The organism is Nocardia sp. NPDC057440 (assembly GCF_042802915.1).
GTDB lineage: Bacteria > Actinomycetota > Actinomycetes > Mycobacteriales > Mycobacteriaceae > Nocardia.
The window spans coordinates 394,778-452,448 of sequence record NZ_JBHVDF010000005.1 but is presented as its reverse complement, the minus strand read 5'-3'; the positions used below and the strand labels follow the sequence as shown (position 1 = coordinate 452,448).

The window sequence follows — 57,671 nt, the reverse complement described above, 5'->3', positions numbered from 1 at the left end:
GCCACCCGGCGATCCAAGCGCGTGTCGAGCGCCTCCCAGACCTGGCCCATTCCGCCCGTGGCGATCAGGCGTTGCAGTCGGTACCGATCGGCGATCATCGCGCCGTTGTTCAGCATCGGGGCCCCCGTACATTCACTCGCACGTTCATATCCTTCAGCTGCCTCGCAGTCCGGCGTCCAGCACCGCACGCGCGACGGGCGCGGCTACCGAGCCACCGGTGGCGGCCAACGCCCGGTCTCCGCCGTTCTCCACGATGACCGCGATGGCGATTTTCGGGTTCTGCGCGGGAGCGAACGCGATGTACCAGGCGTGCGGTGGGGTGCTGCGCGGATTGCTGCCGTGCTCGGCCGTGCCGGTCTTGGAAGCGATCTGGTACCGGGACTGGCCGCCGCCGGCGGTGTTCTGCTCCGAGGCCACCATCAGGTTGGTCAGCGTCGACGCTACCTGGGCGCTGACGGCTTGGCCTACCGAGACGGGCTTGGGCTTGGACAGCTCGCTCAGATCCGGGCCCTGCAGTTGTTCGATCAGTTGTGGCTCCATCCGGACGCCGCCGTTGGCGATGGTCGCCGCGATGACCGCGTTGTCCAACGGCGTGAGCGCGACGTCGCGTTGTCCGATGCTGCTCTGGCCGAGTGCCGCGTTGTCCGAGATCGTCCCGACGGTGCTCTCGGCGACCGGGATCGGGATGCCGCGGTGCGCGCCGATACCGAAGGCGGCCGCCTCGTCCTTGAGGTTCGCGGCCCCGACCTTGAGTCCGAGTTCGACGAACGCGGTGTTGCACGACATCCGGAATGCGTCGTACAGCGACGCGGTCGGGCCGCCGCCACAGGTGGAGCCGTTGTAGTTCTCCAGCGTGGTGGTGGTGCCGGGCAGGGTGATGGTGGGCGCCGCGGTGAATTGATCCTCCGGGGTCGCCGTTCGGTTGGCCAGTGCGGCCGCGGTGACGACCACCTTGAAGGTGGATCCAGGCGGATAGGTCTGTGAGACAGCGCGATTGAGCATCGGCTGACGTGGGTCGGTGCTCAGCATCTCCCATTCCTTGGTGCCACTGGCACCGTCGTGCCCGGACAGCAGGTTGGGATCGTAGCTGGGTGTGGAGACCATCGTGAGAACTTTGCCGGTGCTCGGCTCGATTGCCACTACCGAACCGGTGTAGCCCTTGCTGGTCAGCTGGTCGTAGGCGACCTTCTGCATCGCTGGATTCAACGTGGTGAGCACGTTGCCGCCGCGCGGATCGCGACCGGAGATCATGTCGATCAGGCGGCGCCCGAACAGTTGGCTGTCGGAACCGTTGAGCACCGAGTCCTCGGCGCGTTCCAGGCCGGTGCTGCCGTACTGCATCGAGTAGAAGCCGGTGACCGGTGCGTATGCCTGCGGGTCTTCCGGGTAGGTGCGCAGGTACTTGTAGCGGTCCTCGGTGGCGACCGAATTGGCGAGCACCGTGCCACGCGCCGAGATCTGCCCGCGCTGGCGGGCGTACTCGTCCAGCAGCACCCGTGAGTTGCGCGGGTCGCTCCGGTAGTCATCGGCCTTGATGACCTGCACGTAGGTGGCATTGATCAGCAGCGCGACGATCATCAACATCACCGCCATCGCGACCCGCCGTAAGGGCGTGTTCATTCCTGGGGCCTCGCTTCCGATGGGCCCGCTTCGGCGGACTTGCGCAGCAGCTCCGTCGGCGCGTCCGCGATCGGCGCAGGCTCCTTCTTGCGGATCGGTGCGGGGGCGCGCGCGGCGTCGGAAACCTTGATCAGCAACGCGAGCAGCGCGTAGTTGGCCAGCAGCGACGAACCGCCGTAGGACATGAACGGGGTGGTGAGGCCGGTCAGCGGAATGAGCTTGGTGACGCCGCCGACCACGACGAACAGCTGGATCGCGATGGTGAACGACAGACCGGCGGCCAGCAGCTTTCCGAAGCTGTCGCGCACGGCGAGTGCGGTGCGCAGGCCGCGCACGATGAATACCAGGAACAGCAGCAGCACCGCGGCGAGCCCGATCAGACCGAGCTCCTCACCGATGGTGGTGATGATGAAGTCGGTCTTGGCGAAGGGCACCTGCGACGGCCTGCCGCTGCCCAGGCCGGTGCCCGCGAGCCCGCCGGTCGCGAGCCCGAACAGCGACTGCGAGATCTGGTAGCCGGTGTTGCTGTAGTCCGCGAACGGATCCAGCCAGGTATGCGTGCGCACTCGCACATGGCCGAAGGCCTGATAGGCGAAGAAGAATCCCACCGCGAGCAGGCCGCCGCCGATGACCAGCCAGCCGACGCGTTCGGTGGCGATGTAGAGCATCACCAGCACGGTGCTGAAGATCAACAACGAAGTGCCGAGGTCCTTTTCGAAGACCAGCACGCAGATGCAGACGATCCAGACCACCAGAATCGGGCCGAGGTCGCGCCCGCGCGGGAACTCCATGCCGAGGAAGTGCCGCCCGGCCGCGGTGAACAGATCGCGCTTGGCCACCAGCACCGAGGCGAAGAAGATGATGAGCAGGATCTTCGCGAATTCACCCGGCTGCACACTGAATCCCGGCAATCTGATCCAGATCTTGGCGCCGTTGGTCTCCGAATACGCGCCCGGTAGCAATGCCGGAATCGCCAGCGCGACAAGGCCCAACAGGCCTAGGGTGTAGCTGTAGCGAGCCAGCGTGCGGTAGTCGCGCAGCACGATCAACAGCGTGATGAACACCACCATCCCCAGGCCGGTCCACATGATCTGCTGGTTGGCGTCGGGGGAGGGGATCGCCGAGGAATTGTATTCGGCGGTCTGTGCGTCGGCGAGATCGAGGCGATGGATCAATACCAATCCGAGGCCGTTGAGCAGGGCGACGATCGGTAGTAACAGCGGGTCGGCGAACGGCGCGAAGCGGCGCACCGCGAGATGCGCGACCGCGAACAGCGCGAAGAACGCCAGCCCGTATTTGGCGATGTCCCAGGTGACCGACTGCTCCTGACTGGCTTCGACCAGAAACAGGGCCGCGGTCGTGATGACTCCCGCCGCGGCCAGTAAGAACAATTCGACGTTGCGTCGGGTAGTTGGCGGCGGCGCGGGTGCGAAGCCGCCGGGGGGACTGGGAAAAGCCCCAGCGGTCGGCGGTGCCGGTGCGGACATCAGTCCGTCACCCGGCAGGTCTCCCCCGCGATCTGGGGGTTCGCCGCCGCGGTCGACGTCGGCGCCGTCGGCTCCGACTTGGTCGGCGTCTTGACGTCGGTACCCCTGGTCTCACCCGGATTCGGTTCGGTCCCCGCGGGCGGCGGCGGGTTCTCGCTCGGGGTGGGCGCCGGGCTGCCGGTCGACGACGGCGGCGGCGCGACGGGCGGCACAACTCCCGGCTGCGGGGCCTGCTCACGGACCGGGCACGGCGGCAGCAGTTCGTCCTGGGCGAGGACCTTCATCTGGTCCTTGGCCTTGTCCAGTGAAGTCGGCGGCAGGCCACGGTCCACCTGGGTGCGCCCCGTGGACTTGAGATCCGCGGCCTTCAGCACCCGGCAGCCAGGGGGCAGATCCTGGCCGGGCTGCTCCAGGGTGAGTTCACCGGAGGACTTGACGCAGCCGACGAGATCGACCTCGTGGATCGAATAACCGAGCACCGAGCCGGGTAGCCCGCGCAGGATCACCACTTGGCCGTTGTCCGCGGCAACGTAATAGTTGCTGCGAATCATCTTGTAGCCGACCAGCAGACCGACGAACACGGCCACCACCAGGGCGATCGCGAGCACGATCCAGCGCAGCTTGTGCGACTTGCCCTTCGCGGGCGGCTGCGGCGCTGCGGTGGCGCGCCGGGGCGCCGCGCGCGGCGGACGCATGGCGGCCGCACGGCCTGCCGCGGTGTTCGGCGGCGGGGTGTCCTCGTCCTGACCGGAGGCGGCGCCCGCGACGATGGGATGGCTCTGCCCGTAGTCGAGATCGATGACATCGGCGACGACCACGGTCACGTTGTCCGGCCCGCCGCTGCGCAAGGCGAGCTCGATGAGCCGGTCGGCGCATTCGTCCTGGGTGCCCTCGCGCATGGTGTTGGCGATCGTCTCGTCGCTGACCACGTCGGACAGGCCGTCGGAGCACAGCAGATAGCGATCGCCTGCGCGGGCCTCGCGCATGATCAGCGTCGGCTCGATCTCGTTGCCGGTGAGGGCACGCATGATCAGTGAGCGTTGCGGATGGGTGTGCGCCTGCTCGGGGGTGATCCGGCCCTCGTCGACCAGTGACTGGACGAACGTGTCGTCCCTGGTGATCTGGGTCAGCTCGCCACCGCGCAAGAGGTACGCGCGGGAGTCGCCGATATGGACGAGGCCGAGTTTCTTGCCCGCGAACAGGATTGCGGTGAGCGTGGTGCCCATGCCATCGAGTTCGGGCTCTTCCTCGACGTGGTCGGCGATCGCGGCGTTGCCCTCGTGGGTGGCCGCGTCGAGCTTGCCGAGGAGGTCGTCGCCTGGCTCGTCGTCGTCGAGATGCGCCAGTGCGGCGATCATCAACTGGGAGGCCACCTCGCCCGCGGCATGGCCACCCATGCCGTCGGCCAGTGCGAGCAGGCGTGCGCCCGCGTAGACGGAGTCCTCGTTGTTGCCTCGGACAAGACCGCGGTCGCTACGTGCTGCGTAGCGGAGAACAAGTGTCACGATCGCAGCTCGATCACTGTTTTGCCGACACGGACGGGAGTTCCGAGTGGAACTCGGACTGCGGTAGTGACTTTCGCGCGGTCGAGGTAGGTGCCGTTCGTCGAGCCGAGATCTTCGACGTACCAGTCGTCACCGCGCGGAGACAACCGCGCGTGTCTGGTGGAGGCGTAGTCATCTGTGAGTACCAGCGTGGAATCGTCCGCCCGCCCGATCAGCACCGGTTGGGTGCTGAGCGAAATGCGGGTGCCGGCGAGTGAACCTTGAGTCACCACAAGATATTTGGCGCCCTTCTGGCCTCGGCTGAAGGAAGGCAGCACCGCGGAACCGCGTGCGGCCCTGGGCTGGATCCGTATGCCGGATGCCGCGTAGATGTCGCTGCGCAAGGTCCGCAGTACCGCCCACACGAACAGCCATAGCAGCAGCAGGAACCCCGCACGGGTCAATTGCAAGATCAATCCCTGCACGGCGTTCCACCTCCTGTTCGACCGTGTACGTCGGTGCCGTAGGTGCTGGAGCGCCCCCGCCGGCTTGCTGGTCTTGCCGGCCCCGGTTCTGGTGCCGCGCGTGTGTTGGCAGCATCATAGGGCCGTCAGCCGATTCCGATCACGATACGACCGCAGAATCCCTGATGGCCATGTCGTGACCCGCATCGCGAACTTACAGGATCAGACGATACGGATCAGGATCTCGGAATGCCCAGCACGGATGACATCTCCGTCAGCGAGCTGCCAATCCTGCACCGGGGACCCGTTGACGAGGGTGCCGTTGGTGGATCCCAGATCCGAGAGCATCGCGGTCGCGCCGTCCCAGCGGACCTCGATGTGCCTGCGCGATACACCGGTATCGGGCAGGCGGAAGTGGGCGTCCTGGCCGCGGCCGATGATGTTGCTGCCCTCACGGAGCTGGTAGGTGCGTCCGCTGCCGTCGTCGAGCTGAAGAGTTGCCGAGTAGCCCGAACCGGCTTGCGCGCCACCGCCGTAGGCGGGTGCGGCGTAGCCGGGTTGTGCGGCGTAGCCGGGCTGTTGCGAGTAGGCCTGGCCGTAGCCGCCCTGCTCGTCGGGCGCGGCGTAGCCCGGCTCGGCGTAGCCGGGTTCGGCGTAACCCTGTTCGCCGTAGGCAGGCTGCTGGCCATAGCCTTGCTGCTGCCCATAACCCGGTTCGGCGTAACCCTGTTCGCCGTAGCCGGGCTGACCGTAGCCTTGCTGCCCGTACCCGGGCTCGCCGTAGCTTTGCTGGCCGTAGCCCGGCTGGCCGTAGCCCGGCTCCTGGTAGCCCTGCTGGCCGTAGTCGGGCTCGGCGTAGCCACCGCCCTGCTGGCCGTAGCCACCGCGGTCGGCGTAGCCCGGCTGGCCGTAGCCCGGCTCCTGGTAACCGGGCTGGCCCTGCTGGCCGTAGCCGGCCTGGCCGCCCTGGTAGTCGTAGCCGTTCTGGTAGTCGCTGTACCCCTGCTGGGAGTCCGGCGCCTGGTAGTCGGAGCCGCCCGGATACGGCGCGCCACCACGGCCGTAGTCCTCGCGGTACGCACCGTTTTGCGGACCGCCCCGGCCGGCGGGTGGTGGTGCGTACCCGCGGTTGCGTGGATCGGACTCCGCGGGCTCACGGCTGGGGTCGTAGCCTGAGTTCTGCGTCATGGGGCCAGCTCCTGGTTGCGGGTTTGCAGGTCGTTGTGGCGTGGGCTCAGGGCTTTGAGCTGGTGTGGCTCGACGGCCGACGTCGGGATCGACCCGGCCGCTCGCCCTGAACTGTCCGGTGTGCAGCGTAGGTGATGCCTCGAACGCCACGTGTACTTCGCCGTAGGTCTGCCAGCCTTGGTCGCGGATGTAGTCCTGCAGGTGTTTGGCGAACGCGCGGGTCGTGAGCTCATGATCCGCGACGAGTTGCTCGTAGTCGGACGGGTTGATGGTGATCACATAATTGTTGGCCGCCAACTGGTGGCCGCCGCCCAGATCCTGGACGTGATCGGCGGCTTCGCGTTGCAGCGCGGCCTCCACCTCCTGCGGCACCACACTGCCGCCGAATGCCCTGGCGAACGCATCATCGACGGCGCCCTGCAGACGACGCTCGAACCGTGAAACGATGCCCATCTCGGCCTCCCTTCGGTTGAGCGTCCTGTTCTGATTGATAACAACGACACGCAGGCATGGCGTGTCGTGTGTCGACCACGTTCATTGCATGATATCCACGATCGTCCACACCTGTAACTCCTGGAAATCTCAGCGGGTTCCCATGGTTGCCTGGCCTGCGCACAAAAGGCCGCCGGGCGTCGATTTCGTGTCCCGCATATCTGCGTGATACTGTCTCCCAGTCGCTCGGGCGAGTGGCGGAATGGCAGACGCGCTGGCTTCAGGTGCCAGTGTCCTTCGGGACGTGGGGGTTCAAGTCCCCCTTCGCCCACAAATGATAATGCGAGAAAGCCGCAGATCAGAGTTTTTCTGGTCTGCGGCTTTTGTCGTCGGCGGGTTTGCCGACCGATCCGTCCTAAAGGGCGGTCAGGCGTCGGCTGAGGCCAGTTCCGGCTGCCCGGCCGGGCGCCTCGCTGCGCCGGCGTGGGGCCCGGTACTGGAAACATGGCCGGCCCACAGTGTGCCCACCAGGGCGGCCGTACCGAGTGCGGCGCCGACCCAGGCCACGGAGGTGAAGCCGAGACCGGCGCTGATGGCCATGCCGCCCAGAATTGGAGCCAGCGTGTTCCCAACATTGAAGGCAACAGTGTTCGTGGCGCCGACCGGCGTGGGCGCGCCGGGTGCGACCACGAACACTCGTGACTGCGGGACGGGATTGGTGACATATCCGGCGATGCCGAGAACGAAGACTCGTCCGGCGCTGAGTCGGGCCGCCCTGATCCGCCGGCGATTCACGCGCTGGTGCGGCGAGTGGAGGCCAGGACGCTCAGGACGCCGTAGACGCCGCCGGCTACGAGGCTGCCCGACAACCAGGAGAAGTCGGTGTTGCCCAAGGCTTTCGCCACCGGCCCCTGCATGGCGGGGACCACGCCGTACTGCCAGGACCAGCTGGCGAGGAGTCCGGCGGCGAGGCTCACCAGGCCGCACGCATTGAACTTCCGGTAGATCGATGTCGCACCGTCGCGGTAGAGGTCCGGAATCGAGAGGGTGCGGCGGCGTACCAGGAAGTAGTCGACGAGCAGGATGGACATCCACGGGCTGATCCACATCAGGATCGACACCATCCAGTTGTCGAAGGCATGCGCGAAACTCGACGAGTCGATGAATACGGCCAGTACCGCGGAGGCCACCACACCGGCCAACAGCGTGACCTTCCATCGGGAGACGCGGATGCCTATGGTCAGCGCGGCCAGCGAGCACGAGTACAGGTTGAGGATATTGGTGGCGATCGGGCCGTGCATGATCAGCAGCAGTACCGGGACGGCGAACACGCCGAAGGTGCTGACTACGAGTGTGGACGGGTCGGCGCTACCACCGGCGCTCGCGAGGCAGGCGCCGAGAGCGGCGAGCCAGACGGTGGGCAGGTACATACCAGCGGCCGATGCCCAGAACACGGTCCTGGCGCGCAGCTTCGGCCGTGCGAACCGGCTGTAGTCCGCCGCGTAAGGGATCCAGGTGAGGCCCCAGCCGACACCGATGGCGGTGACGAGTTGCGTTATCGCGGTGAGCTTCCCGCCGGGCGTCGCGGCCGGGGCGGCGGTCCAGTCCAGGTGCGTGCGGGCGAGCGCCACCACGGTCATCGCCACCATCACCGCGATGGTGACGGGGACGGTGTACTTCTCGAACGTGCGGATCGCGTAGAACCCGTACAGCGCGAGCGCGAGCTGAATCACCATGATGACCGCCGCGACGACGACCTTCAGCTCCATGCCGCCCCGGATGCCGATCTGCTCGAGCACGGCGAGCACGAGATCGAGCACGACCCAGGTGTTCACCCCCACCCACGCCATGGTCAGCAGACCTTGGACGAGGGCGGGCAGCGCGGCTCCGGTGATGCCGAACGCCGAACGCCCGAGCACCATCTGATTGACGGCGGTGCGGTGGCCGATGACATTGAACAGGCCGAATACCGCGCAGCCGAAAAGATTTCCGACCGAGACGACGATCAGCGTTTCGATCAGGCTGAGCCCGAGGGCGATTCCGAGTGCGCCGAGCACCCAGTTGATGGGCGCGATATTCGCGCCACACCAGATCCAGAACAGTTCCCAGGGAGAACAGTCCCGCTCCCGGTCGGGAATGGGTAGTACACCGTGATCGTCGAACCGGACGCCGGTGTCGCCGATGGCCGGGTCGGTGGTCGCCGTGCTGGTGGTGCCGGGCAGTTGCGGGGATGACATGACTTCCCTCTTTCGGTAGTGATTCATCTCATAACAGCACCGCTCGGCCCGAGAGAGGGATGTGCATTCATCTATCGATAGCCATATCCTGTGTACATTTCTATAGGTGTTGACCATTGCGCGACTTGTCGCTGATCCAGCGCTGGGACTGCGGGTGATGACGCCGCAACTCACTGAACGACTGGCGGCGGAAATCCGCTGGCTGCACACCACGGAACTGCCCGACCCGTCGCGATACGTCCGGCCCGGCGAGCTGGTGCTGACCAACGGCCTGTGGTTGCCGCACGTTCCGTCGGAGCGGTTCGTCGACGCTGTCGCGCGGGCGGGCGCCATCGGGTTGGTGTTCGGGCTGACGGCGCAGACCCCGGCGCTTCCCGAAGAGCTTGCCGCGCTGTGCGTTTCGCGTGGACTGCCACTGGTCGAGCTGTGCATCGGGGTGCCGTTCGCGGCGCTCACGCGGGCCGCCGCCCGGATCCAGAACGAGGTGCTGCAGGCGGAACTGACCGCGACCGTGCACCGCGGGGACGCGCTGGCCACTGCGCTGTCGCGCGGCAGCGGCGCGGCGGGCGTGCTCGAAATCCTGCGTGGCGAAACGGAACTGCCACTGCTGGTCGTTGATCGCAAGGGGCGCTGCCTGGCCAGTATCGGCTGCGAACCGACCGGGGAGCAGATCCGCCTCGCCGCCGCGGCGCTCAACCGCACGCCGCCGCCGATCGAGGTCGATCTGCTGGGGTCGGGGCCGTCCGCGCTCTACCTCGTCGAGGGCGTGATGGGGGAGATCGACGCCGGGCTGTACTGCCTGGAACCGGCCACGAAACTGGCCGCGGCCGATCGGGAAGCTCTTGCCCAGGCGGCTCGATTCCTGAGCCTGGAGGTCACCAAACAGCAAGCGGTGCATGCCATCGAGGCGCGCTTCGCGGCCGAGCTGCTCGAGATGATCCTGTCCGGGCCGCGGCGCAGCGGTGAGGTGAGTCAGCGGCTACGCGCGTACGGGGTGCCGTCGGACCAGCCGCTCGGCGTGTTCGCGCTCGCACCGGTATCCCCCTCCGGCAGCCCCGACATGCCGCCCGACGACATCGCCGACGCCGTCGGCGCGTTCTTCGCCACGCACGGCATACCGGTGTTCACCGCGGCGGGCAGCCGGGACGTGGTGGCCGTCTGCCCGTGGGAGCACACATCGCAGGAGCTGACGCGTTTCGCCCGCGAGCTCTCGGCGGAAGTCGGTCGGCGAGTGCCCGCCGCGCGGATCGTCATCGGGCTCGGTGAGATCGCTACCACCGCAGGCGCATTGCGGGAACCGCTGGTGCGTGCCAGAGAAGTCTGCCAAGTGCTGCGCGGGCAGGACGGCCGGGACACGGCCTCCTTCGCCGATATCGCTACCTTCCGGATGCTGCTCGGCCTGCTCGACGAACAAGTGCTGCACCGGTTCACCGATCAGGTGCTCGGCATCATCCGCGAGCACGACACTCGCGCACACACTGAACTCGAACACACCCTGCGAACTTTTCTCCTCCATGACGGCCAATGGGGTGTGACGGCCGCGGCACTGCATGTGCACGTCAACACCCTGCGCAATCGCATGGCTCGGATCACCGAGTTGACCGGCCGCAACGTCAACCGGCTCGAGGACACCGTCGACCTCTTCCTGGCCTTGGCCGCCGAGACCGTCGGACCGGGCACCGCATCCCGCGCGGTGACGCGGTGACCGGCCGACGCGAAATCAGTTCGGATACACAGCCGGGTCCACGTCGTAGCTCGGCAGCGGGCGATGCGGAGTACCCACGTCCTCGCGCGCCCGGGCAGCCACATCGCGACAGCGCGCGAAGGTCACATCCCCGCACTCCTTGGCATACGAGATCAGGTTGCGCAGCGCCATCATCCGGCCCGGCCGCCCGGTGAGGAACGGGTGCATACACACGTTGAACAAACAGCCGTAATGCCGCATCCCGTCGAGTTCGGCGCGCCACATCCGCTCGACCTTGACCGGTGATTCGATGACCGAGCCGATACGCGGCTCGGGAAGGTACGCGTACTGCTCCCAATCGTCGAGCGACCAATGCACCGGCAGCTCCACCACCGGCGCGTGCGTGCTGTCGACCAGGTACGGCCGGTCGTCACCCATCAGCGACGAGTCGTAGGCCAGCCCGTATTCGGCGACCAGACCGATGGTTTCGCGGCTGGCGCTCCACATCGCCGCACGGTGTCCGGCGATGTCGATGCCCTGTGCGGCGAAAACATCCAGTGCGCGGAGGAAATCCGCGCGTTCGGCGCCAGGCGGCAATGAGGTTGGCGCACGGTGGCTGTAGGAGTGGTGGGCGACCTCGTGCCCGCGGTCGACGATCGAACGGGCCAGGCCCGGACGCTGCTCGGCCACCCAGCCCGGCACGAAGAACGTCGCGGGAACGGCCATCTCATCGAGCAGATCGAGGATCCGCGGCACGCCGACATCCGGGCCGTAGGACTGGTGTGACATCACCATGGGATGGTCGGCGTAGTGGCGCCCTTCCGCGAGGATGGGCGTCTCCGCGTCGACATCGAAGGTGAGCGTCGCCACGGCGGCGGCGCCGCGGGTCCAGTCGCGATCGCTCATTTGCCGGTTCGTGCGCGCCATGCCGCGGCAGAGTCCAGAGTGGCCATGGGATGGAGCATCTCATGGTCGAACGCAGCCAACGGCGCCCCCGTCTCGACCCGGCGCGGCAGGTCCGGATTCGCCAGCGCACCCTGGCCGAGGGACAGCACATCGGCGTGCCCGCCGGTCAGGACATCGGCGGCCTGGGGGAGCGCGTGCATGCCGCCATTGGCGATGACCGGGCGGCCGGACACCTCACGGGCCAGCTGCGTGATGGTCGAGCCGCTCGGGAAACGCGAGGTCTCGAGGAAATTCCTACCCTCACTGGCGATGTGCAGGTAGGTCGCGTCGGACAGGGCCGCGAAGACGACCCGCGCGTCGGCATCGGCACCGGGCCAGCGGTAGGTGAAGTCGTTGACCTTGGTCTGCGACAGCCGCACACCGACGGGGAAATCACCGAGCGCATCACGCACGGCGCGCAGCACGCGCACGGTCAGGCGGATCCGATTCTCCACCGGACCGCCGTAATCGTCGGTGCGCTGATTGGTGTAGTCGGTGAGGAACTGGTCGAGCAGATAGCCGTTGGCCGCGTGGATCTCGACCCCGTCGAAACCCGCCGTCCGGGCATTCTCGGCGGCGGCGGTGTATCCGGTGATGACATCGTCGATATCGCGCGCGGTCATTTCCCGGGGCGCTTTCCACGCTCCGCCGACGCCGCCGTAGTCGGCCATCATCTGTCCGCGCGGCGCGACGGCCGACGGTCCGATGGTCTCGAAGCCATAGGCGTTGCCCTGCGAGATGGCTCCGGCGTGCATCAACTGCGCGACGATCGGAGCCCCGGCGCCGTGCGCCGCGTCCACCACCGCACGCCATCCGGTGATGTGCCGGTCGGTGACCAAGCCGGGCTGATTGACATAGCCCTGGCTGTGGGCGGCATCCGGGTAGATGCCCTCGGTGATGATCAAGCCGAATCCACCCGCCGCGTACTCGCGGTAGTACTCGGCCATCTGCGCGGTCGGCGTGCCGTCCGGTTCGGCGGAAATGCGTGTCATAGGTGCGACGGCGAACCGGTTGCGCAACTTCAGCGAGCCGAGGCCGAACGGCTCGAGCGCGGGATGGGCCAGTTCGAGTTCAGTGGTGGTCATCGCTGTTCTCCTCGGTGGTCGGGGTCGAGATGGTCAGTGCCAGTGGGGTGGGTCCGGCGCCGTTGATGATGTTGTGGTCCTGCGGGCAGGACGAGACGACGACGATGCACGCCATGTCCGCGCGGAAGGTGATCGAATCCCCTGGCGCGGTGGCGGCCGAGAGCCAGGACAGCTCCCCGTCCGCGGCGACGGGGATGCGCATGAAGACATTGATCGGCTGCGGAATGAACGGCAGCGCCGGGTGGCCGAGGTCGGCCATCGCTTGCCGCAGATTGTCCGCGCAGCTGGCGTGGTTCGGGTCGCCGTATGCCGCATAGCGTTCCGGATCGCAGGCGGCGATCAACATGTCGTGCCGGCCCGGGGAGGTGTCGGCCAGATAGGTGAGGATAGGCCGCCGCCGGTTGGTCACGAAGGATTCGCCCAGCTCGGGGAACAGGCGGCTGATGTGGGTGCGAGTGTGCGAGGCGCTGTGATGCTCGGTGATGTCGTCGATGTTGTAGGCGAACACATCTCCGACTTGGCCGCCGGCGACGTCGGTGATCCGTAATCGCTCGCCTTTGCGCAAGGTCACCGACCGGCCCTGCCTGGCCGGTACGGTCACCGGCTCCGGGTAGCTCAACGCTGTCATGCCGCTCAGTCAACAGAACCGCAGCGGTCAACGGGAATGGATATGTACACACTCTTAGGGCGATTGGATAGATGTTCGCACATATCCGCACGGATGCCTGCGCGATAGCGTGTGCTCTATTCGTTCCGGACCCGAGCATCTGGAGTACATACCCATGACTACCGCCACCGCAATGGCGCAGGCCCTCGCGAGCGGCGAGACGACGTCGGCGCAGTTGGTCGCCGCCGCGGTCGACCGTGCCAGGCAACCTGATTCGGCCGCGGTGATGATTACCGTCACCGGCGAACGTGCCCGCTACCAGGCCGAGGCGTGTGACCGCCGCGCCCTGCGCGGCACCCGCCGCAGCAGGCTCGACGGAGTCCCCATCGTGTGGAAGGACGTGTTCTACGTCCAAGGCGCAGTGACGACCTGCGGCTCGGCCAGCCACCTCCACGATGAACCCGCCGCCGTGGACAGCCACCTCGTGCGCCGCGTGCACGACAGCGGACTCGTCACCATCGGCAAAACCAATCTCAGCGAGTTCGCCTTCTCGGGACTCGGGATCAACCGCTGCTTCGGTACGCCCGTCAACCCCGTCGACCCGGAGTTGATCCCCGGCGGATCGTCCTCCGGATCCGCGGTCGCGGTCGCTCGCGGGATCGTTCCGCTGGCGGTCGGGACCGACACCTCCGGATCCGTGCGCGTGCCCGCGGCGCTGTGCGGCATCGTCGGATACCGCGCCAGCCCAGGCAGATATGGCCCCCATGACTTCGCGCCGCTGTCGGCGACACTCGACAGCGTCGGCGTGTTCGCGACCACCGTCGAAGACCTCGCCGCTCTCGACCGTGTGCTCGTCCCCGCCGGGCCCGGCCGGAGCCGGCTACCGCCGCGGTTCATCGTCCCCGCGGGCGAATGGTCCGAAGACGTCGCGGCGGAGATATCCGACGAGCTCGGCCGCGCTGTCGCCGAACTCCGCGCCGCGGGCGCTGACGTTCAGATCCGTCATGTGCCTTCGCTGTCGAATGCCCAGAACCTGATGGACGGCAACGGCACGATCGTCGGCGCCGAGGCCTTCCTACTGCATCGCCACCGGCTCGACTCGACGATGCCGATCGAGCCCGGCACCCGGCGCAGGCTCGAAAACAACGCGCATACAGGCGATTCCATCGGCCCCGTCTATGCCGCGATGGCTGCCTTGCGTGCCGAGTTCGCCGCCGATCTCGGTGACGCCACGCTCCTGTGCCCTACCGTGCGCCGCATCCCACCGAGCACGGCCGACCTGCAGTCCGACCCGGATCGGTACGACAGCGCGAACTCCGCCGTCCTGCGTACCACCATGGTGCTCAGCTACCTCGGCAGTTGCGGCATCACCCTGCCTGCACCTGCCGTGCGGCCCGGGCCCCGCGCCGGCATCCTGCTCTCCCGACCGTCCAACGACGACATGGCCCTTTTGGACTGTGCGGCCTGGGTGCAGCGCGTCATGAACCCGGCCGGATCACTCGCCCGCTGAGCGAGACGTCGTCGGTTCGATCTCGGCGGCCGGGCCGCCCACGGCGCGGGACGGATGCTGCCGCACGCGCCGAGGTCCAGGCCCGCCGTCGAGAGCGCGGTCGTTCACGCCGCCGGATCGTCGCCGCGACATCCCGATCGCGAACATTCGGCGAATTCTGCCCATACTGGGCGCGGACCTCGACGTCGCCGTGACGTGGCGGACCGGATGACATCCGGAGAGCGAGAAACGTGGCTACACAACGCAATCCATGGCTGACGATCGTTGACATGACCATTATCGCGCTGTCAAGCCCGCTGATCATGGGGGTCCCGAATTCCCATTGACTTCGATGCTGCTTCGACCAGTGTTCACCGGCCGCCTCCGTTCCCGATACATGATGTGTCAGCGGCTGGTGTCGTACTGGATCGACGAGCCACCGAAGGGCGGCACATAAAAGGACGGCACAACGGTTGCGAGGAAACGATTGGGCTGGCAGGCTAACTCCCAGCAGGCAACTGGACGCATGTCCCGCTGTCTGCTTGGCGGAGAGAGATTTTTTGATGAGCACTGATTTCGTCTTCTGGACGGGTGAAGTACTGGCTGCAAGTGTTGAGCCGGGCAATTCCCATGACGTTGCCGGAACACCTTTCACCACGGTGAAAGGAACGTTCACATGGACTACGTCTCGTTAGCTAGCGACGACGTCCGAGGTCCGATGGTCGCCCCTCGGCGGAAGACGGCGTCAACCAGGGAAATCACATCGGCCGCCGGAGCCTCGCTGACCACAGCGCAGCGCGTGCGGCGAGGTCTGCGCGCCGATCCGTCGCCGCGCCGCACCGAGGTTGGCCGAAAGCCGTTGCGATTGTTGGAGATTTCCACAACTGATCGTGTCGAACGACAATCGACGGCCGACAGTCTGCCGATCCACCGCGCGCCCGCGGTAGCCGAATCGGCCGGACACAACACACAGAACGGGCGATTGACGGCCGACTCCAGTCGCCGTCTCGTCACCGACACCTGACCGAACGATTTCGGTAACTCACCAGGCCCGCGTCGCTCCTGCCGCCGGGCTTCTTTGTCAACCCCGAAATACCCCTGGATGTGAAACGTGGACACAGGCACCGGCGATTCGTCCGACCGCATGTTGGAGTATCTGAAGAAGGTCACCGTCGAGCTGCTCACGACTCGCGACGACCTGACCCAGCTGCGGGAACGCATCGACGAGCCGATCGCGATCGTCGGTATGAGCTGCCGCTACCCGGGTGGCGTCGAGTCGCCCACGCAGCTGTGGGATCTGGTCGCGTCCGGTTCGGATGCCGTCGGCGAGTTTCCGGTGGATCGGGGCTGGGATGTCGCGGGGTTGTTCGATCCCGATCCCGACCGGTTCGGGAAGGTGTACACGCGGGAGGGCGGGTTCCTGCGTGATGTCGGCGATTTCGACGCGGGGTTCTTCGGGATCGGTCCGCGTGAGGCGGCGGCGATGGATCCGCAGCAGCGGTTGTTGCTGGAGGCGTCGTGGGAAGCGCTGGAGGACGCGGGTATCGATCCGTTGTCGTTGCGAGGCAGCGACACCGGCGTCATCGCGGGGGTGATGTACGAGGACTACGAGCACAAGACAAGGGCTGCGGGTCCGGTCTACGAGGGGTACGCGGGCGTCGGCTCGGCGGGCAGCGTCGTGTCGGGTCGGGTGGCGTACACGCTGGGTCTGGAAGGCCCCGCGGTGACAGTGGATACGGCGTGTTCGTCCTCGCTGGTCGCGATCCATCTGGCCTGCCAGGCACTGCGGCGCGGCGAGACCTCGCTCGTGCTGGCCGGCGGTGTCACCGTGATGTCGACGCCGTATTTGTTCATCGAGTTCTCGCGGCAGCGTGGTCTGTCGCCGGACGGTCGATGCAAGTCCTTCTCGGCGGCGGCCGATGGTGTCGGGTGGGCCGAGGGCGTCGGTGTGCTGGTGTTGGAGCGGTTGTCGGACGCGCGGCGGCTCGGTCACAACGTGCTCGCTGTTGTTCGTGGTTCGGCGGTGAATCAGGACGGTGCGTCGAATGGTTTGACCGCGCCGAACGGGCCGTCGCAGGAGCGGGTGATCGCGGCGGCGCTGGCCGCTGCCGGATTGGCTCCTGCCGATGTGGACGTGGTGGAGGCGCACGGGACGGGCACCTCGTTGGGTGATCCGATCGAGGCGCAGGCGCTGATCGCGGCGTACGGGCAGGATCGTGCGGAACCGATCCGGATCGGATCGTTGAAGTCGAACATCGGGCATTCGCAGGCGGCCGCGGGTGCGGCCGGGGTCATCAAGATCGTGCAGGCGCTGCGGAACGAGGTGCTGCCGAAGACGCTGCATGTGGATGCGCCGTCGCCGCATGTGGATTGGTCGGCGGGGTCGGTGCGTTTGCTGACGGAGGCGGAGCCGTGGCCGGTGGGGGAGCGGGTGCGTCGGGCGGGTGTGTCCTCGTTCGGTATCAGTGGCACGAATGCGCATGTGATCGTGGAGGAAGCACCAGCGCCGGTCGGCGGATCGGCCGAAGGGACCGCCGCAGGCGATCCGGTTCGGTCGACATCGCCTGATGAATCCGAAACCGTCGCCGTAGATGTGGTGCCGCTGCTGGTGTCGGCCAAGTCCGCCGAAGCGCTGCGCGGCCAGGCGAATCGGTTGCGGCAGTGGCTGCTCGATCACCCGGATGCCGACCTGTGGAGTGTGGCGTCGTCGCTGATCGATAGCAGGGCACAGTGGGACTCGCGTGGCGCGGTGGTCGGCCGCGATCGGGAGCACCTTGTCGCGGGGTTGGCCGACCTGGCATCGGGTTCGGTGTCGTCCGGTCCGGCTGTCGGGGGCCGGACGGCATTCGCGTTCACGGGTCAGGGTGCCCAGCGTGTCGGGATGGGGGCGGAGCTGTATGCGGCGTTCCCGGTGTTCGCGGCCGCCTTGGACGAGGTGTGTGCCGAGTTCGATCGGCACCTCGCTGGGGCCGATCGGTCATCCGGCCACCACTCCTCGACGAGCTCCGCGGTGTCATTGCGGCAGGTGATGTTCACCGATCCCGAAGGCGTGCTGGATCGGACGGAGTGGACGCAGCCCGCGCTGTTCGCTTTCGAGGTGGCGATGTTCCGGCTCGTCGAGTCGTTCGGCATCACCCCGGATGTGTTGATCGGGCATTCGATCGGCGAGTTGGCGGCCGCCTACGTGGCAGGGGTGTGGTCTCTCGCGGACGCCTGTGCGCTGGTGGCGGCGCGCGGTCGTTTGATGGGTGCGCTGCCGGAGGGCGGCGCGATGCTCGCGGTGGCCGTGACCGAGCAGCGTGCGGTCGACATCGTGGCGGAGTACGGGGATCGGTTGTCGGTCGCGGCCGTGAACGGTCCGACGTCGGTGGTGCTGTCGGGTGACGTGGATGCCGTCGAAGCGGCGGAGCGCGGGCTGGCCGACGAGGGCGTCAAGACATCGCGATTGCGGGTCAGCCACGCGTTCCATTCCGCGCGGATGGAACCCATGCTGGCCGAATTCCGCTTCATTGCTTCGGGTCTGACGTATCGAACGCCGATTGTTCCGATGCTGTCGAATATCTCCGGTGCTGTGGCCGGGGTCGAGGTGACCGATCCGGGGTACTGGGTCGAGCAGGTGCGCGGGTGCGTGCGATTCGCGCCCGGAGTCGACGCTCTCGTCGCGTCAGGGGTGCGGCGGTTCGTCGAGGTGGGCCCGGACGCGGTGCTGACCTCGATGACTCGCCAGTGCCTGGCGGAATACCCGGATGTCGAGGCGGACTCGATGGTGGTCGCCGCAGCTCGACGCTCGGTCGACGAGGTGACGCAGTATGTGACGCTGCTGGGGCACGCGCACGCCGCTGGTGTCGAGGTGGACTGGCAGCCGATGTTCGCGGGCCGGTCTCTGCATCGGGTGTCGTTGCCCACGTACGCGTTCCAGCGTCAGAGGTACTGGTTGGAGCCACTTGTCGCTAACGCGTCGGCTGGGTCATCGGATCATCCGATCTTGACCGGCGTGGTGTCGTTGGCGGGCAAGGATGAATGGCTGTTCACCGGACGGGTGTCGTTGCCGACCCACCCGTGGTTGGCCGATCACGCGGTTTTCGGCTCGGTGTTGCTGCCAGGGACCAGCTTTGTGGAACTTGCGTCGACGGCGGGCACGCGCCTCGGCGTCGACTTCGTCGAGGAACTGCTGCTGGAAGCGCCGCTGCTGCTCGAGGCAGGCATTGCGGTCGACCTTCAGCTCGGCGTCGAACCCGCCGACGGCGCAGGCCGCCGCCGGTTCGTGATCCACTCGCGTGCCGTTGCCGACGGGAATCCCGATGCGGGCGAATGGGTGTCGCATGCCAACGGCGTGCTGGCTCCGGCCGCGCAGAGTGTTCCCGCGTGGGTCGAGCCGGACTGGTATGGATCGGCCGCGACCGGAGAATGGCCGCCCGCCGGTGCCGAGCCGGTGCCGAATGACGGGCTCTACGAGCAGTTGGCCGACTTGGGGCTCGGCTACGGCCCCGCATTCCAGGGGGTCACGTCGGTCTGGCGCGACGGCGACGATCTGCTCGCCGAGGTGTCCCTGGCGGCCGAAACCGCTGATCAGACACCGGGGTTCGGCATTCATCCCGCGTTGTTCGACGCCGCGTTCCACGCGGCGATCGGGGGGCTGGCGCAGGACATGTCCTCGGGTCGGCTGCCGTTGCCCTTCTCCTTCGCCGGGACGCGGGTGTACCGCACCGGGGTGAGGGCCGTCCGGGTTCGGCTTGTGCGGTGGGGAGCCGGGCGGATGCGGGTCCTCGCTGTCGATGACACCGGGGCCCCGGTGCTGAGTCTCGATTCGCTCGTTGCCCGCCCCGTGGATGCCAAAGTGCTGAACAGCGGGGCCGGTCGGCGGGCGTCGCTGTCGGATGTCGAATGGGTGCCGGTGGCGGCCGGGTCGACCGGGGCGGTTGCGCCGGTCGCGCTGCTCGGCGGCGCGAGTGTCGCGGGCGTCGAGCGTCGGAGTGCGGGGCTCACCGAGCTGCTCGACGACGCGGCGACTCCAGAGATCGTCGTCTGGTCGCCTGCCGGTGACGATTCGACCGACGGTGTTGTTTCGGGCGACCAGCAAGCTGTCGCCGGCGGCGACGTGACGGCGAGGACGCACAGGTGGGTGCGCTCGGCGCTGGAGCTGTTGCAGACGTGGCAGGCCGAGCCGCGGTTGCGCGATTCGCGACTGGTGGTGCTGACCCATGGAGCCATGGGCGTGCCGGGCGAGTCGCCGGATGCGGCGAGCGCGGCGGTGTGGGGCTTGGTGCGCAGTGCGCAGGTCGAGCATCCGGGCCGGTTCGTGCTCGTCGACGTGGGAGTCGAGGAGAAACCGACAGTCGAGGTGATCGCCGCGGCGGTGGGTTCGGATGAACCGCAGCTGGCGGTGCGCGGCGGCGGGCTGCGGGTGCCGCGACTGCGGCGGCAGGCGGGCTCGGCCGTGGCAGATGCGTCGTCCTTCGGCGCGGGCGCGGTGTTGATCACCGGTGGCACCAGCGGCCTCGGCGCCGAGCTGGCCCGCCACCTCGTCGACGCGCACGGCGTGCGGCGACTGGTGCTGGCGTCGCGTCGCGGTGCGCGGGCCGACGGTGTCGCCGAGCTGGTGAGCGAGCTGACGGCAGCGGGCGCGCAGGTGCGGGTCGCGGCTTGCGACGTGGGCGATCGTGCGGCCCTTGCGGCGCTGCTCGCGGAATTGCCCGACGAGTTCGCCCCGAGCGCGGTCATCCATTCGGCGGGCGTGCTCGACGACGGCACCATCGAGACCTTGACCAACGGGCAGCTCGACCGGGTGCTGGCGTCGAAGGCGGACGCCGCATGGCATCTGCACGAATTGACCAGTGACCGTGATCTTTCGGCGTTCGTGCTGTTCTCGTCGGTCGCGGGCGTGGTCGGCAGCCCGGGGCAGGGCAACTATGCCGCCGCGAACGCGTTCCTCGACGCGCTGGCGTCGCGGCGCAGAGCGGCGGGCTTGCCCGCAGTGTCGATCGCGTGGGGATCGTGGAACCAGAACATCGGCATGACCAGCGGTCTGGGAAATGCGGCGATGGCGAGGATGAGCCGCCTCGGCGTGCGTCCGTTGGAGACGGCGGATGGCTTGGCGCTGTTCGATCGCGCGGTCGTCGCGGCAGCGCCGGTGGTGGTCGCGACGGAGTTCGACACCGAGGCGCTGGCGGTCCAGGCCCGCGAGGGGTCCTTGCCCCGGATGTTGCATTCGATCGTCACGGTGCCGGTGCGGCGGGCCGCGGACACGGGCGGGACATTGGCGCGGCGGCTGGCCGCCGCCCCGGCCGAGGAGCGCGCGGCGATCGTGCTCGACGTCGTTCGTGAGCAGGTCGCAGGCGCGCTCGGTCACATTTCCGGCGACGCCATCGATCCCGCCGCGCCGTTCACCGAGCTCGGCTTCGATTCCCTTGCCGGCGTGGAGTTCCGCAATCGGCTCGCCAAGGCCACCGGAGTGCAGCTGCCGTCGACGCTGGTGTTCGACTACCCCACCGCGGCTGCGGTGGCGACGTTCGTGCGGTCTCATGTCGGTGATCTGGAAGCAGCGGACACCGGCCGGGCCGTCGCCCGCATGCCGCGTCGGGTTCGTACCGATGAACCGATCGCGATCGTGGGGATGAGCTGTCGGTATCCCGGCGGGATCACCTCGCCGGAAGGCCTGTGGGAGGTGGTCGCGTCCGGAACGGACGCGATCGGCGAGTTCCCGACCGATCGCGGCTGGGATCTGGATCGGCTGTTCGATCCCGACCCCGATCATTCCGGCACCTCCTACCTGCGGCGCGGCGGATTCCTGTCCGATATCGCGGATTTCGACGCGGGGTTCTTCGGGATCGGTCCGCGTGAGGCGGCGGCGATGGATCCGCAGCAGCGGTTGTTGCTGGAGGCGTCGTGGGAAGCGCTGGAGGACGCGGGTATCGATCCATTGTCGTTGCGGGGCAGCGACACCGGAGTCGTCACCGGCGTCTCGTATCAGGACTACGAGGAGATCGCCAAGGCGGCCGGTTCGGTCGCCGAGGGGTATGTCGGGACCGGTTCGACGAGCAGTGTGCTCTCGGGGCGAGTGGCCTACACGTTGGGGTTGGAGGGCCCTGCGGTCACCGTGGACACGGCGTGTTCGTCGTCGCTGGTCGCGATCCATCTGGCCTGCCAGGCACTGCGTCAAGGGGAGACCTCTCTGGTCTTGGCAAGCGGTGCTCAGGTGATGTCGACGCCGTTCATGTTCATCGAGTTCTCGCGGCAGCGTGGTTTGTCGCGTGATGGCCGGTGCAAGGCGTTCTCGGCGGCGGCGGACGGTGTCGGGTGGGCCGAGGGCGTCGGTGTGCTGGTGCTGGAGCGGTTGTCGGACGCGCGGCGGCTCGGTCACAACGTGCTCGCTGTTGTTCGTGGTTCGGCGGTGAATCAGGACGGTGCGTCGAATGGTTTGACCGCGCCGAACGGGCCGTCGCAGGAGCGGGTGATCGCGGCGGCGCTGGCCGCTGCCGGGCTCGATCCCACCGATGTGGATGTGGTGGAGGCGCACGGGACCGGGACACCGTTGGGTGATCCGATCGAGGCCCAGGCCCTGATCTCCGCGTACGGGCAGGGCCGCGCCGAGCCATTGTGGGTCGGATCGTTGAAGTCGAACATCGGGCATTCGCAAGCGGCCGCGGGTGCCGGTGGGGTCATCAAGATCGTGCAGGCGCTGCGGCACCAGATGTTGCCGAAGACGCTGCATGTGGATGCGTTGTCGCCGCATGTGGATTGGTCGTCGGGGTCGGTGCGATTGCTGACCGAACAACGGCCATGGCCTGTGTCGGTGGAGCGGGTGCGTAGGGCCGGGGTGTCCTCGTTCGGCATCAGCGGGACCAACGCCCACATCATTCTCGAGGAAGCACCCGCAGGCCAGGAGCGCGCGACGGAGCCGGTCGCGGCCGTTACGCCGCCCGTGGCTTCGGGCATGGTGCCGGTGCTGGTGTCGGCGAAATCCGAGGCGGGACTGCGGGGGCAGGCCGCTCGGCTGCGCGAGTGGCTGTCGGCGCATCCGGAAGCGGACCTGGTCGATGTGGCACGTTCGCTGCTGACGACGCGGGCTCGATTCGATCGGCGCGGCGCCGTCGTCGCGGGCGATCGGGACGCCATGCTGGCGGGCCTCGCGGACCTGGCCGCGGGCACGGCCGCGCCAGGCGTGACCGAGGGCACGCCGGTCGGCGGCAAGATCGCGTTCCTGTTCACCGGACAGGGTGCGCAGCGGGTCGGTATGGGCGCCGGGCTGTATGCGGCGTTCCCGGTCTTCGCGTCGGCGTTCGACGAGCTGTGCACCGAGTTCGACAGGTTGCTGGAGCCCTCGCTGCCCGGCGTCTCGCTGAAAGACATCGTCTTCGGTACCGCGGGCGAAGATCTGCTGCATCGGACGGAGTACACCCAGCCCGCGCTGTTCGCCTATGAGGGAGCGCTGCTACGGCTCGTGGAGTCGTTCGGAATCACCCCCGACGTACTCATCGGGCATTCGATCGGCGAGCTGGTCGCGGCATACGCGGCCGGGATGTGGTCGGCGGCCGACGCATGCGCGCTCGTCGTGGCGCGGGGACGATTGATGGGCGCACTGCCCGACGGCGGTGCGATGCTGGCCGCCGCGATCCCGGAAGCGCGGGCGTCCGGAGCCATCGCCGGGTTCCGTGGCCGGCTATCGATCGCGGCGGTGAACGGGCCGTCCTCGGTCGTGATCTCCGGCACCGAGGATGCCATCGCGGAACTGGAACCGCAGCTGGCCGCGGACGGGATCAAGACATCGCGATTGCGGGTCAGCCATGCCTTCCATTCGGCATTGATGGAACCGATGCTGCCGGAGTTCGAGGCCGTCGCCGCCGGAGTGACCTACGGTCGGTCGCTGTTGCCGGTGATATCGAACGTGTTCGGCGTGGTCGGCGGCGAGGCGTTCGCCGATCCCGGGTACTGGGTCGGTCACGTGCGCGACACCGTCCGCTACGCCCACGGCGTCGACGCCCTGGTGGACATGGGTGTCCGGCGGTTCCTCGAATTGGGACCCGACGCCGTGCTGACGGCGATGACCAGGCAGTGCCTGCCCGAGGATATCGATTCGAGGTCGGTGGTCGCGGCCGCGGGACGACGCGGCGTCGACGAAGTGACACAGTTCCTCACATTCCTCGCGGACGCCCACAACGCCGGTATCGAGGTGGACTGGGAGCCGTTGCTCACCGGCCGGGCCGCGGCGCGAGTTCCGTTGCCGACGTACGCGTTCCAGCGTCGGCGGTACTGGCTGGATGTGGTGCGTCCGGTAGCCGCGGGCAACATCGAGCATCCGATCCTGCTGGATGCGGTGCCGGTGGCGGGTAAGGACGAGTGGTTGTTCACCGGGCAGCTTTCCGACGCCCGTCATCCGTGGATCGCCGAGCATGTGGTGTTCGGTACCGCGGTGGTGCCCGCGACCACTTACCTGGAACTGGCGTCGGCGATCGGTGCGCGGCTCGAGCTGCCGACCGTCGAAGAGATGCGGCTGGACATTCCTTTGGTGCTCGGTGAGCACGCCGTCGTTCTGCAGGTCGCTGTCGGCGAGATCGAACCGGATGGGCAGCGACGCTTCACCATCTACTCCCGGGCCGAGCACCTCGACGATGCCGACGCGTGGGTGCCGCACGCCGGTGGGGTGCTGGCCGCCGCCGACACGACGGCGGACGCCGAGACCGGATGGGACCAGACATGGCCGCCCGTGGGTGCGGTGCGGCTCGACGAGCAGGTGCTGTATCGGCGGGTCGCGGATCTCGGCATGGAATACGGTCCGGTGTTCCGTGCGGTGCGCACGATGTGGCGGCGCGGCGATGAGATGTTCGCCGAGGTCTCGTTGGACGCGACAACGGCCGGTCAGGCCTCGGGATACGGGATTCATCCCGCGCTGTTCGACGCTTGCCTGCACCCCGCTCTCGACTTCGTCATGGACGACATTCCCGAGGGCCGGATTCCGCTGCCGGTGTCGATCGGCGGTCTGCGCCTGGCTCGGACGGGGTCGGGGCCGGTCCGGCTCCGCGCGGTGATGCTCGGTGGCAACCGCATGCGGATGGATGTGGTGGACGAGGCCGGCGAGCCGGTGCTGAGCGCGGACTCCGTGGTGATGCATCCGGTGGAGCGGCGCACGGTGGAACGGGTTCGGTCGAGCTCGGCAGTGGTGCCGCTGTACGGCGTGGAGTGGGTGCCGGTCGCGGCAGGGTCTTCCGATCCTGCGCGGACGATGGCGATATTCGGCGGCGGGAATGTGGCCGGAATCGATCGCCGATTCGCTCAGGTGCACGACCTGGCCGATGCCGACGCGGTCGCCGAAGCGCTCGTCTGGGTGGTCGGCGACGACGAATCCGGCGTCGTCAATGTGGCGGAAGCGGGCCGCAGGACCGTCGCGGAAGCGCTCGACCTGTTGCGGTCGTGGCTGGCGGACTCGAGGGTTGCCCGGTCGCGGCTGGTCGTGGTCACCCGCAACGCGCTCGGCCTACCGGGAGAGTCGCCCGATCCGGTGTCCGCGGCTGTCGCGGGCCTGGTGCGCAGCGTGCAGGCCGAGCATCCGGGCCGGATCGTGCTACTCGACCACGACGGCGAGATCGACGCAGGCACGGTGTCGGCGGTGCTGACCGTGGATGAGCCGCAGATCGCGGTGCGCGGCGGCCGGTTGTCCGCGCCGCGGTTGCGCAAGGAACCGGTGTCGCCGAGTGCGGGCCCGGTGTCGTTCGGGGCCGGGACGGTGCTGGTGACCGGAGGAACCAGCGGGCTCGGCGCGCTCGTCGCGCGGCATCTGGCCGCGGAGCACGGGGTGCGCAGGCTGCTGCTGGTATCGCGACGTGGTGGCGACGCCGATGGCGTGCCCGAGCTGATCGCGGAGCTGGCGGCGCTCGGCGCCGAAGTGGACGTCGCCGCGTGCGATATCGCGGATCGCGGCGCCGTCGCGGCGATGCTCGCCGAGATTCCGGCGCAGTTCCCCTTGTCCGCGGTCGTCCATGCCGCGGGTGTGGTGGATGACGGCACCGTCGAGACCTTGACCGCCGAGCAGTTGGACCGAGTGTTGCGTCCGAAGGTGGACGGGGCGTGGTTGTTGCACGAATCGACGCGGGATTCGAATCTTGCGGCGTTCGTGGTGTTTTCTTCGGTCGCGGGGCTGGCCGGTTCGCCGGGTCAGGGCAATTACGCGGCGGCGAACGCCTTCGCCGATGCGGTCGTTCGACTGCGGCGGGCGGCCGCGCTGCCCGGTGTCTCGGTGGCATGGGGTCCGTGGAACGCGAACACCGGCATGACCGGGGAGCTGGGTGCGGCCGGTTTGGAGCGGTTGCGGCGGTTGGGTTTCCGCGCACTCGGCGACACGACCGGGCTGGCCTTGTTCGACGCGGCGGTCGCCGCCGACGCGCCGCTGGTGATCGGTGCGGAATTCGATGCGGCGGGACTTGCGGAGCAGGCCGAGGCGGGAGCACTGCCGAAGGTGCTGAGCTCGCTGGTTTCGGCGCACATCAAGTCGCGTGGGAGCATCGGGTCGCTGGTAGGGCGGCTGGCCTCGGCGTCGGCCGCCGAACGCGACGAAGTGGCGCTCGAGGTGGTGCGGGAGCAGGCGGCGGCGGTGCTCGGGCATGCCTCGGCCGAGGCGATCGAGTCGGAGGCCGCCTTCACCGAGTTGGGCTTCGACTCGTTGGCCGGTGTGGAATTCCGGAATCGGCTCGCCAAGGCAACCGGCTTGTCGCTGCCATCGACCCTCGTCTTCGACCACCCCACCGCGCGGGCGGTGGCGGCGTTCCTGGTGTCCCGGATCGGGGATTCCCCTGCCGCGGAACGACGGCCGACGCGAACCGTGCGCCGGACGCGGACGGACGAGCCGATCGCCATCGTCGGAATGAGCTGCCGTTATCCCGGCGGTGTCGGGTCCCCCGAGCAGCTCTGGGATCTGGTGGCGTCCGGTACCGACGCGATCACGCCCTTCCCCGCCGACCGGGGCTGGAACCTCGAGCGGCTGATCAACCCGGACCCGGACGAACCAGGTACCACCTACGTCCGGGAAGGCGGATTCCTCACCGCGGCGGGCGCTTTCGACGCCGGGTTCTTCGGTATCAGTCCGCGCGAGGCGACGGCGATGGATCCGCAGCAGCGGCTGATGCTCGAAGCCGCCTGGGAGGCATTGGAAGACGCGGGTATCGATCCGACGTCGCTGCGCGGCAGCGATACCGGGGTGTTCGTCGGCGCCACCCCATCCGGTTATGCCGAGCGAGTGGTCGGCGAACACGAAGGTTTCCGGATGACCGGGAACTCCGACAGCGTCACCTCGGGCCGGGTCGCTTACGTGTTCGGTTTGCAGGGACCTGCCATCACGGTGGACACGGCGTGCTCGTCGTCGCTGGTCGCGCTGCACCTGGCCTGCCAGGCACTGCGCAACGGGGAGACCTCGCTGGTGCTCGCGGGCGGTGTCACGATCTCGGGGAGCCCGGAGCTGTACGTGGACTTCGCACGTCAGCGGGGTCTGGCTCCCGATGGGCGTTGCAAGTCCTTCTCCGACGGCGCCGACGGTGTCGGCTGGTCGGAGGGTATCGGCGTGCTTGCCATCGAGCGGTTGTCGGATGCGCAGCGGTTGGGGCACACCGTGCTTGCCGTGATTCGTGGTTCGGCGGTGAATCAAGACGGTGCTTCCAATGGTTTGACCGCGCCGAACGGGCCGTCGCAGGAGCGGGTGATCGAGGCGGCATTGGCGGTCGCCGGGCTGGAACCCGCCGACATCGATGCGGTCGAAGCGCACGGGACGGGCACACCGTTGGGTGATCCGATCGAGGCGCAGGCCTTGATCGCCACCTACGGGCAAGCGCGTACGGAACCGGTCCGGATCGGATCGTTGAAGTCGAATATCGGCCACTCGGTCGCGGCTTCCGGCGTCGGTGGCGTCATCAAGATGGTGCAGGCGTTGCGGCATCAGATGCTGCCCAAGACATTGCATGTGAATACGCCGTCGCCGCATGTGGATTGGTCGGCGGGGTCGGTGCGTTTGCTGACGGAGGCGGAGCCGTGGCCTGCGGGTGAGCGGGTGCGTCGGGCGGGTGTGTCCTCGTTCGGTATCAGTGGCACGAATGCGCATGTGATCGTGGAGGAAGCGCCCGTGGCGGCGCGGAAGGAGCGGGCATCGACCGAGGTACCGACGTCCTCGCATGAGGGCGTGGTCGCGTGGCTGGTGTCAGCGAAATCCGAGGCGGGTTTGCGTGCTCAGGCGGAGCGGTTGCGGGCGTGGTTGGCCGATCATCCGGACGCCGATGCGCCGAGTGTCGCGCGGTCGTTGCTCGACACGCGGGCACAGCTGGAATGGCGCGGCGCGGTTGTCGGCCACGACCGGGAGCAGTTGCTTGCCGAACTCGCGGAGTTGGCGACAGGTTCGTCGTCCTCCGGCGTGGTCGAGGGAATGGCAGGGTCGGGGAAGACGGCGTTCGTGTTCACCGGTCAGGGCGCGCAGCGGGTGGGTATGGGGGCGGAGCTGTATGCGGCGTTCCCGGTGTTCGCGGCCGCCTTGGACGAGGTGTGTGCGGAGTTCGATCGTCACCTCGGCCAGGCCGTCCAGTCATCCGAGCATCACTCCTCGGCGAGCGCCGCGGTGTCTTTGCGGCAGGTGATGTTCACCGATCCCGAAGGTGTACTGGATCGGACGGAGTTCACGCAGCCCGCGTTGTTCGCGTTCGAAGTGGCGTTGTTCCGGCTGGTGGAGTCGTTCGGTGTGATCCCGGATGTGCTGATCGGGCATTCGATCGGTGAGGTGGTCGCGGCGTATGTGGCCGGGGTGTGGTCGCTGTCGGATGCGTGTGCGTTGGTGGCGGCGCGTGGTCGTTTGATGGGTGCGCTGCCGGAGGGCGGCGCGATGCTCGCGGTAGCGCTGCCGGAAGCCGAAGCGGCCCAGCTGCTCACCGGCTTCGGAGACCGGGCGTCGATCGCGGCGGTGAACGGTCCGGATGCTGTGGTGATCTCCGGTGACGTGGACGCCGTCGACGAGGTGGAGCGGACGTTGTCGGGGCAGGGCCGCAAGACGACGCGGTTGCGGGTCAGCCACGCGTTCCATTCGGCGCGAATGGAACCCATGCTCGCGCAATTCCGTGCTGTCGCGCGAGAGGTGACCTACCGGGAACCGCTGCTGCCGATCGTGTCGAACGTGACCGGCGCGGTGGGTGAGGCTTTCACCGATCCCGAGTACTGGGTCGGGCAGGTGCGCGCCGCGGTCCGGTTCGCGCCGGGGATCGGGTCGCTCGCCGACACCGGTGTGCGCCGATTCCTCGAAATCGGACCCGACGCGGTACTCACGGCCATGACCCGCCGATGCGTGAGCGACGACGGCGATGTCCCGGCCGGATGGCTGGTGGCCGCTGCGAGTCGTCGCGTCGGCGATGAGGCGAGTCGGTTCGTGACATTCCTTGCGCAGGCGCACATCGCCGGCATCGGTGTGGACTGGCAGTCGTTGTTCGCTGGGCATTCGGTGCGTCGAGTCTCGTTGCCGACGTACGCATTCCAGCACCAGCGGTACTGGCTGGCGGCCGCGGCCGACACGGGCGATGTCCGTACCTCGGGTCTGGACGAGGTCGAGCATCCGCTGTTGAGCGCGGCGGTCTGGCTGCCCGACTCCGATGGTGTGGTGTTGACGGGTCGATTGTCGTTGTCGAGCCACCCGTGGCTGGCCGATCACATGATCGGCGGGACGGTGCTGTTGCCGGGCACGGCCTTCGCGGAGCTGGCCTTGCATATCGGGGCGATGACCGGCAGTCGGCGACTCGCCGAACTGGTCGTGACCGCGCCGCTCGCGGTGCCCTCCGAGGGCGCCGTCGAACTGCGGGTGGTCGCGGACGGACCCGATGACACCGGCGCACGCCTCGTTTCGGTGTATTCGCGTCCGCAACGCGATGGCGCGCCGGACCGGGCGCAGTGGGTTCGCCATGCGACGGGAACCCTTGTCGCACCGGCGTCGCAGGCCCGCGCCGCCGCGACGGCGATGGCCGCGAGTTGGCCGCCCGTGGGCGCGGTCGGGGTGGATATCGGCGGCATGTACGCGGAGCTCGCCGAGCGCGGATACGGGCACGGGCCGCTGTTCCAAGGGTTGACCGCGCTGTGGCGGCGCGGCGGCGAGGTCTTCGCGGAGGTGAATCTGCCGGAGCAAGAACATTCGTCGGCCGGTCGGTTCGGGGTGCATCCTGCGCTGTTGGATGCGGCATTGCACGCCATCCGCTTCACCGGGTTGACCGGAGAGCCTGCCGACGACGAGATCTTCGTGCCCTATTCGTGGGAGAACGTGGATATGTACGCGGTCGGAGCCACGGCGGCGCGGGTCAGATTGGCTGCCGCCGAGTCGGGTTCGACAGGACCGGACAATCATCGGATCACGGTGACACTCGGCGACGCGCACGGGGAGCCGGTCTTCGAGGTCGCGGCGCTGACCATGCGTCCGATCCCGATCGACACCCTGCGCGCCGCAGGCGCTTCGGAATCGAGCCACGCCGCCTACCGGCTTCGCTGGGTGCCGGTGCCGACACCGAAGCCGAGCGATCTCGTCGCCGCCGTGCGCTGGGCGAGCACCGACGCGGGCGAGACGGTGACTGTCGACGGTGGGCCGGTCGCCGTGATCCGACTCGAGGACACGCCGATCGATGCGGACGTGCCGGGTGCGCTACACGCTCGGCTCGCCGACCTGGCAGCGCAGGTGGCCGAACTCCTGACCAAGCAGGAACGGATCGTCGTCGTCACCAGGAACGCGGTTGCCCTCGAAGCCGGTGCGCCGGTGGATCTCGTCGGCGCCGCGGTGTGGGGTCTGCTCCGCAGCGGTCAGCACGAGAACCCGGGCCGCATCGCGATCGTCGATGTGGACTGTTGGGACGACTACCGCGGCGGCGTCGCGGTGGCTGTGGCAGTCGCGGACGAAGCTCAGCTGGTGCTGCGCGACGGTGCCGCGTACGCACCGCGGTTGAGTCGCGGTGGCGTGGACGCGGGCAAGGACGTTGCGTCACGACCGGACGGCACCGTATTGATCACCGGAGGAACCGGCGGGTTGGGCGCGCTGGCAGCCCGGCATCTGGTCGTCGAGCACGGGGTGCGGCGGCTGCTGCTGGCCAGTCGGCGGGGCATGGCCGCGCCGGGCGCCGCGGAGCTCGCGGCCGAATTGGCCGCGTTCGGCGCGCAGGTGGACGTGGTCGCCTGCGATGTGACTGAACGCGCGGCACTCGACGAGCTGCTGTCGACCATCCCGCAGGAGCATCCGTTGACCGGTGTCGTGCATACCGCAGGCGTGTTGGCCGACGGTCTGCTTGCCGATATGACCGCGCAGCGGCTTGCGACGGTCTTGCGGCCCAAGGCCGACGCGGCGTGGCACCTGCACGAGGCCACCAAGGACCTCGACCTGTCGATGTTCGTGCTCTACTCCTCGTTCGCGGGGACGATCGGCAGCCCGGGCCAGGCCAACTACGCGGCGGCGAACGCGTTCCTCGACGCGGTCGCCGAGCACCGGCACCACCACGGTCTCCCCGCGACCTCCATCGCGTGGGGTCCGTGGCGCGCGACCAGTGGTATGACCAGCACCCTCACCGAGGCCGATATCGCGCGGCTGCGTCGAGAAGGGGCGATTCCCCTCGACGACGACTACGGGATGTCGCTGCTCGACGCCGCGCTGGCCACCGGTCTGCCGACGAGCATCGGCGTGCGTCTCGATATGGCGGCACTCACCGCGCAGGCCGCGGCGGGCGCACTGCCGAGAATGCTCAGCTCCCTGGTCACGGCGGCGCCGCGCCGCGCAACCAGTGTGCGGTCGTTGGCGCAGCAGCTGGCCGCCGCACCGGAATCCGATCGCGCGGGCGTTGTGCTCGCGACGGTTCGCGAGCATGTCGCCGCGAGTCTCGGACATAAATCCGGGGACATGATCGATCCGGGTGCTCCGTTCACGGAGCTGGGTTTCGACTCGCTCGCGGGCGTCGATTTCCGCAACCGGCTCGTCAAGGCGACCGGTTTGGCCTTGCCTTCCACCCTCGTCTTCGACCATCCGACTGCTGCGGGACTGGCCGACTATCTGTGCTCGCGGATCCCCGAGATCTTGCCGACCACGGTGGACGCGGTGGACGCACCCACGGTGACGACCGGGAAAACCTGGACAGCGCCACGGAACCGCGGCGGGCTCACCGAGCTGGTTCTCGCCGCACACCGGCGCGGCAGCGTCGAGACCGCGATACCGATGCTGTTGGAGAGCGCCAAGCTCGTCGACACGTTCCCCAGCGGCACCGAATTGCTGGTCCAGCCTGCGCCGATCCCGCTGAGCAGGGGTACCTCGCGGCTCTCGCTGATCTGCGTTCCTTCGTTCGTGGTCGGCACCGGACCGCACCAGTTCGGCGGGCTGGCGCGCGAGCTCGGCGCGGACCGCACCATCGCCGCACTGCGCCTGCCGGGAACCCAACCGGGCGAACCGCTGCCCGAATCATGGGAGGTGCTGCTGGATTACCTAGCGGCGGCCGTTGCGGGCACCGACAACCTGCGCCCGATCGTTCTCGTCGGCTATTCGGCGGGCGGCGCGATCGCGCATGCGCTGGCGCACCGGCTGGAGCAGATCGGGCGAGGGCCTGCGGCGGTGATCCTGCTCGACACCTATTCACCCGATGACCCCGAACAGAATCGCCGGGTGCTGGTGACCGCGATCGGCTCTGTCCTCGACCTCGGCGACGAGGTCACCGAGATCGGTGACCACGGCCTCGTCGCGATGGCCAAGTACGCGCAGCTGTTCGACAAACGGCAACCCGTGTCGATCGCGGCGCCGACGTTCGACCTGCGGGCGGCGGCGCAGCTGCCCGGCCTCGATCTCGCCGAGCCGGTGCCCACGTGGATGCACACCGGCAAGACGGCCGAAATCGACGCAGACCACTTCTCGATCATCGGCACGGAGTCCGCCGCCGCCGCGGACGAGATACGGCGCTGGCTGGCTGAGGAGCTGGGCGAGGCCTAGCCGCAGCGAATCCGACCCGCGCCGACGGGCACTGGCGATTCGCAATAACCACTGACGTGGCTGTTTGAAGTACCAAGCGTGAAGATGAGGAATTCCCAATGGTCGAACGAGCGAATGACATCGCGATCGTCGGAATGTCGTGCAGGCTGCCGGGCGCTGCCGACCTGGAGAAGTTCTGGCGATTGCTGCGCGAGGGCCGCGATGCCATCGGATCCGCTCCCGCCGACCGCCCCGGAATCGACGAGACAGCCGGATTCCTCGACTCGGCGTCGGAGTACGACGCCGACTTCTTCGGTGTGCCGCCGAACGAGGCACGGTCGATCGATCCACAGCAACTGCTCGGTCTCGAGCTGAGCTGGGAGGCGTTGGAGGACGCGGGCTACCGCGACGCGGCCGGTGCGCGGGCCGGGGTGTTCCTCGGCTCCACCGGAACCGATTTCGCCGAAATAGCCGCTGCGCAGGGCAAGCCCGGTGTCGGCAGACATTCGCTGTGGGCCGTCGGCCGTGGTGTCGTCGCCAACCGCATCTCCAATCAGTACGGGTTCACCGGCCCGAGCCTCGTCGTCGACAGCGGGCAGTCGTCGTCGCTGGTGGCGGTGCACCTGGCCTGCGAATCGGTGCGCAACGGCGAATGCGACGTGGCGCTGGCCGGCGGGCTGAACCTCATCCTCTCGCCGTTGAGCGGCGAACGGATCGAACAATTCGGTGCGCGCTCGGCGTCGGGCAAGTGCCGCACCTTCGATGAAAGCGCCGACGGAATCGTGCGCGGTGAAGGCGGCGGCATCGTCGTGCTCAAGCCGCTCTGGCGAGCCGTCGCCGACGGTGACCGGATCCATGCCGTGATCCGCGGCAGTTCGGTCAACAACGGCAACGAGCGCCAGGTGTTGAGCGCGCCGAGCGCGGCGTCGCAGGCGTCGGTCATCCGGGCGGCCCTCGACGCGGCCGGGGTAGAAGGCTTGTCGGTGCAGTATGTCGAATTGCACGGCACCGGCACTCCGGCAGGCGATCCGGTGGAGGCGGCCGCGCTCGGCGACACCTACGGTGTGTCGCGGCCGGCGGACGGACCCCTTGCCGTGGGCTCGGTCAAAACGAACATCGGGCATCTCGAGGCCGCCGCGGGGATCGCGGGTCTGATCAAGACCGTGCTGTGCCTGCGGCATCGAGAACTCGTGCCGAGTTTGAACTTCCGTGCTCCTAACCCTCGGATTTCGCTCGACGCGGCGCGGTTGCGGGTCGTGACCGGTACGCAGGAATGGCCGTCGGCGGAGGTTCGCAGGGCGGCGGTGTCGGCGTTCGGCATGGGCGGCACCAATGCGCATGTGGTGCTGGAGGAAGCCCCCGCGGTCGCGACGGTCGATGCCGCGCCCGTTCGCGGCTCGGAGGTCCTGTCGTGGGTGCTGTCCGCCGGGAGCCGGGAGGCGTTGCGGGGACAGGCCGCTCGGCTGCGGGACTGGTTGGATGAGCACCCCGAAGCGGATGCCGCCGATGTGGCGCACTCGTTGTTGCGATCGCGCACGCAGTTGGAGTGGCGCAGTGCGGTAGTCGGTCATGATCTCGTCGGCATGAAGGCCGGGCTCGCGGCGTTGGCCGAGCCAGGAGCCGAGTCCGCTGAGCTCGCGGAGTCCGCGGTGGTGTCGGGTCGCGCGGCGGCCCGGCGGGTGGCGATGGTGTTTCCGGGTCAGGGCAGCCAGTGGCCGGGGATGGCCGCGGGTTTGTTCGCTGCGGGCGGCGTGTTCGCGGAGTCGATCGCCGAGTGCGAGACGGCGTTGTCGCCGTTCATCGATTGGTCGCTGACCGATGTCGTGCGGGGGGAACCAGGAGCCGCGTCGCTGGACCGGGTGGACGTCGTCCAGCCGGTGCTGTTCGCCGTCATGGTCTCGCTGGCACGGCTATGGCGCGCCAACGGCGTCGAACCGAGTGTGGTCATCGGGCATTCGCAGGGCGAGGTCGCGGCGGCCGTCGTGATCGGCGCCTTGTCCTTGTCGGACGGGGCGCGCGTGATCGCGCTGCGCTCCCGAGCTGGGGCCGAGGTGCTCATCGACAAGGGGGCGATGGCCGCGGTCGGTCTGTCCACCGCGGCGGTCCTGGAGCGGTTGGCGCCGTTCGGGGACGAATTGTCGTTGGCGGCGATCAACGGGCCCGCACAGACGGTGGTGTCGGGCGGATCGGCGGCGTTGGACGAGTTCGTCGCGCAATGCGCGGCCGACGGAGTGTGGGCGAAGCGTGTCCCGGCGACCTGGCCCGGACACTCGAAAATGGCCGAGGAGATCCGCGATCGGATCTTGACGGAACTGGCGCCGGTGCAGCCGATGGCGAGTTCTGTCCCCTTCTTCTCCACCGTGTTCGCCGACTATATCGATACATCGACGCTGGATGCCGAGTACTGGTACCGGTCGCTGCGAGAGCCGGTGCGCTTCGCCGAATCGATCGAAGCCCTGATGCGTTCGGGGGTGAACGGATTCGTCGAGACCAGTCCGCACCCGGTAGTTTCCATGGCCGTCGAGCTGACTGCGGACTCGATCGGCTTTGCCGACCGCGTGGCCGTTGTCGGCACCCTGAAACGCGGTCACGGCGGCCAGGAACATTTCGCGGCAGCACTCGCCCGCGCCCATAGCGTCGGCATCGACGTATCGCCCGCGGCGCTGGCCAGGGCGGCGACGCGAATCGATCTGCCCACCTATGCGTTCCAGCGGCTGCGCTGGTGGACGCCCGGTGATTCGGTCGGCGCGGGCGCGGGCGATGTGAGCAGTGCCGGGTTGATCCATCCGGATCATCCGATGCTCGGCGCCGCGGTGTCGGTCGCGGGCCGGGACGAATGGCTGTTCACCGGCCGCCTCACCCGCGCCGCCCATCCCTGGCTCGGCGACCACGTGATCCTCGGGTCGCCCGTCATGCCCGCGGCCGTACTGATCGAAGCCGCGTTGGGCGTCGGCGCCCGAGTGGCGGCAGGCTCGGTGACGGAACTGCGGATCGAGTCACCGCTGCCGACGGTCGCCGATGCGCTGAACATCCAGGTGAGTGTGGCAGCGCCCGACGACCTCGGTCGGCGGACGTTCGCGATCCATGCCCGGCCCGGTAGCGCGGAGCTCTTCGACGGCCGACGGCCGGGTGCCGAGTGGGCCGCCGATGACGAGGTCGAGTCCCAGGAATGGGCCAGGTACGCGACGGGTGTGCTCGCCCCCGACACCGGTGACGCACCGTTCTCGGTGGACGGCGACTGGCCACCCGGCGCAGCCGAGCCGGTGGCGGCCGCGCAATTGTATGACCGCCTCGGCGCGCGCGGCTTGGGCTACGGCGTGGCATTCCAAGGAGTCACCGCGGCTTGGCGGCGGGGGCACGAGGTCTTCGCCGAGGTGTCGCTCGACGCTACGGTCAGCGATCAGGCCGGGCGTTTCGGCGTGCATCCCGCTCTGCTTGACGCGATGCTGCACGCGGCTGTCGACGAACTGGCCGACGGATCTTCGGAAGCCGACAGCAACACCGTTCCGATGCCGCTGTCGCTCACCGATATTCGGCTGTACCGCCCCGGGGCGGAAGCCGCGCGGGTTCGCCTCGACCGGGTGGACACGAACACCCTGCGCGTCACGGCGTTCGCCGAGGACGGCGCACCGATTCTCGCGATCAAGTCGCTGCTGCTGCAGCCGGTCGAGATGGCCGCGACGTCGGATCTACTGGCGCCCGCCGCCGTGGTTCCCGCGCGCAGGCGGAATACCGTGGTCACGGGTCCGCTCGCGCCCCGCTTGCTCGCCACCCCCGAGTCCGAACGTGAGGCCTTGGTGCTCGCGGTGGTCGCCGAGCAGGCCGCGGCCGTCCTCGGCCACGACTCCGCCGCGGCCATTGATCCCGATCAGCCGTTCACCGACTTCGGATTCGATTCGCTGAGCGGTCAGCAGCTCCGCAATCGGCTGGTGCAGGCCACCGGCACGGAGTTGCCGACGACGCTGGTATTCGACCACCCGACGCCACGAGCGGTGACCCGGCTGGTGCGTTCCTTGCTCGAAGGTGTCGACCTCGGTAAACGCGGCGTCACCCGGCGCACCCGCTCCGACGAACCGATCGCGATTGTCGGAATCGGCTGCCGCTTCCCCGGCGGTGTCGCCTCGGCACAACAGATGTGGGATCTGCTCGCCGAGGGCCGCGATGCGATCACCGGGTTCCCGACCGACCGCGGCTGGGACCTCGAGCGGCTGTTCGATCCGGATCCGAGCAAGCCGGGCACCGTGTACACCCGAGAAGGCGGATTCCTCACCGACCCAGGCGCTTTCGACGCGGGCTTCTTCGGTATCGGCCCGCGTGAGGCGGCGGCGATGGATCCGCAGCAGCGGCTGATGCTGGAAGTCTCCTGGGAAGCTCTGGAGGACGCGGGGATCGACCCCGCCGCGTTGCGCGGCACCGACACCGGCGTGTACGTCGGCGCGATCTCATCGGGTTACGCGCGCGCGGTGACCGGTGAGCACGAAGGCTTCCGGTTGACGGGGACTTCTCCGAGCGTGATCTCCGGTCGCGTCTCTTATCTTTTCGGGCTGGAGGGGCCCGCGGTCACTGTCGACACCGCGTGTTCGTCATCGTTGGTCGCACTGCACCTCGCCTGCCAGGCCCTGCGCCGGGGCGAGGCTTCCCTCGTCCTTGCCGGCGGCGTGAGCATCTCGGCGAGCCCGCGGTTGTACATCGACTTTGCGCGGCAACGGGGCTTGGCGCCCGATGGACGGAGCAAAGCGTTCGCCGCTGCCGCCGACGGCGTGACCTGGTCCGAGGGGGTGGGCATGCTGGTGGTCGAGCGGCTGTCGGACGCGCAGCGCCTCGGTCACAACGTGTTGGCGGTCGTGCGTGGGTCGGCCGTGAATCAGGACGGTGCGAGTAATGGTTTGACCGCGCCGAACGGTCCCTCGCAGGAGCGGGTGATCGCGGCGGCGTTGGCCGATGCCGGACTGGAGCCCTCGGATGTGGACGCCGTCGAGGCGCACGGCACCGGAACGACTTTGGGTGACCCGATCGAGGCGCAGGCTCTGATCAACGCCTACGGGCGCGACCGCGCGGAGCCGCTGCGGATCGGATCGCTGAAGTCGAACATCGGCCACGCGGTCGCCGCGGCAGGCGTCGGCGGTGTGATCAAGATGGTGCAGGCTCTGCGGCAGCAGACGCTGCCGAAGACTTTGCATGTCGACGCGCCGACGCCGCATGTGGACTGGTCGGCGGGGTCGGTGCGGCTGTTGACGGAGGCGGAGCCATGGCCCGCCCGTGGCCGGGTCCGTCGTGCCGGGGTCTCGTCGTTCGGTATGAGCGGCACCAACGCGCACCTGATCTTGGAGGAGGCGCCGCCCTCGATCCCGACCGAACCCGCTGTCGTCGAACGAGATTCGGGTGTCGGCGGTTCCGATGTCCTGTCGTGGACATTGTCGGCGGGAAGTCCGGAGGCATTGCGGGAACAGGCTGTTCGGCTCGAGGAATGGTTGCGGTCGCACGAAGATGCGAATGCGGCGGATGTGGCGCACTCGTTGCTGCGTCACCGCTCGCAGTTCGAGTGGCGTGGCGCGGTGGTGGGGCGGGAACTGGCCGACCTGAAAGCCGGGCTGGCGAGTGTGGCCGAGTCGGCAACGCAGCCCGCCAAGGGCACAGACAACGTGGTCTCGGGTCGCGCCGCGGCGCGCCGGGTGGCGTTCGTGTTCCCGGGGCAGGGCAGCCAGTGGCCCGAGATGGCCGGCGAGCTCCTGGCCGCCGGTGGGGTGTTCGCCGACGCGATCGTGGAGTGCGAGGCGGCATTGGCGCCGTTCGTGAATTGGTCGTTGACCGATGTGCTCCGCGGCGAGGCGGACCCGGCGTTGCTGGATCGGGTGGATGTGGTTCAGCCCGTGCTGTTCGCGGTGATGGTCTCGTTGGCGCGCGTGTGGCGCGCGAACGGGGTGGAACCCGCGGTGGTCGTTGGGCACTCGCAGGGTGAGATCGCGGCGGCCGTTGTTGCGGGCGGACTTTCGCTGTCGGACGGAGCGCGGGTGGTCGCCCTTCGTTCCCAGGTCGTCGCCGAGGAGCTCGCGGGCGCTGGTGGCATGGTGTCGGTGGGTTCGACCGCCGAAGCAGTCGTGGAGCGGTTGAGGAGTTTCGGGGACCGGCTTTCCGTGGCGGCAGTGAACGGCCCTGCGCAGACAGTGGTTTCGGGGGAATCGTCGGCCCTGGAGGAGTTCTTGGCGGCGTGCGCGACTGACGGTGTCTGGGCGAAACGGATTCCGGTGGACTATGCGTCGCACTCGAGGGCCGTGGAGTCGATCCGGGATCGGGTGCTCGCGGAGCTGGAAGCTGTTGCGCCGGTGCCGGGCTCGGTGCCGTTCTTCTCGACCGTGCTCGCGGACTATGTCGATACCGAGACGCTGGATGCGGGGTATTGGTATCGCGGGCTGCGTGAGCAGGTGCGGTTCGCTGAGTCGGTCGAAGCGCTACAGCGCGCTGGGGTGAACGCTTTCATCGAGGTGAGCCCGCATCCGGTGCTGACGATCGGCGTCGAGCTGACGGCGGGGGCGATCGGCTCGGCCGATCGCGTGGCCGTGCTCGGGACGCTGAAGCGCAATCAGGGCGGTCCAGAGCAGATCGCCGCCGCGCTGGCACACGCCCACTGTGTCGGTATCGAGGTGACGGCGGATGCATTGGCGCCGGACGCCACTCGGGTGGACCTGCCGACGTATGCGTTCCAGCGCAAGCAGTATTGGTTGCGGCCGAGCGGCGCGCCGGATGTATGGCAGGCGGGCCTCGACGAAGCAGGGCATCCACTGCTCGGCGCGCTGGTTCGGCTGCCGGATTCCCAGGACGTGGTGTTCACGGGCCGACTGTCGCGAGCCGATCATTCGTGGCTGGCCGACCATACGGTCGCCGGGGTGACCTTGCTGCCCGGCGCCGCCCTCGTGGAGCTGGCCCTGCACGTGGGAACGATGCTGGACTGCCCGCGACTCGACGAGCTGGTGATCGAGGCGCCGCTGCCGGTGCCGCCTGCCGGAGCCGTCGAGCTGCGGGTGGTGGCGGGCGGACCGGATGGGACCGGCGCTCGGACGGTGTCGGTGTACTCCCGCGTACGCGGCGCCGAAGAATTCGATCGGGCCGAGGTCAGCGACGGCTCCGGATCGGACGAGTGGGTGCGTCACGCGTTCGCGTCGGTCACCGCTCAGACGGACGCGCCGTTGGCCGACCAGAGCATGGTGATCTGGCCGCCTGCCGGCGCGGTTGCGATCGAGATCGACGGCGCGTATGCGGATTTGGCGGAGCAGGGTTACGGGTACGGGCCGGTGTTCCGCGGACTGACGGCGCTGTGGCGACGTGATGGCGAGGTGTTCGCCGAGGTCGCGCTGCCGGAGCAGGCGCGGTCGGAGGCCGGGAAGTTCGGTGTGCATCCGGCGTTGCTCGACGCCGCGTTGCACCCGATCCTGCTCGGCGGATTGATTCCGGCCCCGCGCGCCGGTGAGTTGGCTGTCCCGTTCTCGTGGGAGAACGTTTCGCTGTATGCGACGGGGGCGACTGCGCTGCGGGTCCGGGCGGTGGTCTCCGGCTCGGGGGCCGGGGGCGAGCGGATCACGGTGACGGTCGCCGACGGGGCGGGTATGGCGGTGGCCGAGGTGGGAGCGCTGACACTACGGTCGCTCTCGACCGACGCGATCGGTGTGGCCCGGCGTCGCGGCGACGGCGTCGGCTACCAGATGGATTGGGTCGCGCTGGCCTCCGATGCGGAGCAACTCACCGAAGCCGAATCCTGGAGTCCCGCCGACGACGGCGAAACCGCCACCATCGGTGGCCGAGTCGTGACGGTATTGCGGCTCGACGCGGCGGCAGGCGATCGTGCTCTCCCTGCGGCGGTGCGTGATGCGGTGACCGCTCTGATGGTGCGCGTGCAGCGGTTGCTGGCGCGAGACGAGCAGATCGTCGTGGTGACCAGGCAGGCGGTCGCGGTGCATGCCGGGGAGCCGGTCGAGCTGTCCGGTGCGGCGGCGTGGGGTCTGCTGCGCACGGCGCAGAGTGAGCACCCGGACCGGATCCTCATGGTCGACGTCGATGACCCTGCCGACTATCGGCAGGCCGTCGTCCTGGCAGCGACGATGGATGGCGAACCCCAGCTGGCGGTTCGGCGCGGCACCGCGCACGCGCCTCGGCTGAGCCGCGGCGTCGGCGACGACGTGGGTGCGAGTGATCTGGTGCGGACTCCGGCGTGGGCGTTGACCCATCTCGGCAAGGGCACCCTGACCGGAGACAACCTCGCGCTGATCGAGACACCCGCCGTGTTGCGGGGGCTCGAGCCCGGCCAGGTCCGGGTGGCACTGCGCGCGGCGGGCGTGAATTTCCGTGATGTGCTGCTCGCTCTGGGTATGGATTCGGGCGGGAACGACTCGATCTGTGTCGAAGGTGCGGGGGTGGTGCTCGAGGTCGCGTCCGATGTCACCGAATTCGCGCCCGGTGACCGGGTTTTCGGGTTCATCGACGGTGTCGGATCGGTCGTGGTGACCGATCGACGCCTGCTCGCGCCGATGCCGCGTGGCTGGTCGTTCGCCCAGGCCGCCGCGGTCCCGGTGGTGTATGCGACTGCCTACTACGGCCTCGTGGACCTGGCCGGGGCACAACCCGGCGAGACCCTTTTGCTGCACGCGGCGACCGGCGGCGTCGGCATGGCGGCGGTGCAGTTGGCGCGGCATCTGGGGTTGCGTCTGCTGGTGACGGCCAGTCGCCCCAAATGGGATGTGCTGCGCGGCATGGGGTTCGACGACGCCCAGATCGGCGACTCGCGCACCGTCGACTTCGAGCAGAAATTCCGCGACGTGACCGAGGGTCGTGGCGTGGACATCGTGCTGGATTCGCTGGCAGGCGAATTCGTGGACGCGTCGCTGCGCTTGCTGCCCCGCGGTGGCCGGTTCATCGAGATGGGCCATCTCGATGAGCGTGATCCGGCCCAGGTGGCCGCTGCGCATCCCGGCGTGGATTACCACACATTCATGCTGTTGGAGGTGGAGCCGGATCGGTTGCGGGAGATTCTCGCGAGCGTTGTCGAGCTTTTCCAGGCCGGGGTGTTGGCGTCTTCGCCGACCACCGCGTGGGATGTGCGCCAGGCGCCGGAAGCGTTCCGCCATGTCAGCCAGGCTCGGCATATCGGCAAGAACGTGCTCACCGTGCCGACACCGTTGCGGCCCGGCGGCACCGTCCTGATCACCGGCGGCACCGGACGACTCGGCGCGTTGCTGTCCAGGCACCTGATCGGTGAGTACGGCGTGCGGCGACTGGTGCTGGCGAGCAGGCGTGGGCCGGACGCGCCCGGTGCGGCCGAACTCCGGGCCGAGCTGGTCGCGCTCGGCGCGCACGTGGACGTGGTGGCCTGCGATACCGCCGACCGAGCCGCGCTCGATGCGGTGTTGGCGGCCATCCCGTCGGAGCATCCGTTGACCGGTGTATTCCATGCCGCGGGTGTACTGGCCGACGGCCTGCTGGCCGACATGACGCCGGAGCGGATCGCGCAGGTGCTGCGGCCGAAGGTGGATGCGGCGTGGAATCTGCACGAGGCGACGCAGGATCTGGATCTGTCGGCGTTCGTGCTCTATTCCTCGATCGCCGGTGTGATCGGCAATCCGGGACAGGCGAACTACGCGGCCGCGAATGTCTTCCTGGACGCGTTGGCGCAGCACCGGCACGTGACCGGATTGCCTGCGACGTCGATGGCGTGGGGGTTGTGGAAGGAGAGCACCGGCATGACCGGTGGTCTCGGCGAGGCCGATATCGCCAGGTTGCGCCGCGAAGGTTTCCCGCCGCTGAGCGACGAGGACGGCATGGCGCTGTTCGACTGGGCCCTCGCGGCCGGCCGGGCGACACTCGTGGCCGTCCGGGTCGATCGGTCCGCACTCGCCGAGGCGGGTCCCGATGGTCCGCGCGCGCTCATGCGCGGTTTGTCACGGCCGTCGCGGCGTCGCGTCAGCATCGGGGCGAGCGAGTCGTCGGTGCTGGCGGCGCAGGTGGCGGGCCGCCCGGTGGCCGAGCAGGAACGCATCATCCTCGAGGTGATCCGCACCCAGGCCGCGGCGGTCCTCGGTCACGACAATGCCGAGTCGATCGCCCCGGACAAGCCGTTCAGCGATATCGGGTTCGACTCGCTCGGCGTCATGGAATTCCGCAACCGGCTGGTCAAGGCCACCGGTGTTCAGCTGCCGTCGACCCTGGTCTTCGACTATCCGACCGCGGAGGCGATGGCGAAGCTGGTGCAATCCCGAGTCGCGCCAACGACCGTGGACCGACCCGCTCGGCAGGCTCCGCGCCGAGTTCAGGCGGACGACCCGATCGCCATCGTCGGGATGAGCTGCCGGTTCCCCGGAGGCGTCTCGTCCCCGGAGGATCTCTGGGGGCTTCTTGCGTCCGGAACCGATGCCACCGGCGAGTTTCCGGCGGATCGGGGCTGGGATCTGGAGCGGCTGTTCGATCCGGACCCGGACAAGCCCGGCACCATCTACACCCGCCGCGGCGGATTCCTCGATGCCGCGGGCGATTTCGACGCCGGTTTCTTCGGCATCGGCCCCCGCGAGGCGTCGGCGATGGACCCGCAGCAACGGCTGCTGCTGGAAGCGTCCTGGGAGGCGCTGGAAGAGGCAGGCATCGATCCGATCTCGTTGCGCGGCAGCGACACCGGAGTTTTCGCCGGAGCCTGCTTCTCGGGTTACTACGATCGGGTGACCGGCGATCTGGAGGGCTTCCGGCTCACCGGCACCACGCACAGCGTGATCTCCGGTCGGGTGGCATATACCTTCGGCCTCGAAGGCCCCGCCGTCACCGTGGACACGGCATGCTCGTCGTCCCTGGTCGCTTTGCACCAGGCTTGTCGTGCGTTGCGTCAGGGGGAGACCTCGCTGGCACTGGCGAGCGGCGTGACGGTCGCGGCAGCGCCCTACGTCTACATCGATTTCGCGCGGCAGCGTGGGCTGTCTCCGGAGGGACGCTGCAAGTCGTTCGCCGCCGGGGCCGACGGCGTCGCCTTCTCCGAGGGCGTCGGCGTTCTGGTGCTCGAGCGGCTCTCCGACGCCGAGCGGCTCGGCCACAACGTCCTGGCCCTCGTGCGCGGGTCGGCCGTGAATCAGGACGGTGCGAGTAATGGTTTGACCGCGCCGAACGGTCCCTCGCAGGAGCGGGTGATCGCGGCGGCGTTGGCCGATGCCGGACTGGAGCCCTCGGATGTGGACGCCGTCGAGGCGCACGGCACCGGAACGACTTTGGGTGACCCGATCGAGGCGCAGGCACTGATCAACGCCTACGGGCGCGATCGTGCGGGACAACCGCTGCGGATCGGGTCGATCAAGTCGAATATCGGGCACACCATCGCCGCGGCAGGCGTGGGTGGGGTGATCAAGATGGTGCAGGCGCTGCGACACGAGATCCTGCCGAAGACACTCCATGTGGATGAGCCGAGCCCACACGTGGAATGGTCGGACGGCAACGTCGCGCTGCTGACGGAGGCCGAGCCGTGGCCGGTCGGCGAGCGTATCCGCCGCGCCGGGGTGTCGTCCTTCGGCGTCAGCGGCACCAACGTGCACACCATCTTGGAAGAAGCACCGGTCCGTCGGGCGCAGGCATCGCTGCCCGCCCCCACCGACCGGTCGCGCCCTGACACCGTCGTTCCGTGGGTGGTGTCGGCGGATTCCGAGTCGGGTCTGCGGGCGCAGGCGGATCGACTGCGGCAGTGGATGATCGGCAATTCCGACGCGGATGTATGGGATGTTGCGTACTCGTTGATGACGTCCCGGGCGCGGTTGGATCGGCGTGCCGCCGTCGTCGGTCGCGATCGCGATGAGCTGCTTGCCGGTCTTGCCGATCTGGCGGCGGGTGCACCGGGCACGATCGAGGCGACCGCGGGGTCGGGCCGGACGGCGTTCCTGTTCACCGGGCAGGGTGCGCAACGCGCCGGTATGGGCGCCGGGTTGTACGCGGCCTTCGACGTGTTCGCCGCGGCGTTCGACGAGGTGTGCGCCCAGATCGACCCGCTGCTGGGGTTGGCGCTGCGGGACCTGGCGTTCGACAAGGACGGTGCGGCGCTGCTGGATCGGACCGAGTTCACCCAGTCCGCCCTGTTCGCATTCGAGGTGGCGCTGTTCCGGCTGATGGAATCGTTCGGCGTCGTGCCGGACGTGCTGATCGGGCACTCGATCGGGGAACTCACGGCCGCCTATGTGGCGGGTGTGTGGTCGCTGCCGGACGCGTGCGCCCTGGTGGTCGCCCGTGGACGATTGATGGGGGCGCTGCCCGAGGGCGGGGCGATGCTGGCGGTCGCGGTGCCGGAGGCGCGAGCGAACGCGGTGCTCGCCGGGTTCGCGGGCCGGGTGTCGATGGCGGCGGTGAACGGCCCGTCGTCGGTGGTCTTGTCCGGGGAGGTCTCCGCGATCGACGAGATCGCGGAGGCGTTCGTCGCGGAAGGAGTCAAGACCTCCCGGCTCCGGGTCAGCCACGCGTTCCATTCGGCGTTGATGGAGCCGATGCTCGACGAGTTCCGTTGCATCGCAAACGAGTTGACCTACCACCAGCCGACCGTGTCGATCGTCTCGAACATCTCGGGGGCCTTGTTCGGCGACGAGGTGACCGATCCGGAGTATTGGGTCGAGCAGGTGCGCGGCTGCGTCCGGTTCGCGCCGGGAATCGACACGCTGGTCGAGACCGGGGTGCGGCGCTTCCTGGAGATCGGACCGGATGCCGTGCTGGCCGCGATGGTTCGGCAGTGTCTTGCCGGGATTCCTGGCGTCGAGGCCAAGTCGACGGTGCTCGCTGCCGCCCGGCGCTCGGTCGACGAGCCCACCCAGTTCATTTCCGCGCTGGCCGCTGCCGACGCCGCGGGGATCGGTATGGACTGGACATCGTTGTTCGCCGACCACTCGATGGCGCGAGTGCCGTTGCCCACGTACGCGTTCCGGCACCGGCGGTATTGGCTCGAGCCGGTTTCCTCGCCGGACACCTGGCAGTCGGGCCTGGACGAAGCGGGACATCCGCTGTTGAGCGCGATGGTTCGACTGCCGGATTCCGATGACGTGGTGTTCACGGGCAGGCTGTCGCACGGAGGCCATCCGTGGCTGGCCGACCATACGGTCGCCGGGGTGACCTTGCTGCCCGGTGCGGCCTTCGTGGAGCTGGCCTTGCACGTGGGAACGATGGTGCAGTGCCCACGGCTCGCCGAACTGGTGATCGAGGCGCCGCTGCCGGTGCCGTCCACCGGTGGTGTCGAGCTGCGGGTGGTGGCGACCGGGCCGGACGAGACGGGCGCGCGGACGGTGTCGGTGTACTCCCGTTCGGGTGGTGACGACTCGGGTGATGCGGCGCAGCGTTCGCGCATCGACACCGCCGGTCGCGGCGATGACCAGGCGCCACAGTGGGTTCGGCACGTGGTCGCGACCGTCGCTGCCCAAGCGGACACATCGTCGATCGACACGAGTATGGCGAGCTGGCCGCCCGCGGGTGCGTCTGCGATGGACATCGAGCATGTCTATGCGGATCTGGCGGAGCTGGGTTATGAGTACGGGCCTGCGTTCCAGGGACTGACTGCGCTCTGGCGGCGTGGCGATGAGGTATTCGCGGAGGTCGCGCTGCCGGAATCCGTCCGATCGGCAGGCGGGGAATTCGGTGTGCATCCGGCGTTGCTGGACGCCGCCTTGCACGTCCTCCTGTTCGGCGGGTTGCTGCCCGCCCCGCAGGCCGGTGCGGTCGCCGTCCCGTTCTCGTGGGAGAACGTCGCGTTGCACGCGACCGGGGCGACCGCGCTCCGGGTCCGGGCGATCGCGACCGGCTCCGCGACGGGCGACCGGATCGCGATGACGCTCGCCGACACGTCGGGCATGGTGGTGGCCGAGGTGGGTGCGCTGACGCTGCGGCCGATTTCGACCACCGCGCTGGGTTCGGCACACCGCGGGACCGACGGCGTCGGCTACGGCGTGGACTGGGTCGCGCTCCCCGCGCGTGAGTTCACCGAAACCGGCGAGTGGAGTGCCGCCGAGGACGGTGAAACCGTCTCGATCGCGGGACGGACCGCGACGGTGGTGCGGCTCGACGACGCGCCGGGCGACCGATATCGCCCGGTGCAGACGCGGGTTGCGGTCACGGCGCTGACCGCGCGCATCCAGCGTTTGCTGACGCAGGACCGGTCCATCGTGGTCGTGACCGGCCAGGCGATGGCAGTGCATCCCGGCGAGGCCGTTCACCTGACCGCCGCGGCGGCATGGGGTCTGCTGCGCACCGCGCAGAGCGAGTACCCGGATCGGATTCTCGTGGTCGACATCGACGTGCCTGCCGACTATCGGCGCTGGGTGGAACTGGCTGTGCAGACGGCGGGTGAACCTCAATTGGCGATACGGCGCGGCACCACCCACGTGCCGCGGCTGCATCGCGCCGGTTCGGAGCTGCACGGGGTCTCCGCGTTGCGGGAGACCTCCGAATGGGCCCTCACTCCGCTCGGCAAGGGCACATTGTCCGAGGACAACTTCGGTCTGCGCGATCATCCGGCCGCGGCGGAACCACTGGAGCCCGGCCAGGTCCGGGTGAGCATGCGGGCGGTCGGCCTCAACTTCCGCGACGTGCTCGTCACGCTCGGCACCTACCCGGACCCGAACGCCCGGATCGGCGGCGAAGGTGCGGGGGTGGTGCTCGAGGTCGCGCCGGATGTCACCGAATTCGCGACCGGTGACCGGGTTTTCGGGTTCATCGACGGTGTCGGATCGGTCGCGGTGACCGATCATCGGCTACTCGCGCCGATACCGCATGGCTGGTCGTTCGCCCAGGCCGCCGCGGTCCCGGTGGTCTATGCGACGGCCTACTACGGCCTCGTGGACCTGGCCGGGGCACAACCCGGCGAGACCCTTTTGCTGCACGCGGCGACCGGTGGCGTCGGCATGGCGGCGGTGCAGGTCGCGCGGCACCTGGGGTTGCGTCTGCTCACCACCGCCAGTCGACCCAAGTGGGATGTGTTGCGCGGCATGGGGTTCGACGACGCGCAGATCGGCGACTCGCGCACCCTGGACTTCGAGCAGAAATTCCTCGATGTCACCGAGGGTCGTGGCGTGGACATCGTGTTGGATTCGCTGGCAGGCGAATTCGTGGACGCGTCGCTGCGCTTGCTGCCCCGCGGTGGCCGGTTCATCGAGATGGGCATGATCGACCGGCGTGATCCGGCCGAAGTGGCCGCCGAATATCCGGGCGTGCGCTACCAGAGCTTCATGCTGCTGGAAGCGGATCCGGATCGGCTGCAGGAGATCATGCGGATTCTGGTCGGCCTCTTCGACGACGGAGCGTTGACGTCTTCGCCGACCACCGCGTGGGATCTGCGGCAGGCACCTGAGGCGTTCCGCCATGTCAGTCAGGCCCGCCACATCGGCAAGAACGTACTCACCGTGCCGACACCGTTGCGGCCCGAGGGCACCGTGCTGATCACGGGCGGCACCGGTGGACTGGGTGCGCTCCTCGCGCGGCATCTGATCACGGCTTACGGCGTGCGCAGGTTGGTATTGGCGAGTAGGCGTGGGCCGGACGCGCCCGGCGCCGCCGAACTCCGGGCCGAACTCATCGCGCTCGACGCTCGAGTCGACGTGGTGGCCTGCGATACCGCCGACCGAGCCGCGCTGGATGCGGTGTTGGCGGCGATCCCACGCGAACATCCGTTGACCGGCGTATTCCACACTGCGGGCGTGCTGGCCGACGGTCTGCTCGCAGGTATGACACCGGAGCAGATCACCGACGTGCTGCGGCCGAAGGTGGATGCGGCGTGGAATCTGCACGAGGCGACGCAGGATCTGGATCTGTCGGCGTTCGTGCTCTATTCCTCGATCGCCGGTGTGATCGGCAATCCGGGGCAGGCGAACTACGCGGCGGCCAATGTGTTCCTCGACGCGTTGGCACAACACCGGCACGTGGCCGGATTGCCTGCGACATCGGTGGCGTGGGGGCCGTGGCGGTCGAGCACCGGCATGACCAGCGCCCTTGGCGAGGCCGATATCGTCAGGTTGCGCCGCGAGGGTTTCATTCCGCTCGGCGACGAGGACGGTATGGCGCTGTTCGACGCGGCCCTTGCGGGCGGCCGCGCGGAATTCGTTGCGGCCCGGATCGATAGGTCCGCGCTGTCGGAGGTCGGCGCCGATGACTTGCGCGCGGTCATGCGCGGTTTGTCACGGCCGTCGCGGCGCCGGGTCAGTAATGCGCCGAGCGAGTCGCCCGATCTGGCAGCGCAACTGGCCGGCCGCCCGGCTGCCAAGCAAGATCGCATCGTCCTCGAGGTGATCCGCGCCCAGGCCGCGGCGATCCTCGGTCACGACGGTGCGGACTCGATCGCCCCGGACAAGCCGTTCAGCGATATCGGGTTCGACTCACTCGGCGTCATGGAATTCCGCAACAGGCTGAAATCGGCTGTCGGCGTGCAGTTGTCCGCGAACGCGATGTTCGACTATCCGACACCGGCGGAGCTCGCTGGTTTCCTCCGCCGAGAGATCGTTCCCGAGGTCGGTTCCATCGATCGGATCGCGGCCGAGGTCGAGTCGTTGGCGCGCAGTTGCGCGGCGGCCGATCTGTCGCCCGCGGACCGTACCGACATCGCACTCAAGTTGCAGGCGATGTGGCGCGAGCTCCAAGGCAAGGACGCGAGCGAGCCCGATCCGGGCACCGCCGAGAGCCTCGCCGCCGCGGACGACAGCGAACTCTTCGACTTCATCGACAACCTCAGCTGATTCGTCGACAACCTCAGCTGAACTGAAACGACCAGGAGCCCCACCGATGGCCGACAATGACGAGCTTCGCCGGTATCTCAAGAAGACCGCGCTAGAGCTGTACGAGACCAAGCAACAACTGCGCGAAATCACCGACCGGTCGCGTGAGCCCATCGCCATTGTCGGAATGGCTTGCCGCTACCCGGGTGGCGTGCGGTCACCCGAGGATCTGTGGCGCGTTGTCGAAGGCGGCGTGGACGCCGTCGGCGACTACCCGTCGGACCGGGGGTGGGACCTGGAGCGGCTGTTCGACCCGGACCCGGATGTGCCCGGCACGATCTACACCCGGCAGGGCGGGTTCCTGGACTCGGTGGCGGATTTCGATCCGGCCTTCTTCGGTATCAGCCCGCGCGAGGCCGCGGCGATGGATCCACAGCAACGCCTGATGCTCGAGGCGTCCTGGGAGGCGTTGGAAGACGCCGGTATCGACCCGGCGTCGTTGCGCGGCAGCGACACCGGGGTGTTCGCCGGGGTCGTTCATCAGAACTATGGTCCACGCGTCGGCTCCGCCGGGATCACCGCCGAGACGGAAGGCCATGTCTACCTTGGTGTTTCCAACAGCGTGCTGTCCGGCCGGATCGCCTACACCCTCGGGTTCAAGGGCCCGGCCCTCTCGGTCGACACCGCGTGCTCGTCGTCTTTGGTGGCCCTGCACCTCGCATGCCAGGCGCTGCGTCAGGGTGACGCCACACTCGCCCTGGCAGGTGGCGTCACCGTGATGTCGGACCCGTCCCTGCTGATCGCGTTCGCCCGGCAGCGCGCGCTGTCCTCCGATGCCCGGTGCAAAGCGTTCGCGGCCGCCGCCGATGGGACCGGCTTCTCCGAAGGTCTGGGGATGCTGGTACTGGAGCGGCTGTCGGACGCACAGCGTCTCGGGCACACCGTCTTGGCGGTGGTGCGTGGCAGCGCGGTCAATCAGGATGGCGCGAGCAACGGTTTGACCGCGCCGAACGGCCCGTCCCAGGAACGCGTCATCACGCAGGCGCTGGCCAATGCCGGTCTCGACCCGGCCGACGTCGACGCGGTGGAAGCCCATGGCACCGGCACCATGCTCGGCGACCCGATCGAGGCGAGCGCGCTGATCGGCGTCTACGGCGCGCGGCGCGATGCCGCGCCACTGCGCCTGGGGTCGTTGAAGTCCAATGTCGGCCATACCTCGGCCGCGGCGGGCGTCGGCGGCGTGATCAAGATGGTCCAGGCCATGCGCCACGGTGTGCTCCCGAAGACATTGCATGTGGATGAGCCGACCCCGCACGTGGATTGGTCGGGGGGCACGGTGCTACTGCTGCAGGAGCAGCAGCCGTGGCCCGTTGGCGAGCGAATCCGGCGGGCGGGCGTGTCGGCCTTCGGGGCCAGCGGCACCAACGCCCACCTCATCCTCGAGGAGGCGCCCGCCGCCGGGCAGGAGGCCGCCGGAGAAACAGCGGAGCACGGGGTTGCCGCGGTGACGGCGACCGCCCATCCCGATCCGTCGGACGTTGTCGCGCTGCTGGTGTCGGCGCGTTCCGAGCCGGGGCTGGCGGCGCAGGCGGATCGGCTGCGGCAGTGGATGCTCGGCGCGTCCGATGTCGACGTGTGGGATACCGCGTTCTCCCTCGCGACCTCCAGAGCTCATCTGGATGTGCGCGGCGCGGTCGTCGGGCGCGACCGCGCAGAGCTGCTCGCGGGCTTGGCCGCGCTTGCGGGCGGTGCCGTCGCCGCGCCCGGCGTCGATGTGGTGCGCGGGTCTGTCGGCGCAGGAGGGACGGCGTTTCTGTTCACCGGTCAGGGCGCGCAGCGGCCCGGGATGGGCAAAGGGCTGTATTCGGCGTTTCCGGTGTTCGCGGCGGCGCTCGATGAGGTGTGCGCCGCATTCGATCCGCTGCTCGGGCAGGCCAACCCGTCGCCCGACCACCACATCTCGAGCAGCTCCACGCTGTCCTTGCGAGAGGTGATGTTCGCCGAGGACAGCGCGGCGCTCTTGGATCGGACGGAGTTCACCCAGCCCGCGTTGTTCGCGTTCGAGGTGGCGTTGTACCGGCTCGTCGAGTCTTTCGGCCCGACCCCGGACGTGCTGCTCGGTCACTCCATCGGTGAGCTGGTCGCGGCGTATATCGCGGGGGTCTGGTCGCTGTCGGACGCGTGCGCGCTGGTGGCCGCGCGCGGGCGGTTGATGGGTGCGTTGCCGCCTGGCGGGGCGATGCTCGCGGCCGCCGTCTCCGAAGACGAGGCGACCGCGCTGGTGGCCGGGTACCACGACCGACTGTCGGTGGCCGCGGTGAACGGTCCGTCGTCGGTGGTGTTTTCCGGCGACGAGGATGCAGTCGATGAGATCGAGCGACTGCTCGGCGACCCCAGCGGCAGGCCAGAGGCGGCAGCGGAGCCCAACCATGAGGGCCCAGCGAATGCCGTCATTCGACACAGTCGCAAGACGAGCAGGTTGCGGGTCAGTCACGCCTTCCATTCGGCGCGAATGGAACCGATGCTGGCCGAATTTCGTGCGGTGGCGGAAAGTTTGACCTACCGAATGCCCACCGTCCCGATTGTCTCGAATGTGTCCGGCGTGGTGGTCGATCGTGAGCTGACCGATCCGTCGTACTGGGTAGGTCAGGTACGGGGAGCCGTCCGCTTCGCTCCGGGCGTCCAGGCACTGGTCGCGACCGGCGCCCGCCGCTTCCTCGAGATCGGACCGGATGCGGTGCTTGCGGCGATGACCCGCCAGTGTCTGGCCGAAGACCCCGATATCGAGGCGCGGTCGGTGGTGACCGCTGCCGCCCGGCGCGGCGCGGACGAGGCCGCGCAGTTCACCACCTTCCTGGCCGCCGCGACCGCCGCCGGACTGGAGGTCGACTGGCGCGCGGTGTACGCGGGCCGGTCGACGCGCCGAGTGGCGTTGCCGACCTACGTATTCCAGCGTCAACGGTATTGGCTCGCGCCTACCGACGGTCTCGGCGATGTCGGCCGCGCCGGTCTCATGGCCATCGACCACCCCATGCTCGGTGCGGCGGTCGCGATGGCAGGTACCGACGAGTGGCTCTTCACCGGTCGGCTCTCGACGGCGGCACAGACGTGGATCGCCGATCACACGGTGTTCGGCGCGGTCCTGCTGCCCGGCACCGGTTTCGTGGAGTTGGCATTGGCGGTCGGTGCCCGGTTGGGTGTCGAAATCATCGACGAACTGGTTCTCGAGGCGCCGCTGCGCTTGGATGACCGGACCGAGATCGACATCCAGATCAGTGTCGCTGCGCCCGACGACAACGGGCAGCGACGGTTTGTCATCGCTTCGCGGCCTGCCGACGAACAGTCCGCGGGCGCGAGCGGAATCACGCACGCGCACGGCGTTTTCGCGCCGGGCAGCGTGCTTTCCACCGCCGAGTCCGGCAGCTACAGCGAGCCGCCGGACGACGCGACACCCGCGGGCGCGCTGTATGACCAATTGGCCTCGCTCGGACTCGATTACGGATCCGCGTTCCACGGCGTGCGCCGGACCTGGCGCGATGGCGACAACGTGCTCGCCGATGTGCAGTTGCCCGCCGAGGTCGGCGCGGACGCGGCGCGGTTCGGCGTGCACCCGGCGCTGCTGGACGCCGCGCTGCACGCCGCGGTGGACGAACTGTCCGCGGATCTGCGGCCCGGCACGGCGCCGCTGCCGTTTTCGTTCCACGGTGTGCGGTTGTATCGCCGCGGCGCGACGGCGGCACAGGTGCGAATCCGGCGGACCGGAGCCGACAGTGTGCGGCTCGAACTCTGCGATGACGCGGGAATTCTCGTGGCGACGGTCGAATCGCTGCGGGCGCGTCCGGTCGACAGCCAGGTGGTGAACAACGGTCTTTCCGTCGGTCGCCACGCGCTCTACGACGTGCGATGGATCTCGGTCGAATCGCCGGTCACGGTCGACCCGGGCGCCCGGCGGATGGTCGCGGTCGGTGCGCGGACCGAGTCCGGATTCGATGAGGACTACCCAGATGTGGCGGCACTGGTCGGGGTGTACGGCCCGGATGCCGAGGACGCGGGGCAGCACCCGGCCATCGACGCGGTGGTGTGGTTCGTCGACGACACCGAATCCGCGGCCGCCGTCGCTGTGTCGTCGGATGCTGGTGCTGTCGCTCCGGATGCCGGCGCAGTGCCCGCGGCGGGCATGGTGTCGGCGGAGGCCATCCATCGACGTCTGCATACGGCGTTGGCGATGATTCGATCGTGGTTGCGGCTGCCCGCCGCGGCCGAGTCCCGACTGGTCGTCGTGACGCACAACGGCATCGGCCTGCCCGGCGAGAATCCGGACCTGACGGCGGCGGCGACGTGGGGCCTGCTGCGCAGCGCGCAATCGGAGCATCCCGGTCGAATCATTCTGGTGGACAGTGCCATCGACGGCGAGGTGACCCCCGAGCTGATCGCGGCCGCCCTCGATGCCGACGCGGCGCAGCTTGCGGTGCGCGAGGGTGCGCTGCTCGAGCCGCGGCTGACCCGTCGCGACGGTGCCACCGGGTCGGCCATGACGCTCGGCTCCGGGGCGGTGTTGATCACCGGCGGCACCGCCGGTTTGGGCGCTGCGGTCGCCCGGCATGTCGCCGTGACGCACGGGGTGCGTGACCTGGTGTTGGTCTCGCGGCGTGGCCCAGCGGCCGACGGCGTCGCCGACCTCGTCGCCGAACTGACCGAGCTCGGAGCTCGACCGAAGGTGCTGGCCTGCGATGTCGGCGACCGCGCCGCCGTACAGACGTTGCTCGACAGCATCTCCGACGGTCCCGCATTGACCGCTGTCATCCACGCGGCGGGCGTCCTCGACGACGGCACCATCGACACGCTCACCCCTGAGCAGGTCGACCGCGTGCTCGCACCGAAAGTCGATGCGGCACTGCACCTCCACGAGCTCACCCTCGACCGCGACCTTTCGGCGTTCGTGGTGTTCTCCTCGATCGCGGCGGTGCTCGGTTCGGCGGGACAGGGCAACTACGCGGCGGCGAACTCCGTTCTCGACGCGTTGGCGCTGCGGCGCGTCAACGCGGGCCTACCCGCCGTTTCGGTGGCGTGGGGTCCGTGGAACGCGAGCAGCGGTATGACAGCCGAACTGGACGCGGCAGCCCTGGTCCGGTTGTCGCGTATGGGTTTTCGGCCGTTGGTGCAAGCCGACGGACTCGCGCTGTTCGACCTGGCCTGCGGTGGCGGGGCACCCTTTGTCGCGGCAGTCGACTTCGACGTCGCGGCATTGTCCGTGCAGGCCCGCGCGGGCCTACTGCCCGGTCTGCTGCAGTCGCTGGTGTCGTCGCCGCGGCGCGGAGGCACCGGTGGTGGGGATCTGGCCGGGCGCTTGGCGGCGGCGTCGCCGGACAAACACGACGCGATCGTGCTCGACTTCGTGCGCAGTCAGGTCGCCGAGGTGCTCGGGTACGCCGCGGGCGAGCTGATCGACGCGGAGAAGCCGTTCACCGAACTGGGTTTCGATTCGCTCGGCGTTGTGGAGTTCCGCAACCGCCTCGCCAAGGCCACGGGTCTGCGGCTGCCCTCGACCCTCGCCTTCGACTACCCGACGTCGGCGGCGATCGCCAGGTATGTGCGCTCGCGGATCGAAGGCGCCACAACGAGCGTGCGCCGCACCCAACAGCGGACGCGAACCGATGAGCCGATCGCGATCGTCGGCATGGCCTGCCGGTATCCCGGCGGTGTCGAATCGCCGGACGGACTGTGGGATCTGGTGTCCTCGGGTACGGACGCCATCAGCGAGTTTCCGTCCGATCGCGGCTGGGCGCTCGAGCGTCTGATCCATCCCGACCCCGACCACCCCGGCACGTCCTACGCCAAGGAGGGCGGGTTCCTGACGAACGTGGCCGACTTCGACGCGGGGTTCTTCGGCATCGGCCCGCGTGAGGCGATCGCGATGGACCCGCAGCAGCGGTTGCTGCTCGAGGTGTCGTGGGAAGCGTTGGAGCACGCCGGGATCGATCCGACGTCGTTGCGTGGCAGCGACACCGGTGTCTACACGGGAGTGATGTACCAGGACTACGAGGCCTTGTCGCGCAAAGCCGGGCCCGAGGTCGAGGGCTACGTCGGGACCGGTGTGGCGGGCAGCGTGGTGTCCGGACGTGTGTCGTATGCGCTCGGCTTGGAAGGTCCGGCGATGACAGTGGATACGGCGTGCTCGTCGTCGCTGGTCGCGCTGCATGTGGCGTGCCGGGCGCTGCGCCAGGGGGAGAGCTCACTGGCGTTGGTCGGCGGCGCGACGGTCATGGCGACGCCGCTGGTGTTCGTGGAGTTCTCCCGGCAGCGCGGTTTGGCGCCGGACGGACGGTGCAAGTCGTTTTCGGCGGCCGCCGACGGGGTGGCCTGGTCGGAGGGCGCGGCCGTCCTCGTGGTGGAACGGTTGTCGGATGCACTGCGATTGGGCCACGACGTGCTCGCGGTGGTGCGCGGCAGCGCGATCAATCAGGACGGTGCGAGCAATGGTCTGACCGCGCCGAACGGTCCCTCGCAGGAGCGGGTGATCGCGGCGGCGTTGGACAACGCGGGCCTGCGCCCAGCGGATGTGGACGCGGTGGAGACACATGGGACAGGCACGCCGTTGGGCGACCCGATCGAGGCGCAGGCGTTGATCGCCGCCTATGGACAGGATCGACCGGAGCTGCCGCTGCGGATCGGTTCGCTCAAATCCAATATCGGTCACACACAGGCGGCTTCCGGCGTCGGTGGCGTGATCAAGATGGTGCAGGCATTGCGACACGAGACCTTGCCGAGGTCGTTGCATGTGGACGAGTTGTCGCCGCATGTGGATTGGTCGGCGGGGGCGGTGCGGGTGCTGACCGACCCGGAGCGATGGCCCGCGGGCGATCGGGTGCGGCGCGCGGGAGTGTCGTCGTTCGGGATCAGCGGCACGAACGCGCACGTGATTCTCGAGGAAGCGCCGAGGACACCGTCCGATCGGCAGCATCGAGCAGCAGTGTCGGAGCCCGACGGCGGCGCAGCTGCGCCGGCCCGTCCGCACCTCGACGTCGTCGCGGTGCCGTTGCTGGTGTCGGCGAAGTCGGAGGAGGGGTTGAGGGGTCAGGCGCAGCGATTGCTGACCTGGTTGACCGACCGCCCCGAGGTGGATCCGTGGGCGGTGGCGCGGTCATTGCTCGACTCGCGCGCGTTGCTGGATCGGCGCGGGGTCGTCGTCGGTCGTGATCGTGCGGAGCTGTTGGCCGGTCTGGCCGCTTTGGCCTCGGGTTCGCCGCGGCCGGGTGTGGTCGACGGCGTCGCGGGTTCGGGCGAGACGGCCTTCCTTTTCACCGGCGGCGGCGCGCAGCGGGTCGGCATGGGCGCCGGGTTGTACGAGGCGTTTCCGGTGTTCGCGGCGGCGTTGGACGAGGTGTGTGCAGAGTTCGATCGGCACCTCGGCGGAGCCGACACGGCAACCGGCCACTCTGCGACGAGCTCCACGGTGTCACTGCGTGAGGTGATGTTCACCGATCCTGAGGGTCTGCTGGATCAGATGGCGTGGATGCAGCCCGCGCTGTTCGCGTTCGAGGTGGCGATGTTCCGCCTGCTGGAATCCTTCGGTGTGACACCGGATGTGGTTGCGGGGCATTCGTTGGGCGAATTGGTCGCGGCGTTCGTCGCGGGGGTGTGGTCGCTTGCCGACGCGTGCGCGCTGGTCGCGGCGCGTGGTCGGTTGATGGGGGCGGCGCCGTCCGGCGGTGCGATGCACGCGGCGGCCATTTCGGAGGCCGAGGCCGTGGAGATGTTGGCCGGCTACACCGACCGGGTGTCGCTCGCGGCGGTGAATGGTCCGGAGTCGGTGGTGTTCTCGGGGTTCGCGGATGCCGTCGACGAGATCCAGCGGCGGCTTTCCGACGCTGGTCGTAGGAATTCACGGTTGCGGATCTCGCACGCGTCCCACTCGGTGGTGATGGAGCCGATCCTTGCCGAATTCCGTGCTGTGGCAGCGGGATTGACGTATCGGGAGCCGATGTTGCCGATCATGTCGAACGTCTCGGGCGAGCGAGCGGGCGCCAAGGTGCTGGATCCGGAGTACTGGGTGACGCATGTGCGCAGTTGTGTGCGGTTCGCTCCGGGGGTCGACAGTCTGGTCGAGTCCGGTGTCCGGAGGTTCATAGAGGTCGGCCCGGATGCGGTGCTGACCGCGATGGCTCGTGAGTGTTTGGCGGAGCGCCCGGAGGTGGCGGCGAAGTCGGTGGTGCTGGCGTCGTCGCGCCGGAAGGTCGACGAGACGGTCGGGTTCGTCACATGTCTCGCGCATGCCCATGTGGTGGGGATGCCCGCGGATGTGCGGCGCTTGTTCGCCGGACGTACC

The 57,671-nt window shown here is 68.6% G+C and carries 15 protein-coding genes, 1 tRNA gene and 3 pseudogenes (2 of these 19 running past the window's edge); 8 read left to right on the top strand and 11 right to left on the bottom strand.

What is annotated here, in order from left to right:
- The 6 genes from ACFU4Z_RS13360 to ACFU4Z_RS13335 form a co-directional block, all read right to left on the bottom strand.
- A protein-coding gene (locus ACFU4Z_RS13360; protein ID WP_379062418.1) for a protein kinase crosses the window boundary here: on the bottom strand, window positions 1-116 show its 5' end (the start). Its footprint begins 1,414 nt before the window's first position; 116 of the gene's 1,530 nt are visible here — the first part of the coding sequence; its start codon is at window positions 114-116; its stop codon lies beyond the left edge, outside the window.
- Between the two features lie 37 nt (window positions 117-153).
- Window positions 154-1,620 carry a peptidoglycan D,D-transpeptidase FtsI family protein gene (locus ACFU4Z_RS13355; protein WP_379062416.1) on the bottom strand — a complete coding sequence of 489 codons (1,467 nt, stop codon included), beginning with the start codon at window positions 1,618-1,620 and terminating at the stop codon, window positions 154-156.
- Window positions 1,617-3,107 carry an FtsW/RodA/SpoVE family cell cycle protein gene (locus ACFU4Z_RS13350; protein ID WP_379062414.1) on the bottom strand — a complete coding sequence of 497 codons (1,491 nt, stop codon included), beginning with the start codon at window positions 3,105-3,107 and terminating at the stop codon, window positions 1,617-1,619. Before ACFU4Z_RS13350 ends, ACFU4Z_RS13355 begins: the two co-directional genes overlap by 4 nt.
- Entirely contained in the window at window positions 3,107-4,612 is a 1,506-nt protein-coding gene (locus tag ACFU4Z_RS13345; RefSeq protein ID WP_379062412.1) for a PP2C family protein-serine/threonine phosphatase, read from the bottom strand. The genes ACFU4Z_RS13350 and ACFU4Z_RS13345 overlap by 1 nt, the downstream gene beginning before the upstream one ends.
- Window positions 4,609-5,076 carry an FHA domain-containing protein gene (locus ACFU4Z_RS13340; protein ID WP_364904974.1) on the bottom strand — a complete coding sequence of 156 codons (468 nt, stop codon included), beginning with the start codon at window positions 5,074-5,076 and terminating at the stop codon, window positions 4,609-4,611. The genes ACFU4Z_RS13345 and ACFU4Z_RS13340 overlap by 4 nt, the downstream gene beginning before the upstream one ends.
- 201 nt (window positions 5,077-5,277) lie before the next feature.
- Window positions 5,278-6,696 (bottom strand): FhaA domain-containing protein, encoded by a 1,419-nt coding sequence (locus ACFU4Z_RS13335; protein ID WP_379062410.1) that lies wholly within the window; start codon window positions 6,694-6,696, stop codon window positions 5,278-5,280.
- 227 nt (window positions 6,697-6,923) lie between these two features.
- Here ACFU4Z_RS13335 and ACFU4Z_RS13330 point away from each other — a divergent pair.
- A tRNA-Leu gene (locus tag ACFU4Z_RS13330) sits at window positions 6,924-7,006 on the top strand.
- 95 nt (window positions 7,007-7,101) lie between these two features.
- Here the strand turns inward: ACFU4Z_RS13330 and ACFU4Z_RS13325 are convergent.
- Window positions 7,102-7,470, bottom strand: a complete 369-nt coding sequence (locus ACFU4Z_RS13325) for a hypothetical protein (protein WP_379062407.1) — start codon at window positions 7,468-7,470, stop codon at window positions 7,102-7,104.
- Complete coding sequence (locus tag ACFU4Z_RS13320) at window positions 7,467-8,912, bottom strand: purine-cytosine permease family protein (RefSeq protein ID WP_379062405.1); 1,446 nt, start codon at window positions 8,910-8,912, stop codon at window positions 7,467-7,469. Before ACFU4Z_RS13320 ends, ACFU4Z_RS13325 begins: the two co-directional genes overlap by 4 nt.
- 106 nt (window positions 8,913-9,018) lie before the next feature.
- Between ACFU4Z_RS13320 and ACFU4Z_RS13315 the strand changes: the two genes are divergently transcribed.
- A complete protein-coding gene (locus ACFU4Z_RS13315) occupies window positions 9,019-10,617 on the top strand; it encodes a PucR family transcriptional regulator (RefSeq protein WP_379062403.1) in 1,599 nt (532 codons plus the stop codon).
- Between the two features lie 15 nt (window positions 10,618-10,632).
- On the opposite strand, the gene ACFU4Z_RS13310 is transcribed toward ACFU4Z_RS13315, so the two are convergent.
- The 3 genes from ACFU4Z_RS13310 to ACFU4Z_RS13300 are packed head-to-tail and all read right to left on the bottom strand — an operon-like array spanning window position 10,633 to window position 13,254.
- Entirely contained in the window at window positions 10,633-11,502 is an 870-nt protein-coding gene (locus ACFU4Z_RS13310; protein WP_379062401.1) for a polysaccharide deacetylase, read from the bottom strand.
- Window positions 11,499-12,626 (bottom strand): NADH:flavin oxidoreductase, encoded by a 1,128-nt coding sequence (locus ACFU4Z_RS13305; RefSeq protein WP_379062399.1) that lies wholly within the window; start codon window positions 12,624-12,626, stop codon window positions 11,499-11,501. Before ACFU4Z_RS13305 ends, ACFU4Z_RS13310 begins: the two co-directional genes overlap by 4 nt.
- Complete coding sequence (locus tag ACFU4Z_RS13300) at window positions 12,613-13,254, bottom strand: DUF1989 domain-containing protein (RefSeq protein ID WP_379062397.1); 642 nt, start codon at window positions 13,252-13,254, stop codon at window positions 12,613-12,615. Before ACFU4Z_RS13300 ends, ACFU4Z_RS13305 begins: the two co-directional genes overlap by 14 nt.
- 154 nt (window positions 13,255-13,408) lie before the next feature.
- Here ACFU4Z_RS13300 and ACFU4Z_RS13295 point away from each other — a divergent pair, with 154 nt between their 5' ends.
- The 6 genes and pseudogenes from ACFU4Z_RS13295 to ACFU4Z_RS13270 all read left to right on the top strand — a co-directional run.
- Window positions 13,409-14,743, top strand: coding sequence for an amidase family protein (locus ACFU4Z_RS13295; protein WP_379062395.1), 1,335 nt, complete (start codon window positions 13,409-13,411; stop codon window positions 14,741-14,743).
- Window positions 14,744-15,833: 1,090 nt separating this feature from the next.
- A complete protein-coding gene (locus tag ACFU4Z_RS13290; protein WP_379062393.1) occupies window positions 15,834-32,675 on the top strand; it encodes a type I polyketide synthase in 16,842 nt (5,613 codons plus the stop codon).
- 98 nt (window positions 32,676-32,773) lie between these two features.
- A pseudogene (locus ACFU4Z_RS13285) lies at window positions 32,774-36,325 on the top strand (type I polyketide synthase); the annotation flags it as partial.
- Between the two features lie 12 nt (window positions 36,326-36,337).
- A pseudogene (locus tag ACFU4Z_RS13280) lies at window positions 36,338-49,366 on the top strand (SDR family NAD(P)-dependent oxidoreductase); the annotation flags it as partial.
- A gap of 58 nt (window positions 49,367-49,424) precedes the next feature.
- Window positions 49,425-53,189: pseudogene (locus tag ACFU4Z_RS13275) on the top strand (type I polyketide synthase); the annotation flags it as partial.
- Between the two features lie 108 nt (window positions 53,190-53,297).
- Window positions 53,298-57,671: the 5' portion of a type I polyketide synthase gene (locus tag ACFU4Z_RS13270; protein WP_379062560.1), read on the top strand. The gene runs 2,850 nt beyond the window's last position; 4,374 of the gene's 7,224 nt are visible here — the first part of the coding sequence; the start codon lies at window positions 53,298-53,300; its stop codon lies beyond the right edge, outside the window.

Bases quoted from the DNA above. Each gene is read 5' to 3' on its own strand.
- ACFU4Z_RS13335 (WP_379062410.1), bottom strand. From the start codon at position 6,696: ATGGGCATCGTTTCACGGTTCGAGCGTCGTCTGCAGGGCGCCGTCGAT.
- ACFU4Z_RS13295 (WP_379062395.1), top strand. From the start codon at position 13,409: ATGACTACCGCCACCGCAATGGCGCAGGCCCTCGCGAGCGGCGAGACG.
- ACFU4Z_RS13320 (WP_379062405.1), bottom strand. From the start codon at position 8,912: ATGTCATCCCCGCAACTGCCCGGCACCACCAGCACGGCGACCACCGAC.
- ACFU4Z_RS13350 (WP_379062414.1), bottom strand. From the start codon at position 3,107: ATGTCCGCACCGGCACCGCCGACCGCTGGGGCTTTTCCCAGTCCCCCC.
- ACFU4Z_RS13305 (WP_379062399.1), bottom strand. From the start codon at position 12,626: ATGACCACCACTGAACTCGAACTGGCCCATCCCGCGCTCGAGCCGTTC.
- ACFU4Z_RS13355 (WP_379062416.1), bottom strand. From the start codon at position 1,620: ATGAACACGCCCTTACGGCGGGTCGCGATGGCGGTGATGTTGATGATC.
- ACFU4Z_RS13300 (WP_379062397.1), bottom strand. From the start codon at position 13,254: ATGACAGCGTTGAGCTACCCGGAGCCGGTGACCGTACCGGCCAGGCAG.
- ACFU4Z_RS13310 (WP_379062401.1), bottom strand. From the start codon at position 11,502: ATGAGCGATCGCGACTGGACCCGCGGCGCCGCCGCCGTGGCGACGCTC.